48 protein-coding genes and 2 pseudogenes (1 of these 50 running past the window's edge) are annotated in these 57671 nt (G+C 55.9%); 9 read left to right on the top strand and 41 right to left on the bottom strand.

The features are described 5' to 3' along the window. The 5 genes from F8N85_RS27980 to kdpF all read right to left on the bottom strand — a co-directional run. A protein-coding gene (locus tag F8N85_RS27980) for a sensor histidine kinase (RefSeq protein WP_150806728.1) crosses the window boundary here: on the bottom strand, nt 1–1501 show its 5' portion. 1151 nt of this gene lie to the left of the window's left edge; 1501 of the gene's 2652 nt are visible here — the first part of the coding sequence; its start codon is at nt 1499–1501; its stop codon lies beyond the left edge, outside the window. Between the two features lie 150 nt (nt 1502–1651). Next, nucleotides 1652–2197 (bottom strand): potassium-transporting ATPase subunit KdpC, encoded by a 546-nt coding sequence (kdpC, locus tag F8N85_RS27975; protein ID WP_150806727.1) that lies wholly within the window; start codon nt 2195–2197, stop codon nt 1652–1654. Between the two features lie 121 nt (nt 2198–2318). Continuing rightward, the gene (kdpB, locus tag F8N85_RS27970; RefSeq protein ID WP_150806726.1) at nt 2319–4376 is read right to left on the bottom strand and encodes a potassium-transporting ATPase subunit KdpB; all 2058 of its coding nucleotides are present in this window, start codon (nt 4374–4376) and stop codon (nt 2319–2321) included. Between the two features lie 11 nt (nt 4377–4387). After that, nucleotides 4388–6082: a potassium-transporting ATPase subunit KdpA gene (gene kdpA / locus F8N85_RS27965; protein ID WP_150806725.1), complete on the bottom strand. Its 1695-nt coding sequence runs from the start codon at nt 6080–6082 to the stop codon at nt 4388–4390. A gap of 8 nt (nt 6083–6090) precedes the next feature. Further along, the gene (gene kdpF, locus F8N85_RS27960) at nt 6091–6180 is read right to left on the bottom strand and encodes a K(+)-transporting ATPase subunit F (protein ID WP_007899818.1); all 90 of its coding nucleotides are present in this window, start codon (nt 6178–6180) and stop codon (nt 6091–6093) included. A 367-nt stretch (nt 6181–6547) separates the two neighbouring features. On the opposite strand from kdpF, the gene F8N85_RS27955 reads away from it, so the two are divergent. Beyond that, nucleotides 6548–6715 carry a DUF2897 family protein gene (locus tag F8N85_RS27955; protein WP_008148765.1) on the top strand — a complete coding sequence of 56 codons (168 nt, stop codon included), beginning with the start codon at nt 6548–6550 and terminating at the stop codon, nt 6713–6715. Between the two features lie 230 nt (nt 6716–6945). On the opposite strand, the gene F8N85_RS27950 is transcribed toward F8N85_RS27955, so the two are convergent. Both F8N85_RS27950 and F8N85_RS27945 read right to left on the bottom strand, forming a co-directional pair. After that, complete coding sequence (locus F8N85_RS27950; protein ID WP_150806724.1) at nt 6946–7797, bottom strand: urea carboxylase-associated family protein; 852 nt, start codon at nt 7795–7797, stop codon at nt 6946–6948. Nucleotides 7798–7812: 15 nt separating this feature from the next. After that, the gene (locus F8N85_RS27945) at nt 7813–8466 is read right to left on the bottom strand and encodes a GntR family transcriptional regulator (protein WP_150806723.1); all 654 of its coding nucleotides are present in this window, start codon (nt 8464–8466) and stop codon (nt 7813–7815) included. Nucleotides 8467–8641: 175 nt separating this feature from the next. Here F8N85_RS27945 and F8N85_RS27940 point away from each other — a divergent pair, with 175 nt between their 5' ends. Beyond that, entirely contained in the window at nt 8642–9199 is a 558-nt protein-coding gene (locus F8N85_RS27940; RefSeq protein WP_150806722.1) for a TetR/AcrR family transcriptional regulator, read from the top strand. Nucleotides 9200–9202: 3 nt separating this feature from the next. Here F8N85_RS27940 and fabF read toward each other — a convergent pair whose 3' ends face one another. Beyond that, the gene (fabF, locus tag F8N85_RS27935) at nt 9203–10477 is read right to left on the bottom strand and encodes a beta-ketoacyl-ACP synthase II (RefSeq protein WP_150806721.1); all 1275 of its coding nucleotides are present in this window, start codon (nt 10475–10477) and stop codon (nt 9203–9205) included. A gap of 38 nt (nt 10478–10515) precedes the next feature. Next, the gene (locus F8N85_RS27930; protein ID WP_150806720.1) at nt 10516–11310 is read right to left on the bottom strand and encodes an SDR family NAD(P)-dependent oxidoreductase; all 795 of its coding nucleotides are present in this window, start codon (nt 11308–11310) and stop codon (nt 10516–10518) included. A gap of 751 nt (nt 11311–12061) precedes the next feature. Between F8N85_RS27930 and F8N85_RS27925 the strand changes: the two genes are divergently transcribed. Together F8N85_RS27925 and F8N85_RS35215 are read left to right on the top strand one after the other, a co-directional pair. After that, entirely contained in the window at nt 12062–13411 is a 1350-nt protein-coding gene (locus F8N85_RS27925; protein WP_412072515.1) for a Wzz/FepE/Etk N-terminal domain-containing protein, read from the top strand. Between the two features lie 171 nt (nt 13412–13582). Then, a pseudogene (locus F8N85_RS35215) lies at nt 13583–13716 on the top strand (transposase domain-containing protein); the annotation flags it as partial. A 112-nt stretch (nt 13717–13828) separates the two neighbouring features. On the opposite strand, the pseudogene tnpC reads toward F8N85_RS35215, so the two are convergent. The 27 genes and pseudogenes from tnpC to mtnA form a co-directional block, all read right to left on the bottom strand. Beyond that, a pseudogene (gene tnpC, locus F8N85_RS27915) lies at nt 13829–15382 on the bottom strand (IS66 family transposase). Nucleotides 15383–15399: 17 nt separating this feature from the next. Continuing rightward, nucleotides 15400–15759, bottom strand: a complete 360-nt coding sequence (gene tnpB, locus F8N85_RS27910) for an IS66 family insertion sequence element accessory protein TnpB (RefSeq protein ID WP_224795765.1) — start codon at nt 15757–15759, stop codon at nt 15400–15402. 163 nt (nt 15760–15922) lie between these two features. After that, nucleotides 15923–16252 (bottom strand): ComEA family DNA-binding protein, encoded by a 330-nt coding sequence (locus F8N85_RS27905; RefSeq protein WP_150806719.1) that lies wholly within the window; start codon nt 16250–16252, stop codon nt 15923–15925. A gap of 114 nt (nt 16253–16366) precedes the next feature. Continuing rightward, complete coding sequence (locus F8N85_RS27900) at nt 16367–18355, bottom strand: polysaccharide biosynthesis protein (RefSeq protein ID WP_150806718.1); 1989 nt, start codon at nt 18353–18355, stop codon at nt 16367–16369. A gap of 124 nt (nt 18356–18479) precedes the next feature. Continuing rightward, entirely contained in the window at nt 18480–19496 is a 1017-nt protein-coding gene (locus F8N85_RS27895; RefSeq protein ID WP_150806717.1) for an MraY family glycosyltransferase, read from the bottom strand. Continuing rightward, nucleotides 19496–20458 carry a UDP-glucose 4-epimerase family protein gene (locus F8N85_RS27890; RefSeq protein WP_150806743.1) on the bottom strand — a complete coding sequence of 321 codons (963 nt, stop codon included), beginning with the start codon at nt 20456–20458 and terminating at the stop codon, nt 19496–19498. The genes F8N85_RS27895 and F8N85_RS27890 overlap by 1 nt, the downstream gene beginning before the upstream one ends. Nucleotides 20459–20475: 17 nt before the next feature. Beyond that, nucleotides 20476–21636 (bottom strand): glycosyltransferase family 4 protein, encoded by a 1161-nt coding sequence (locus F8N85_RS27885; protein ID WP_150806716.1) that lies wholly within the window; start codon nt 21634–21636, stop codon nt 20476–20478. A gap of 142 nt (nt 21637–21778) precedes the next feature. Next, entirely contained in the window at nt 21779–22744 is a 966-nt protein-coding gene (locus tag F8N85_RS27880) for an NAD-dependent epimerase/dehydratase family protein (RefSeq protein WP_150806715.1), read from the bottom strand. 11 nt (nt 22745–22755) lie between these two features. Then, nucleotides 22756–23829, bottom strand: coding sequence for an EpsG family protein (locus F8N85_RS27875; protein ID WP_150806714.1), 1074 nt, complete (start codon nt 23827–23829; stop codon nt 22756–22758). 40 nt (nt 23830–23869) lie between these two features. Then, nucleotides 23870–24757 (bottom strand): glycosyltransferase, encoded by an 888-nt coding sequence (locus F8N85_RS27870; protein WP_263596388.1) that lies wholly within the window; start codon nt 24755–24757, stop codon nt 23870–23872. 20 nt (nt 24758–24777) lie between these two features. Then, a complete protein-coding gene (locus F8N85_RS27865; protein WP_191636280.1) occupies nt 24778–26073 on the bottom strand; it encodes an O-antigen translocase in 1296 nt (431 codons plus the stop codon). Further along, the gene (gene rffA / locus F8N85_RS27860; RefSeq protein ID WP_150806711.1) at nt 26057–27199 is read right to left on the bottom strand and encodes a dTDP-4-amino-4,6-dideoxygalactose transaminase; all 1143 of its coding nucleotides are present in this window, start codon (nt 27197–27199) and stop codon (nt 26057–26059) included. Before rffA ends, F8N85_RS27865 begins: the two co-directional genes overlap by 17 nt. Next, the gene (locus tag F8N85_RS27855) at nt 27186–27758 is read right to left on the bottom strand and encodes an acyltransferase (RefSeq protein WP_150806710.1); all 573 of its coding nucleotides are present in this window, start codon (nt 27756–27758) and stop codon (nt 27186–27188) included. The genes rffA and F8N85_RS27855 overlap by 14 nt, the downstream gene beginning before the upstream one ends. A 69-nt stretch (nt 27759–27827) precedes the next feature. Beyond that, the gene (rfbA, locus tag F8N85_RS27850) at nt 27828–28691 is read right to left on the bottom strand and encodes a glucose-1-phosphate thymidylyltransferase RfbA (RefSeq protein WP_150806709.1); all 864 of its coding nucleotides are present in this window, start codon (nt 28689–28691) and stop codon (nt 27828–27830) included. A 383-nt stretch (nt 28692–29074) separates the two neighbouring features. Continuing rightward, nucleotides 29075–30133, bottom strand: a complete 1059-nt coding sequence (locus F8N85_RS27845) for an LPS O-antigen chain length determinant protein WzzB (RefSeq protein WP_150806708.1) — start codon at nt 30131–30133, stop codon at nt 29075–29077. A 158-nt stretch (nt 30134–30291) separates the two neighbouring features. Further along, entirely contained in the window at nt 30292–31368 is a 1077-nt protein-coding gene (gene rfbB / locus F8N85_RS27835) for a dTDP-glucose 4,6-dehydratase (RefSeq protein ID WP_150806707.1), read from the bottom strand. A gap of 238 nt (nt 31369–31606) precedes the next feature. Next, a complete protein-coding gene (locus F8N85_RS27830; protein ID WP_150806706.1) occupies nt 31607–31846 on the bottom strand; it encodes a lipopolysaccharide assembly protein LapA domain-containing protein in 240 nt (79 codons plus the stop codon). A 24-nt stretch (nt 31847–31870) separates the two neighbouring features. Continuing rightward, nucleotides 31871–32167 (bottom strand): integration host factor subunit beta, encoded by a 297-nt coding sequence (gene ihfB, locus F8N85_RS27825; protein ID WP_065886416.1) that lies wholly within the window; start codon nt 32165–32167, stop codon nt 31871–31873. A 192-nt stretch (nt 32168–32359) separates the two neighbouring features. Next, a complete protein-coding gene (locus F8N85_RS27820; RefSeq protein WP_150806705.1) occupies nt 32360–32641 on the bottom strand; it encodes a hypothetical protein in 282 nt (93 codons plus the stop codon). Between the two features lie 237 nt (nt 32642–32878). Then, nucleotides 32879–34573: a 30S ribosomal protein S1 gene (gene rpsA, locus F8N85_RS27815; protein ID WP_150806704.1), complete on the bottom strand. Its 1695-nt coding sequence runs from the start codon at nt 34571–34573 to the stop codon at nt 32879–32881. A gap of 123 nt (nt 34574–34696) precedes the next feature. Beyond that, nucleotides 34697–35383 carry a (d)CMP kinase gene (cmk, locus tag F8N85_RS27810; protein ID WP_191636279.1) on the bottom strand — a complete coding sequence of 229 codons (687 nt, stop codon included), beginning with the start codon at nt 35381–35383 and terminating at the stop codon, nt 34697–34699. Then, nucleotides 35383–37590: a bifunctional prephenate dehydrogenase/3-phosphoshikimate 1-carboxyvinyltransferase gene (locus tag F8N85_RS27805; RefSeq protein ID WP_263596389.1), complete on the bottom strand. Its 2208-nt coding sequence runs from the start codon at nt 37588–37590 to the stop codon at nt 35383–35385. The genes cmk and F8N85_RS27805 overlap by 1 nt, the downstream gene beginning before the upstream one ends. A gap of 28 nt (nt 37591–37618) precedes the next feature. Beyond that, nucleotides 37619–38731, bottom strand: coding sequence for a histidinol-phosphate transaminase (gene hisC / locus F8N85_RS27800; protein ID WP_150806701.1), 1113 nt, complete (start codon nt 38729–38731; stop codon nt 37619–37621). Between the two features lie 10 nt (nt 38732–38741). After that, entirely contained in the window at nt 38742–39836 is a 1095-nt protein-coding gene (pheA, locus tag F8N85_RS27795) for a prephenate dehydratase (protein ID WP_150806700.1), read from the bottom strand. Next, nucleotides 39836–40921: a 3-phosphoserine/phosphohydroxythreonine transaminase gene (serC, locus tag F8N85_RS27790; protein WP_150806699.1), complete on the bottom strand. Its 1086-nt coding sequence runs from the start codon at nt 40919–40921 to the stop codon at nt 39836–39838. The genes pheA and serC overlap by 1 nt, the downstream gene beginning before the upstream one ends. Before the next feature lie 221 nt (nt 40922–41142). After that, nucleotides 41143–43809, bottom strand: a complete 2667-nt coding sequence (gene gyrA, locus F8N85_RS27785; RefSeq protein ID WP_150806698.1) for a DNA gyrase subunit A — start codon at nt 43807–43809, stop codon at nt 41143–41145. Nucleotides 43810–44375: 566 nt separating this feature from the next. Beyond that, a complete protein-coding gene (gene mtnA, locus F8N85_RS27780) occupies nt 44376–45452 on the bottom strand; it encodes an S-methyl-5-thioribose-1-phosphate isomerase (RefSeq protein ID WP_150806697.1) in 1077 nt (358 codons plus the stop codon). A gap of 108 nt (nt 45453–45560) precedes the next feature. Between mtnA and F8N85_RS27775 the strand changes: the two genes are divergently transcribed. The 5 genes from F8N85_RS27775 (at nt 45561) to F8N85_RS27755 (ending at nt 50508) form a co-directional block, all read left to right on the top strand. Continuing rightward, nucleotides 45561–46892: a TRZ/ATZ family hydrolase gene (locus tag F8N85_RS27775; RefSeq protein WP_150806696.1), complete on the top strand. Its 1332-nt coding sequence runs from the start codon at nt 45561–45563 to the stop codon at nt 46890–46892. Nucleotides 46893–46957: 65 nt separating this feature from the next. Continuing rightward, nucleotides 46958–47656: a bifunctional 2-polyprenyl-6-hydroxyphenol methylase/3-demethylubiquinol 3-O-methyltransferase UbiG gene (gene ubiG, locus F8N85_RS27770; protein ID WP_150806695.1), complete on the top strand. Its 699-nt coding sequence runs from the start codon at nt 46958–46960 to the stop codon at nt 47654–47656. 4 nt (nt 47657–47660) lie between these two features. Continuing rightward, complete coding sequence (mupP, locus tag F8N85_RS27765; RefSeq protein WP_150806694.1) at nt 47661–48332, top strand: N-acetylmuramic acid 6-phosphate phosphatase MupP; 672 nt, start codon at nt 47661–47663, stop codon at nt 48330–48332. Between the two features lie 143 nt (nt 48333–48475). Then, nucleotides 48476–49216 carry a YciK family oxidoreductase gene (locus F8N85_RS27760; protein ID WP_150806693.1) on the top strand — a complete coding sequence of 247 codons (741 nt, stop codon included), beginning with the start codon at nt 48476–48478 and terminating at the stop codon, nt 49214–49216. Between the two features lie 365 nt (nt 49217–49581). Then, entirely contained in the window at nt 49582–50508 is a 927-nt protein-coding gene (locus F8N85_RS27755) for a GGDEF domain-containing protein (RefSeq protein WP_150806692.1), read from the top strand. Between the two features lie 118 nt (nt 50509–50626). Here the strand turns inward: F8N85_RS27755 and F8N85_RS27750 are convergent, their stop codons facing one another. The 5 genes from F8N85_RS27750 to F8N85_RS27730 all read right to left on the bottom strand — a co-directional run bounded on the left by F8N85_RS27750 (nt 50627) and on the right by F8N85_RS27730 (nt 57521). Beyond that, nucleotides 50627–51388, bottom strand: coding sequence for a TenA family transcriptional regulator (locus F8N85_RS27750; protein WP_412072516.1), 762 nt, complete (start codon nt 51386–51388; stop codon nt 50627–50629). A gap of 77 nt (nt 51389–51465) precedes the next feature. Then, complete coding sequence (locus F8N85_RS27745; protein WP_150806690.1) at nt 51466–53925, bottom strand: EAL domain-containing protein; 2460 nt, start codon at nt 53923–53925, stop codon at nt 51466–51468. Nucleotides 53926–54121: 196 nt separating this feature from the next. Next, a complete protein-coding gene (locus tag F8N85_RS27740; RefSeq protein ID WP_150806689.1) occupies nt 54122–55948 on the bottom strand; it encodes an ABC transporter ATP-binding protein in 1827 nt (608 codons plus the stop codon). After that, nucleotides 55941–56543 carry a DsbA family protein gene (locus F8N85_RS27735; RefSeq protein WP_191636281.1) on the bottom strand — a complete coding sequence of 201 codons (603 nt, stop codon included), beginning with the start codon at nt 56541–56543 and terminating at the stop codon, nt 55941–55943. Before F8N85_RS27735 ends, F8N85_RS27740 begins: the two co-directional genes overlap by 8 nt. Nucleotides 56544–56579: 36 nt before the next feature. Beyond that, entirely contained in the window at nt 56580–57521 is a 942-nt protein-coding gene (locus tag F8N85_RS27730) for a rhodanese-related sulfurtransferase (RefSeq protein ID WP_150806687.1), read from the bottom strand. Nucleotides 57522–57671 lie beyond the last annotated feature (150 nt).

Genomic DNA, 57671 nt, shown 5'->3' with positions numbered 1-57671 from the left:
TGGTCTCTTCCTGGGTATCGCGCAGCGCCTGCAACTGCCGACGCTGGCGCGCCGCGAGGTTGCCGGTGAGGGCCGCCATCAGCAGAAAAAACAGCAAGGTCAGGACGTCTTCTTCGCGCTGGATGCTGAAGGAAAAATTGGGCGGAATGAACAGAAAGTCATAGGTCAGGAACGACATCGCCGCACAGGCCAGGGCCGGGCCGAGACTGCTGCGCACCGCCACCAGCAGCACGGCGGCGAGGAACACCAGCGAGATGTTCGGCAGCGGCAACACACTGGCCACCGCCCAGGCCAGGGCACTGGCCAGTACCGTCGCCAGCACGGCCAGCGCATAGTCGAACCAGACCACTGAATGCGCCGCCCGCATGCGCGGTGCCGGTTGGTCGGCGTCGCTGTCGAGGACGTTGATTTCCAGCCCTCGCGCATTACGCAGCAACCGTGAGGCCAAGCCGCCACCGAACAGCCGACGGCGCAAACGCTGCCTCGACTGCCCGACCAGCACCAGGCTGGCACGGCGTTCGGCAGCGTGCTGGATCAAGGTTTTCGCCACCTCGCCGGCCCGCAACAACACCACTTCACCACCCAGACGTTCGGCCAGTTGCTGGGCACTTTGCAGGCGTAAACGCGACTGCTCGTCGCGCACGCTGCCGTTATCCACATGCACCAGGCTCCAGGGCAAATGCCGGCGCTGGGCGACCCGACTGGCATGGCGCACCAGGCGTTCGGCCTGGGCATCGCCATCGATTCCCACCAACAGGCGTCCGCGCACCGCCGGCGCCGCCTGGCCCAGCTGTCGGTAGCCTTGGGTCAAATCATTATCGACCTGGGCGGCGGCGGTCTGCATCGCCAGTTCACGCAAGGCGGTGAGGTTAGTCTGGGTGAAGAACGCATCGATCGCCGCCCGCGCCTGTTCCGGCACGTAGACCTTGCCGTCGCGCAGCCGCTCCAGCAGTTCACGGGGTGGCAGGTCGATCAACAGCAGTTCGTAGGCTTCCTGGAGTACCCAGTCGGGCAAGGTTTCGCGGACCTGCACACCCGTGATGCCGCGCACCTGATCGTTGAGGCTTTCCAGGTGCTGAACGTTGACCGTGGTGAACACGTCGATACCGGCGGCCAACAGTTCCTGGATGTCCTGCCAGCGCTTGGTGTGGCGGCTGCCGGGCGCATTGGTATGCGCCAGTTCGTCGACCAGGACCAACTTTGGCCTGGCCTTGAGCAGTCCATCGAGGTCCATCTCTTCGAGCATTACCCCGCGGTATTCCGAGCGCAGCAATGGCTGCTGCGGCAAACCTCCGAGCAGCGCTTCGGTTTCCGCGCGGCCATGGGTTTCCACCACGCCGACCAGCACTTTCACCCCTTGGCGCAATTGGGTGTGGGCTGCTTGCAACATGGCGTAGGTTTTGCCGACGCCGGGGGCGGCGCCGAGGAAGACCTTGAGCCGACCACGACCGTCGCGGGGCAAGTCTGCTAACAGCGCGTCGGCGCGGCCGGAGTCACTCATGCTGGTTTCGCCTTGTACGTCTTGAGATTGGTTTATGCCCGAAAAGATCGCAGCCTGCGGCAGCTCCTACAGGATCCGCGTCGCCCTGGGTGTACGCGGTCATTGTAGGAGCTGCCGCAGGCTCGGGCCGCGTTCAGACGATCTTTTGATCTACAGCTGTTGCAGCGCGATATTCAAGGCCAGCACATTCACCACCGGCGGCCCCACCAGAGGTTGCTCGACATGCGCATCGACCAACTGCTGCACGGTGGCAACCGGCAGGTTGCGGGCGGCCGCGACCCGCGCCAGTTGATAGGCAATCGCCGTCGGTGGCAAGTGGGGATCAAGGCCGCTGCCGGAGGTAGTGAGCAACGCCAATGGAACTGCCCCCTGCCCCGGCACCAACAGCTTGTTGGCCTGGTCGATCACCCGCGTGGCCAGCGCCGGATTGCTCGGCGCCAGGTTGCTGGCGCTGCTCGATACCGTGGCAAAGGCACCCGCCGATGGCCGCGGGTGGAACCAGGCATCACCGCTGAAATCCTGGGCGATCAGCGCCGAGCCGCGAACCTTGCCGTCGGCATCGCGCACCAGGCTGCCATTGGCCTGATCCGGGAATACCACTTGGGCGACACCGGTGACGACCAATGGGTAGGCGACGCCGGTGATCAGGGTCATCAGAACAATCAGGCTCAGGGCCGGACGTAACATAGTGGACATTTCAGATCCCTCGATTCATAGAACATACGTAGTGTCTTAAGTAGATACATAACCCTGTGGCGAGGGGGCTTGCCCCCTCGCCACAGCAAGCTCCCTCGCCACAAAAAACGCGCTCCTCGCGTCAAACCAAATGCAACGCCGTCAACAACATGTCGATCACCTTGATCCCCACAAACGGCACCACAATCCCGCCGACGCCATAGATCAGCAGATTGCGCCGCAGCAATGCCGCCGCGCTTGCCGCCTGGACTCGCACGCCGCGCAGGGCCAGCGGGATCAGCACCACGATGATCAAAGCATTGAAAACAATCGCCGAGAGAATCGCGCTCTGCGGGCTGCTCAGGTGCATGATGTTGAGCACACCAAGCTGTGGATAAATCGAGGCGAACAGCGCCGGCAGGATCGCGAAGTACTTGGCCACGTCGTTGGCGATGGAAAAGGTGGTCAGCGCGCCACGGGTCACCAGCAACTCTTTGCCGATCTGCACCACGTCCAGCAGCTTGGTCGGATCGCTGTCGAGGTCGACCATGTTCGCCGCTTCGCGGGCCGCCTGAGTGCCATCGTTCATCGCCATGCCGACGTCGGCCTGGGCCAGCGCCGGCGCATCATTGGCACCGTCGCCACACATCGCCACCAGTCGCCCGTCATTCTGCTCATGACGAATACGCGCCAGCTTCTTCTCGGGAGTCGCTTCGGCCAGCACGTCATCCACACCGGCCTCAGCGGCAATCGCCGCGGCGGTCAGCGGGTTGTCGCCGGTCACCATGACGGTGCGAATACCCAGCTTGCGCAGTTCGGCGAAACGCTCGCGAATGCCGGGTTTGACCACGTCCTTGAGATGGATCGCGCCGAGCAGCTTGCCCTCGGCACAGACCAGCAAGGGGGTGCCGCCGCTCTGGGCGATCGTGTCGATTTCCCGAGCCAGCGCGGGCGGCAGATCGCGGCGTTGCAGGCCGACAAAACTCAGCAGCGAATCCACCGCTCCCTTGCGGTAAACCCGCCCCTGGTAGTCGACTCCGGACAAGCGGGTCTCGGCACTGAACGGCACCGCGGTCAGCACCTCGTTGGCCGGTTCAGGCTGTGGATAAAGTCCGCGCAGGTACTCAACGATGGATTTACCTTCCGCGGTGTCGTCAGCCAGCGAGGCGAGTAACGCGCCTTCGGCCAACGCTTTGGCATTGACCCCGGGTGCCGGGTGAATCGCCGTGCAGCGGCGGTTACCGAAGGTGATAGTGCCGGTCTTATCGAGCAGCAACACATGCACGTCACCTGCCGCCTCCACGGCGCGCCCGGATTTGGCGATGACGTTGAGCCGCACCAGACGGTCCATCCCGGCGATGCCGATGGCCGACAACAGGCCGCCGATGGTGGTCGGAATCAGGGTCACCAATAACGCCACCAGAAACACCAGCGGCAGGCTGCCGTTAGCGAAATGGGCAAACGGCTGGAGCGTCACGACCACCAGCAGGAAGATCAGGGTCAGACCAATCAGCAGGATATCCAGCGCCACTTCGTTGGGGGTTTTCTGCCGCTTGGCACCTTCCACCAGCGCAATCATCCGGTCGAGGGTCGACTCGCCAGGGTTGACGGTGATCCGTACCTGCAGCCAGTCGGAGACCAGCCGGGTATTACCGGTGACAGCCGAGCGGTCGCCGCCGGACTCGCGGATCACCGGTGCGGACTCGCCGGTAATCGCCGCCTCGTTGACCGCCGCGATGCCTTCGATCACTTCGCCGTCACCGGGGATCATCTCCCCGGCTTCAACCCGGACGATATCGCCTTTACGCAGGCTGGCAGCGGGCACCACCTGATAGCTTCCATCAGCGCCCTTGCGCCGGGCACTCATGCCTTCGCTGCCGGCCTTGAGACTGTCGGCGCGGGCTTTGCCGCGCCCTTCGGCCAGGGCTTCGGCAAAGTTGGCGAACAACACGGTGAACCACAGCCACAGGGCGATTTGCGCGGCGACGAAGGTCGGCACCGCCGGGTCCGGCACAAAGCACAGGACGGTGGTGAGGATCGCCGTCAGTTCGACCACCAACATCACCGGTGCGCGCTTGAGCTGGCGCGGGTCGAGCTTGACGAAGGCTTGCACCAGCGCCGGCCGCCAGAGGGCCGAGATCGCGGTTTTCGGGTGTTCCGGGGCCTTGACGACGGCGGTTTTGGTTGCGGGCATATTCATCATCAGATCCTTCAGAAGCCTAGGCTCAAGTGTTCAGCGACAGGACCCAGTGCCAGGGTCGGCAGGAAGGTCAGGCCGCCCACCAGCAAAATGGTCACGGCCAGCAAGGTCACGAACAGCGGACCATGGGTCGGGAAACTGTTCTGACCGATCGGCGCGGTTTTCTTCATGGCCAGGCTGCCGGCCAGGGCCAGTACCGGGAGGATGTAACCGAAGCGACCGATCAACATGCCCAGGCCCAGCATCAGGTTATGGAACGGCGTGTTAGCGCCCAGCCCGGCGAAGGCCGAACCGTTGTTGGCACTGGCCGAGGTGTAGGCATAGAGCAACTGGCTGAAACCGTGGGGGCCGGGGTTACTGATGGCCGACGCCGGGCCTGGCAAGCTGGCGGCGATCGCACTGAGCACCAACACGCCCACCGGCATCACCAACAGGGTCACCACCAGCAGCTGGACTTCCCTGGCCTGGAGTTTCTTGCCGAGGTATTCCGGAGTACGACCGATCATCAAGCCGGCGAGGAACACCGCGATCAGCACGTTCAGCAGCATGCCGTAGAGCCCGGCACCGACGCCGCCGAAGATCACCTCGCCGACCATCATGTTGACCAGCGCTACCATCCCGCTCAACGGGTTGAGGCTGTCGTGCATGCCGTTGACCGAACCGTTGGACGCGGCGGTGGTGGTCACCGACCACAGCACCGTGGCGGTGGTGCCAAAGCGCGCTTCCTTGCCTTCCAGCGGCGCGGTTTGCTCGACCGCAATGTGGTCCAGGGTCGGGTTCGGCTGGTACTCGGCCCACAGCGAAGTGGCGCCGCCGATCAGGAACAGCGCCAGCATGCAGGCGATGATCGCCCGGCTCTGACGCAGGTCCTTGACGTAATGACCGAAGGTGAACACCAGCGCCACCGGGATCAGGATAATCGACGAGACTTCGAACAGGTTGCTCCAGGCCGTCGGGTTCTCGAACGGATGGGCCGAGTTGACGCCAAAGAAGCCACCACCGTTAGTGCCCAGTTGCTTGATAGCGATCTGGCTGGCTGCAGGCCCCAAGGGGATTACCTGATCCACGCCCTGCATCGTCAGCGCATTCACGTAATGGGCGAAAGTTTGCGGTACGCCCTGCCAGACCAGGAACAGCGCCAGCAGCAGGCACAACGGCAACAGGCCGTAGAGGGTGGCGCGAGTCATGTCGACCCAGAAGTTACCCAGGGTTAGCGCCGAACGCCGACCGATGCCGCGACACAGTGCTACCAACACCGCAAGGCCAGTGGCGGCGCTGACGAAGTTCTGCACGGTCAGGCCGACCATCTGACTGAGGTAGCTCAGCGTGGCTTCACCGCTGTAGGACTGCCAGTTGGTGTTGGTCATGAAGCTGACAGCGGTATTGAACGCCTGCGTCCACTCCTGACCCGGCAGGTTTTGCGGGTTGAGTGGCAAGTAGCCCTGAAACAGCAGGATCGCGAACAACAGCAAAAAACCCGCGAGGTTGAAGGCGAGCAAAGCCAGGGTGTATTTCTGCCAGCTCTGTTCGGACTGCGGATCGACCCCGGCCAGCCGATAACAGCCGCGTTCCAGCGGTCCGAGGACCGGCGTCAGCCAGGTGCGCTGGCCTTCCATCACCTTGTAGTAGAAGCGCCCCAGAAACGGTGCCGGTATCAGCACCAGGGCGAAGAAGGCGAGGATCAGCCAATAGTCATAACTGTGCATAACCGCTCCTAGTTCCGATCCGCGCGCAACAGCGCAACCAGTAGATAAATGAACAGCCCCACTGCCAGCAGCAGTGACACTCCGTCCAGAACGCTCATGGAATTTCTCCGTCGTACGGCGATTGCCGCGTGTGCATTCATTGTCGGCAGGGAGGCTGTAAAGAAACGAGGTCGAGGGGTGAGGCGCGGGATAAAGAATGTGTAAAGAGTGGGGAAATACCAGAACGATCAAATGCGGACCGGGTGGCAAGGCAACACCTGTGTAGGAGCTGCCGAAGGCTGCGATCCTTTGATTTTAGACGTCAGTCGCATCGCCAAAGATCAAAAGATCGCAGCCTTCGGCAGCTCCTACGAGGAGTAACAGGCCTACAATGGAACCACTGAGAAACGCTGTGACTCAAAGTGGTATATGCACGACCATCGGGCGAAACCCTTCGCCCAGTGGCCTGCCTTGAAGGAGAGCCCTATGCCCTGGTATGCCTGGTTGATTCTGATAGTTGCAATCGGCTCGATCGTCGGCGGCTTGATGTTGCTGCGCGACACCGCCAACAAGGTAGAGCTGACCGAAGAACAACGTAAACGCGTGGCTGAACGCAATGCGCAAGCGGACGCCAAGGATGCGCAGGATCGTTGATCCCCAACCCTGTCATTGAGAACCAATGACAGGGTTTATCTATGTGGCCTGGCGCAGAACCCTGTGGCGAGCGAGCTTGCTCGCGCTGGACTGCGAAGCAGGCCCAAAAACCAGACACCGCAATCATTCAGATAGACCGCGGACACAGGTTTTGCGGCCGCTGCGCGCCCGAGCGGGAGCAAGCTCCCTCGCCACAAAGGCCCACTCGGCATATTGAAGGTTTCCCAGCTCTACTTCTCCCATTCTGCCTTGGCAATCTGCAACCCATGCAGCCCCTTGTAGGTCGCACGCTCTGGCTGGCTCCAGCCCTCGAGCAACGACGCCTCAAGTCGATAGACCTCCACTCCCAACGGCCGGCAAACACTCAACGGATCCTGCGCATCCGGCCCCCACATCGCCAGTGACAAATCACCTCCAGGGCAGGTCGACAAGGCGCAGAGCACATCGATTTCGGCAAAAAACTCCAGGTAGTCGCCCTTCTGCGCCGGGCAGGCTTTCATGAAGTACATATCGTCGTGGTTGAGACCGGTGCACTGAAAAATGTTCAGCACATCGTGCACGTCGAACTCGGTCAGGCCATGGGGCAACACCGCGCGGGTCAGGTTCGAGTGGCAGTGATGGTGGAAGTCTTCACCAGTGAGCATTTTGTTCACGTAGGGATCGCAGCGGGTACCCAGCAGATCGTGCAGCCGGCCACCATGTTCATCGATACCGTAACTCGCCAGGCTGTCATCGGTGATGGTCACCAAGGGCCGCAAAAACGGTAGGTTCGACCAGAGCCGATCATGGGTGCTGACATGGGCGCCCTGCAGTTGACGGGTGCGCGCAGCCCACAACCGTTCGCGCGGATCATTGGCGTTCCAGACATTGAAATCCCCCACCTGCGGGCCGACCGGAGTGGTCACCCGGAACACCTGCCCGGCCGCAACCTTCCACGCGCGGCCCGTACGGATCGGCACTTCAAATTGCTCGATCAGCGTGCGCTGATCCTTCGCCTCGCGGATCCGCTCATAAAAGGCTTTGTCTACCTGCAGGGCCGAACCTTTGCTGACCTGATAAGCCGCGGGATAGTCTTTGTACATGATGAACATCCTCGATCAGTGGGGGTGGGAATGGCTGAGCATGTCGAGTAACAGCTGTTCGGAGTCGTCGAGATATAGACTCATCGCCTCCTGCGCTACAGATTTTTTACCCGCGGACAGCAAGTCGTAAATCTCCCGGTCGCGCGCAAGCCAGGGCGCTTGAAAGCGCTGCTCATCCGGCGCGGTGGAAAACACCAGACGCAACTGGGCAACGATGTTGGTGAAGAACTCATCGAACAACGGGCTGCGCATCAACCCGACGATATGCTGGTGAAAACCCAGGCTATGGGTACCGACTGCCCGCCAGTCCTCGCGTTCACGGGCAAGTTCCGTGGCTTCGATGGCCTCGAGCATGCGATCGGACTGGTACTCGCGCAGCGGTTTGCTGCCGGCAATAGCCTGCAACTCCAGGGTGCGGCGAACCTGGAACAGATCGCGCACCTCATCGACCCCCAGGCGGCGCACCATCACCCCTTTGTTGCGCACATAGCGGGTCAGACCCTCTTGGCTCAAGCGGTGCAAGGCTTCGCGAATAGTGTTTCGAGAAGCGTTGTAGCCAGTCACCAGATCGCTTTCAATCAAGGCCATCCCGGGTAACCAAAGCCCGCCGATAATGTCGGTGCGCATTTCCAGTGTGATCTGATCGGCCAGGGAAAGTCCGCTGCTCATGGTGATCGCCTCAGGATTGTTCAACAATCGTCAGCTATCAATAAACCACTATTCGTGCCAATTAATCGATGGTGAACTGCCGAAATCCAGAAAACGGCGCCTTGCAGGCGTAGAAGTACAGTCACCATCTAATTAACCTTGGTTAATATGGGGACATTGTTGTGGAGACTCTTAGATGCGCTACTCGCAAGACCATAAAGCCCAAACCCATCAGCGCATCATCAAGGAAGCTTCGGTGCGCTTTCGCCGAGACGGTATTGGCGCTACCGGTCTACAACCCCTGATGAAGGCGTTGGGCCTGACCCACGGCGGCTTTTATTCCCACTTCAAATCCAAAGACGAACTGGTGGAAAAAGCCCTCCAGGCCGCCGGCGAAGAAGTCGATGTTCGTTGCGCCGAACTCTTCGCCCAGGAACACCCGCTGGAAGCGTTCATCGACGCCTACCTTTCCGAATGGCACCAGACATCACCCGATCAGGGCTGCCCGCTGCCTACCATGTCTTCGGAACTCGGCCAGCGCGGGCAACCCAGCCCGAGCAGCGATGTCATTCTCGACTCCAGACTCAAGCAAGTGGAAACAGCCCTCGGCGGCCCGAATGCCGCCGATCAGAGCATCATCGTGATGTCGACCCTGGTGGGGGCGTTGATGCTGTCGCGCAGTGTCGAAAGCGCGGAACTGGCCAGGCGGATTCTCGATATCACTCGCGACTTTCTGAAACAGCAGGCCGACTAAACCTCAACCCTGCCAACGCTTGAACAACACGCTGGCGTTGACCCCGCCAAAGCCGAAGCCATTGGACAATGCATACTCGATCGGCATTGGCCGCGCCTGGCCATGGACAATGTCCAGACCTTCGGCTGCCGCATCCGGGTTATCCAGATTCAGCGTGGCCGGAGCGACTTGATCACGAATCGCCAGTATCGTGAAAATCGCCTCAATCCCGCCGGCAGCGCCCAACAGGTGCCCGGTGGCGGATTTTGTCGCAGTGACCGCGACCTGCGGGTGCTCACCGAACAACGACTTGATAGCGGCGATTTCGCCCAGATCACCTATCGGCGTAGAGGTAGCGTGAGCGTTCAAGTGCTGCACCTGCGCCGCACTGATCCCGGCCTGGACCAAGGCTTGCGCCATGGAACGCCGCGCACCGCTGCCATCTTCCGGGCCGGCGGTCAGATGATAGGCATCGGCACTGGTGCCATAGCCGACCAGCTCCGCCAACGGTTGAGCGCCGCGGGCCAATGCGTGCTCCAGCTCCTCAATCACCAGAATCCCCGCCCCTTCGCCCATGACAAAACCATCGCGGCCACTGTCGAACGGCCGGGAAGCGCGCTCCGGGGTCTCGTTATAGCCACTGGACAAAGCCCGGGCTGCCGCGAACCCCGCAAGACTGACTCGATCGATGGCCGCTTCCGCGCCGCCACAGACTGCAATATCCGCTTCGCCACACCGAATCAACCGAGCGGCATCGCCAATCGCCTGAACGCCTGCGGCGCAAGCGGTTACCGGCGCACCCAACGGGCCTTTGAAACCGTGCTGGATCGACACATGACCGGCCGCCAGATTGACCAGAAACGACGGAATGGTGAACGGCGACAAACGTCGCGGGCCCTTGCTGTCGGTGGTTCTTACCGCATCGGCAATCGAGCCGAATCCACCAACCCCCGAACCAATGATCGTCGCCGTGCGCTCCTGCGCCCGAGCATCGCCCGCCACCCAGCCCGCCTGCTCCAACGCCTGCTGAGCAGCCGCCATGGCGAACATAATGAAGCGGTCCATCTTCTTCTGGTCTTTGGGGGACGTCGCCCGATCCGGATCAAAACCCGCCTCGCTATCCTCCGCCAGCGTAGGTACCACACCGCCTACCCGCGCCGCCAAATCAGCCACCACCGCCTCCGGCAACTGCCGCAGCCCGGAACGACCGGCGAGCAAACGCGCCCAGACCGGCTCGACACCACAACCCAACGGCGACACCAACCCCATGCCGGTCACTACCACTCGACGTCCACTCATAACCTCACCACCTCAAATCGATTCATGGATCCTGCCCATTACTTATAGCGGGCCGCCGCACTACTCTTCGACAAATTAGGTCCCAGGGCATGCCGCGCAGCCGATATCGCCTCCCAATCCGCAGCATCCGGCAGTGACGGAATAGTGATCAACTCACCCTGATCGAAACCGGCCAATGCCGCACCGACCATCTCATCAGCCTCCATCACCATCTCCGCCGGGATCGCACCGGCATCGATACCCGAACGCTCCCAGATCTCAGTGCGAGTCACACCCGGCAACACCGCCTGCACCTGCACACCCGAGCCATCCAGCTCGGCGTTCAACGACTGGGTCAGACTCAACACATAAGCCTTGGTCGCCGCATACGTCGCGTTGAAACGCTCCGGAATCAACGCCACCACCGACCCCACATTGATAATCGCACCTCGCCCGGCAGCCGAAAAACTCTGCGCGGCAGCCGAAGCTAAACGCGTGACCGCCACCACATTGAGCTGAATCATCCGCTCCATCTGATCCATGTCGGCATTGGCCAACGGACCATCGGCAGCGATACCGGCATTGTTCAACAACAGACTGATGTTTGAATCGCTGCGCAAGCGCTGTTCGACCCTGGACAGATCCGCTCGAAGCGTCAAATCCGCCTTCAACACCTCAACCTGCACACCGTGCTCAGCCCGCAACCGGGTCGCGGCCGCTTCCAGCCGCTGCTCGTCGCGAGCCACCAACAACAGGTCATAACCACGTGTTGCCAGGCGCTCAGCGTAGATTGCACCGATGCCGGATGAAGCACCGGTGATGAGGGCCGTACCTTGGGATTGGACAGGGTTCATAGCTGTACTCCTGGGAAAGGTTGGGGGCCTGAGTGTCCGGTAGGGGACAGCGCAGGCGAGGGAGATTTTATTATAGGCATAATTTTAGATTAATATGATATCCGTAATTTAATGGCTCGAAAAATCGTCATGGCTCGGCTCCTGGTGATTTTGCGTGCGTTTACGACGGTTCAAATATAGCGCTGAAGCGCGGATGCAGTGCCCAAAGCGACAACGCGTAGTCCGCATGGGGGAGCAGCCCGTCGTAAGGGTTTCGATGTGGGCGCTTCATACCTTTCACTTCGTGGTACCTGCGCAATGCGCGCGGAGCCTGCGGTGCCAACGGATCCCGCATTGCTATCTGCGAGTCATCGTCCCCATCCCGCCTTTCAATGCCGATCATTCGATCAAGGCATTTAACTGGTAATGAACGACTGAATAGTCTTGTCGATATCTTCAGGCGTGGGCACGCCAATTCCTCACGACATTGGCATTTGTGAATCGCGCATCCTGATTTCAAAACTTACGGGGCTACCCACCAGCAGGAATTTTCCTACACTAACTATCGCGATTTCAGTCATCAATTCCGGAATTGTACTGGGATAACGTGGTATCTATATTTGTTATAGTCAGGGATTAGTAATTCCGAACAAAAACAAACGTGCTCTCTGGTATCGATTTAGATACCTACCGATGGATAACTTATCTAGCCAAACAACTATCAGAAGATTTCTGCGTAGCCGTTTTGTGGCTTTACAATTAGGTATTGGTTGTGACCCTTATTTCCCGTACTCCGGCGATTGATACTTCGGATGAAATTGATCTATTCGCGATATTCCAAGCCATTTGGCAGCAAAAAAAACTGATTGCCTTATCCACCTTTATAGCTGGAATGGCGGCATTGACTTACGCGTTTATGGCCACTCCGGAGTATCAGGTCAGTAGCGTTCTGCGCCCTGCCGCACTGAATGAGCTTGATGCCTTGAATCGCTCAGAGGTCTACAAGCTTCCTCCAAGTGACGCGCTGGCAAAGGTGGGCGCATCCCTTGAGTCCTATGAAACGCGTCTTGGCTTTTTTCGAGCCAATGAAGCGCTCTTCCAAAGATTCAACCAGCCTGGGCGTACGCTGGAGCAGAGCTTTGAAGAATTCAACCGCAACTCGGTCAAGCTGATTTTGCCGGACCCGAAAAAAGCGGCTTCTCTCAGCGCTTACATTGGATTAAAACTGAACTACCCGAAGGGTGTTGATGGCGTGGCCATCCTCAACGGTCTTGTTGATTACGCAATTGCAGTGGAGCGCGAACAGATCGCTGCGGATCTCAAAGTGATTGCCACTAACCGTTTAAACGAGTTGGAAGGCAAAATTGACGCCGCCCGCTCAAGCTATCAGACGGAAAAAGAGGCGGCCATTGCATCCCTGCTCGAAGCGGACAACCTCAAACGCGCTCAATTGCAAGACGAACTCAAAGGACTGCGCTTGCAACTGAAAACCCAACGTGGTGACCGGATGTCTCAGTTGAGCGAGGCCATCAGTATCGCCACGTCCTTGGGTATCCTGAAGCCAACAACCCCCTCTGCGTTGTCGGACTCAGAACGCGGGGCTTCAACCAGCGTGATGCACACAGAAGTCAATAATCAGCAGATTCCGCTCTACTTCATGGGGGCGGAAGCGCTTGAAGCAGAGCGAAAAGCATTACAACAACGTAAAACGGATGACTTTACTGAAAAACGTATTGCTGAGATCGCAAAAGAGCTGTTGCTCCTTCAAACCAATCGCCAGATCGAAATACTGCAGCAACGAGAACAAGAAGACCTTTTCCTGAGCGATGTTCAGCCGTTGCGGGCAGAGGTAGCACGCTTACGTAACTTGAACATTGATATGAGCCGGCTGAAACTGGTCACTATCGACCAGCAAGCCTTGGCGCCGCTGGGCGCAATCAAGCCGAAAAAAGCCCTGATCCTTGTGCTCGCCTTGGTGCTTGGTGGAATGCTTGGTGTGATCCTGGCGCTGATTCGTCACTTTGTTCTTGTGCGGCGTACACAGGTATTGGGCTCGACGTCGCCTGCGGTTGTAGCGGTGGAAGAAGATGCATCTGCATCGTTAGTATCTTTTCGGACGTAAGTCAGAATCAACAGCTGACCCGTCGACGCAGCAACTAGTGCCACTCAACGAAGCGGCAAAAATTGCCGAACTACACTGAACTTGATCAACAAGCTGTAGGATCGAACACGACCTCACGGGCGGGGCCGCCAGCAAAGTTTGCCGGTACTCGCGCAGTTGAAAGCGGGCATATCCAGTGCTCAACTTTACAGTCTGGTTGACACAGTCAAGGCCAACGGCCAAGAGCTCTATGCGTGGCTGCCCTACGCATTTGAACATATTCCCTGGCTACGTCGGTAGAGCGCGTTGAAGTATTATTGCCGTGAAACTGCCCGCCGACTATCCCGCGCTAAATACACGCATCTTTTTTTGCCATGTGTTGTGTATGGATCGTAAGCGCCCCATAAACCACACCTGGCAAAAAAACGGTGTGTGTATTTAGCGCGAGATAGTCGGGCAGCAGTTCCACGGCAGCAAGGCTTCGATGTCTTCTACCGAGTTGGCCTGCGGTAACCGCTCCAGTACGTGGCGCAGCCACGTATAGGGCTCCTGGCCGTTGGCCTTGGCGGTTTCGACCAGGCTGTAGATCTGCGCGCTGGCCGTCGCGCCGTTGGGCGTGTCACTGAACATCCAGTTTTTACGACCAATCACAAAGGGTTTTACTGCTCGCTCGGCCCTGTTGTTATCGATGGGCAGGAAGCCGGTCTCATTGTAACGCTCAAGTTTGCTCCAGTTGCTGGCCAGATAACCGACGGCCTTGCCCAAGGCACTTTGCGAAGTAACCTGTGGCTGCGTTTTCTCCAGCCAGCTTTTCAGTTCTGCGAGTACCGGCAGGCCTTTTTCCTGTCGAGCGCTAAAGCGCTGGTCATCGCTGGCTTCTTTGAACTCGCGCTCGATGCCATACAGCTTATTGATCATGGTCAGCGCGATATCGGCACGCCCCGTTTTTCCTTTGGGCTGCACTTTTTGCGCATCGACGAACTTACGTCGCGCATGCGCCCAGCAACCCAAACGCTCGACACCTGGCTGCGCGCCCAAGGCGTTATAGCCAGCGTAATCGTCGGTCATCAGGTAGCCGCGATAATCGGCGAGCAGGCGCAACGGCACCTCCTGCGCGCGGCTGGTGGTGTAGTCAAACAGGATAACCGGGCGCTCCGGCGGACCACTGGCTTGTGCCCACATCCAGGACTGACTGGTCGGGTCTCGATCCGGTTCCTTCAGCACTTGTACCCGGGTTTCATCGCAGTGGATCACCGGGCTTTCCAGCAATCGGTCGCGCATCAAATTCAACAACGGTTGCAAGTGTTCGCCGCACTGGATCACCCAGCGCGCCAAGGTTTGCCGGGGGATATCAACGCCGTGTCGGCCAAGTACTTTTTCGAACCGATACAGCGGGAGACCATCGACGTATTTGGTGGTCAGCAGCATCGCCAGCACGCTGGGACTGGCCATGCTCTTTTCGATCAGATGAGCCGGTTTGTCAGCGGTTACCGGTGCCGTTTCACAGCCACGACAGGCGTAGACCTTGCGGATGTGTTTGATGACGCGGATCTGCATCGGCACGATTTACAGCTGCTCGCTGACCTCTTCGCCGATGGTGTGTTTGCGGCAACCGCAAAGGCAAGTCAGTTCGTGTTCGGGCAGTTCGTGGATGACTTCAATGCGCGGCAGGTCGGCGAACAACGGTTTGCGTTTACCACGGCGCTGGGTCGGGGCAACGACTTCTTCGTCAGACGCATCAGTGACCGGAACCGCGAGACTTTCGGGCTCATTAAAGAGCGCGAGTTGCGGCGTCTGCGGATCGACGGTTTGTTCTGATTTACGCCCGAACAAGCGCTGACGTAGCAACTTGATCTGTTCTTTCAGATCAACAATCTGACCTTGTTGAGCCAGAAGCGCTTCAGCTGTTTTGGCCTGCTGAGCGAGCGACTCAAGCAGCAGTTGCTTGAGTCGTACAGGGTCATCAGGAAGGTTGTCGGGCATCAAATTCATGCCCCGGATTATACCAATCAGGCGACGAATCGAGGGGTTAAAACTTGATGCGGACGGTTCCTCCACAGGTCAAAACCATCCAGCAGCCAATTCAATTCTTGAACCGTCAGCACAATGGCTTCGTCGGTGAGATCGGGCGATGTTTTGAAGCGCTCGGATTCGAGGCGTTTGAGCCAAAGGCAAAAGCCGTTGCGCTCCCAATAAAGAATTTTCACTCGATTACGGGGGCGATTCAGAAAAACGAAAAGCACGGGGTCGAACACGGCAACCTTGATATCCAACTCCACCAGGGCGGCGAGGCCGTCGATGGATTTTCGGAAGTCGACAGGCTTGGGATAGAGGTACACTTTTTCGACTTTGGCGTCGGGACGCATCATGACTGCGGGCTCCTGATGGGAATCGGGAGCACAGCATCAGGCTTCAACTGGCAGCTTTGAATGTGTACACGGTGGATCGCTTACTTACGGACAACTACTCGATGCAATAAGAAAAGAAAAAGCCGATCAACGACCGGCCCTCGCAGCTATGAACAAATCGTGTTTATTTTATTTCAAGCATGTCGCGGTTCTTGTCCAGAATTGCCTTGCCGATCCCTTTGACCTCCAGCAACTCATCCACCGAAGTATATGACCCGTTGCTTTCACGGTAAGCGACAATCGCCTTCGCCTTGGCCTCGCCGATCCCGGAGAGTTCACGCTGTAAGGTGGCAGCATCGGCGGTATTGAGATTGATCCTGGTGGCCTGCTCGGCAGACGCTCCTTGCAGCGAGACAGGCGCAGCCGTCTCAGATTTGGCAGGTGCAGCGTTTACGGCAAGAGAGATACTGGCCAGGAGAGCAAAGACCAGGGACGAGAAGTAAGCTGTACGCATAAGAGACACTCCATGACATCGATAAGGGAGAAGCAGCTTTCCTAAGCTGCCTTCCAAACTTAGGCAGATGACTGGAGCCTGTCAAAAATGCGTCCGTTACAGGATGTGAAACAATCAGGGTTCGAGGCGACGCTGCTGGTAGATCCAGTCAACAATATCGCCGTCGGGTGTGTAGCCACTGACGGTCTCGCGCAAGAGCTGACGAACCCTTGAGTAATCATCCTGCTCAACCGCCGACAATAATTCAACCAACCTTGCTTTGAGGACATCCCAGGAAAGGTAGTCCTCGTTAGCGGTCATAATCATCGGATGCTGAGTCGCCGCAACGTTATCGCCAATCAGTAACTCTTCGTAAAGCTTTTCACCAGGACGAAGACCCGTGAATTCGATGGCGATGTCACCATGCGGATTCCTATCCGAGCGCACACTCAGACCAGACAGGTGAATCATCTTTTCTGCCAGCTCTACAATCTTCACCGGTTCGCCCATGTCCAGAACGAAAACATCCCCTCCCTGCCCCATCGAACCTGCCTGAATCACAAGTTGGGCCGCCTCGGGGATGGTCATGAAATACCGAGTAATCTTCGGATGAGTAACCGTGAGAGGTCCACCTAACTGAATCTGCTTATGAAACAGCGGTATGACCGATCCCGAAGACCCCAACACGTTCCCGAAACGCACCATCGTGAAACGGGTTTTATTGACTCGCGAAACATTCAAAGCATCACCAAACATAACAGGTGCCAGCTCCCGGCTCAGAGCCTGGAGCGTCATTTCTGCCAAACGCTTTGTGCTGCCCATCACGTTGGTTGGCCTGACAGCCTTGTCCGTGGAGATGAGTACAAAGTTGGCAACGCCCGCCTGCAATGCTGCTTGTGCAGTGTTCAGAGTACCGATGACGTTGTTGAGTACTCCTTCGGCGATGTTGTGCTCAACCATCGGGACATGCTTATAAGCCGCGGCGTGATAAACCGTATCGACGCGCCAGGTCTTCATCACATCCAACAGTTTTTCTTGATTACGCACGGACCCCAGGATCGGCAGCAATTTTACAGGCAACGCTTCGCGTGCAATCCGTTGCTCTAACTCGGACATAATGCTGTAAAGGTTGAACTCACTATGCTCAAACAGCAAAAGCGTGGTGGGACGCAGCGCGAGGATCTGCCGGCAAAGTTCAGAACCTATCGAACCACCGGCCCCCGTCACCAGAACAACTTGGGCCTTGATACAGTGTTCAAGCAGTTCACCCTGTGCAGGCACCGCATCACGGCCAAGCAGGTCAGCGATGTCCACTTCTTGAATATCGTCTACTTTTACGCGACCGCTCGCCAGGTCCATAAACCCGGGCACACTACGGACATGCAGAGGGAAACCTTCCAGGTATCCCAGAATTTCACGGCGTCTTCCACGATTGGCCGAGGGAATGGCCAGGAGGATTTCCTGAGCACCCGTGGCATCGATCATCTGCTGAATATGCTTGGGCTTGTAGACCTGCAATCCTGAAATAACCCTGTTGGCAATACTGCTGTCGTCATCGATAAACGCAACCGGCCGCATTACGCGCCCCATGCGCAGCGCAGCAACAAGCTGGTTGCCCGCCGCCCCGGCACCATAAATGGCAACCTTTGGCAATCCATTGTTTCTGTTTGTGAACGGGACGTGCTGAGCAGCGGTAAACCAGTCTCCAAGGAAATATTGACGCATCGCCAGACGCAGCCCGCCGATCATCAGCAGGCTGAGCCACCAGTAATTGAAAATGATTGAGCGGGGAACGACATTCTGATGATTGCTATACCAATAGACCACAAGGCCGAGGATGAGCGCCGAGAGGCTCACGGCCTTCACGATTTCGATCAGCGCGTCGTTGCCAAAGTAGCGTAAAACCGCGCGGTACAATCCGAAACGAATGAACAGCGGAATCGCGACAACAGGTGCACACAGGAATAACCAAGTGTGATCTATGAGCGGATTTACGATCGAATCAATCCCTAGGCGAACGACAAATGCCAACCAAAGCGCAGCCCAGACCAGCAATACATCGGTTGCAACTTGCATCAGCCTTTTCTGCCGCCGAGGAAGCTGGAGTAACCATTGGCGAAGCATTTCACTATCCTTTTCAAATGAAGCAAGCGACAAGCTTAAAGCTCAAGCGGGTTTATCTCAAACAACTTCAAGAGGTCTTCCTCCCCAACGCGACATGAAAAATGCGCAGGAATGAAGTGCTTGCTCACCCTTCGCACTGACCGGCCTTGAACTGCAAGGCCAAGAGAACCAACGGTGCGTAAGCTATCAACAAACCGACAAAACCATCGATTTTGCATAATGCCACCAGAGTGGCAATCGGCAACAGCCAAATCACATTTATACCGGTTACTGACAGAGTGATAGGCAGATGGCCACCAAACTGTCGCGAAGCAAACTGATAAGCGTGACTGCGATGAGCCTCGTAAACCTTGTCACCTCTCACCAGTCGGACAAACAGGGTGCAGGTCGCGTCGACGATGAATACGCCCAGAAGAATCAACCACCCCCACAACAACGCAGGATTGACCCACGCAGCTTGCAGCGACAGAAAACCCAGCGTTATGCCCAGGAAGCCGCTGCCCGCGTCCCCCATGAAAATACGCGCGGGGGGGAAATTCCAATACAAGAAACCTGCTACAGCTAGCGCCAGTGCTATTGGCCCCCACACAAAACTGATATTGCCGGAAACGGTGTAAAGAAGCGCCCCGCCCAAGCACACAAATATAGCCTCCATACTTGCCAGTCCATCGATCCCGTCCATGAAGTTATACAGATTCAACAACCAGACAAGATAGAAGCTTCCAAACAGGTAGCCCGCCCAACCTAAATCAAGGGCCATGCCGAAAAGGTCAATCGCAGGCAACCCGTTGAGAAAAGCCACCCCGATGATCGCGGCGGAAAAGTGGCCCAACAACCGCCAACGTGCCGGAATATGGCCATGATCGTCGAGAAAGCCGATGATCGCGACGCCCCCCCCGGGCACCACGACAGCCCAGGTCAGGGACCATTGGACTTGCTCCGTCAAAGCAAGAAAAATCGCACTTAAAACAAATGAGACCACGATCGCCACACCTCCTCCCCTGGGGGTGGGCAGCACGTGAGAACTTCGAGCATTAGGAACATCTATAAGACTATTGGACAGTGCATATCGACGCAATACAGCAGTGCCTATGAGCGCCCCAATTAACGCCAACGGTAAAATCCAATATAAACTTGTCATCAACGATGTTCCAAAAATTCTTTAGCGGTTCTATTCAAAGAATCTTCTATCGATACAGGAGGGTACCAACCAAGAAGAGACTCGGTCTTTTGAATATCAACTTGCAGTGATCCACACAATCGTTGTGATAATGATCGGCGACCTAACGCAACTGCGCAGAATGTCAGCAATCGCTCAGGCACCGGAACCAACCGACTCTTGACACCTAGCGCTGTAGCGGTACGCTCCAGCAATTCGGTCGTCGACAGATCAACACCGTCACTGACCAAAAATATTTGACCGGCGGCGTTGGGATGCTCCAGGCAAACCATAATCAAACTGACAAGATTCTCGAGTGACACCAGGCTGCGCTTGTTATGAATAGCACCAAAAGGCAGAGGAATGCCCTTTTGAAGCCAGCCCATCATGTTTCGAAAATTAGCCTTTACGCCTGGACCATAAATCAAGGTAGGACGAATGATGACAACTTCCATCTCCGTCTCTGCCGAAATAGCGTGCAACGCTTCTTCCGCTTCTTTCTTGGAGAGACCGTAGGGATCGGATGGAGCCGGTATATCATCAGCAGTAAAAGGCTGACCGATGTTCGTCCCCTCGCCATTCACCTTGATGGAACTGATGAAGACGAACCGTTTAACCCCAGCTGCCGCGGCTTGCCGCGCAAGATTGACAGTGCCCTCGACATTCACCTTCCTGAATTCGGCTAACGCATCCGCGGCAACCTCTTTCATCACATGCACCCGTGCAGCAGCATGAATGACAATAGCGGCACCCTTTAAACCTTCACTCCAATCGGTAGTGGAGGACATGTCCGGGATAGAGAACAACTGTGCAGTGGGTACATTGCTATGTTTTTTTGAGCGCACTACGGAAATTGGCAAATAACCCTGATGATTATCCAGAGCGCTGACCAATGCGGATCCTACGAACCCCGTTGCCCCGGTAATCAAGACACGCCGAGGCACCTGATCTGTCTCAATAGTCAATTGAAAAACCTCTTATACTCTTTGATCAACAGATCAGAACAGGTTTTCGAGCCAAAATCGGCAATAGCACGATTCCGGGCAGCAACGCCCATTGCCGACAATAGTGAAGGATTGCTCAACATAGAAACAATAGCGGTCTTAAGCGCCCCAGAATCTCTGACAGGAACCAAAACTCCGGTTTCACCCTCTACTATTGCATCAGACAACCCATAAATATTGGTGCCGACGGTGGGAGTTCCCATTGCTGCCGCCTCGATAACGACGGTACCAAATCCTTCACGATAGCTGGGCAGGCATAACAAATCCGCGAGCGCCATATACTTTTCCGGCTCATTGGAATAGCCAACAACTTTTATGTTATTTCGAACCTTAACATCGGTGACCTGACCGACTACATTCTCTCCCGCCGACTCGAATGGTCCAACAAGCACAAGAAATACATCATTGTCCTTCTGCACAATCTCGCTGAATGCTGACATAAGCTCTTCAATACCTTTGTCAGGAGTAATTCTTCCGACAAACAGCAGAACCTTCCCGGCCTCAGTAATATTCAGGCTTTCTCGCAGAGCACTCAACTTTTCCGGCGTATAACGAAAAGTATCAAAACGATCAAGATCGATACCTGCCAGAGAGCCAGCACCCAGGACCGATATTTTCTCAGCTTTGATAATTCCATTGGAAACAAGAAAGTCTTTCTGACTGACACTATCGGCATAACAATGAGTATTAAGAACACCGATAACCTTGTCACACAGCTTTAGTATTGACCGCTTGAGACCACTCATGGTTACCCAAGGTTGGCCGGTGAACGTATGCAGCCGAATTGTCGCACCTGAAAAGAAGCCTGCAATCGCACAAAGCAATCCGGCTTTTGGCGTGGTTGAGTGAACAACATCAAATTTGTTTTTTTTAAAAATACCGACCAAGGCAATCAGACTTAAGAAATCCTTGACCGGGTTTATCTCACGCTCGATGTTTACCGGCACATAAGTAAAGTTTCTATTAGCCGCAAGCTCATCACTCATCTCGTCATTACTGGTAATCACAGTAACCGCCATACCAGAAGCATTCAATGCATCGATCTGAGCTCTTAACTGGGTCAGTACAAAAAACGGAACAGTCGAAACCCGAGCAATTTTTAATTTATTAGCCTGCACTGTAAATCTCCCTCTCATGCCTCGGCGGCGACCATCACCCTATGCCGAACCAGCAAATCCAACGGCTCAAACCGACCAGACACGCCAAAAATACGGCTGATATTTTGGAGCACCTAGCACCAGAACACAATTGGTGTGGCACTTATCGGACTACTGATTTATCTACAAAAAGCTCACCAATAGCAACGGGCACTTCTCTTTCGGGGACAAAACCAAAGGTCTCACGCATTTTGGTGGATGGATAAGTGGTTCTAGATACCAGCGCATCAACACGGGCTTGAGTTACAGGCAAACGCAAAAACCGATTGGCTATGCGGACCATCATACGCAAGGGGGCTTCAGGAAGGCTCGCCTTAGGTCGTGCCACGTGCTGCGCATCGGCCATCCCATTTATCAGATCAGACAATGCACAGTCATTCGAAAGATTGAATACCTCTCCTTTAGCTCGGGGGTTGAACCCGCAAAGCATTAACGCAGTGACAACATCATCAACGTGTATATAGGTAGCCACGGCGTCTTTCTTGGCGGTTCCTATGTAGAAAAATAATCCTTTATCAACAATTCTACCCAGTTGTCGAAGTGAGTTATTTGTCATGCATTGGCCAAACACGTTGGACGGTCTCAAAATAGCGTAACTAAAAAATGCATTATCCCTGTTTTTGACTACCAGCGAATCCCCAATCGTTTTGGTTTCTTCATAGGTCCCTTGAGGATTCTCTTCGGTTTGCTCATTGACGACGCGAACCGCACCTCTGGCTGGCCCATAAGCCCCCACACTGCTTAATTGAACAAAATGTACGGGGCGTTCTTTACATGCCAACCGATTGGCAGCCGCAACCAAACGTTCCGTGGCATCCACATGAAGAGACTGCATCAACTCCTCGTCGCGGATTTCACCTGCACAATTAAAAACAACATCACACCCCGACACCAGGGAATCGTAATTGATTCCAGCACTCGTCAGATCGGCATGTACAACCTCTACACCATTCAAATTACTTTCGAAGGAGGTGCGAGTCACCACTCTAACTTTATGACCTGAGGCACAAAGGCGTAAAAGCAACTGGCTTCCAATAAATCCTTTAGCCCCTGTCAGCAATACCAACATCTCAAACCCCTTTATACCGCGATGGCTTTGTTTTGCGCGTCTCTACGTTGCTTTCCATTAGCGATGTTGGCGCTAACAGCACGTATGAGATACGCCAACTCCAATGGATAGAAAATCCAGGAATAGATACCAAACCTGTCATTATAGGCCACATCGAACATCGCAATATGAAGACAGGAAAGAAAAGCACAGATATAGAAGACATAAGTCTCTCGTTTATCGAGCCCCCCCACCCATTTCAGAGCGATCAATAAAAACACAGAAAGCGAAGAAAATGCCCAAAAATCCCATCTAAATCCAGTCACATAGTCGACGTTATCAACATCACTATAGTTTATGACCAAGCCATAACCGGACAAAACGTCAAACAGCGATGCAACTAACAAACCAAACAATTTAAAATAGGAGGCTAACGATACGGCACCCCACAAGCCAACCACACTATAGACGCTAACTCTCAAGACCACCCGCCTAAAGAGAAAAAATGGAAAATAGACAATCGAAGATTTATGAAACAGTATTGCCACCAGGCTAAAAAAACCGCCTCGTCGCCAATGCCCCTTAACACTACACATCAGAGCAACGTTAATAAAACACAAAGCAAAACCTTGACGAATAATATTAGCCGTCAAAGAAAAGAAAAACGGATAAAACAGAACCAGCCCAAATACAAACAACGGCCAAGTGGATTGGCGACCAAACACCGCCTTGATCAAAAGGTAATACGACCACAAAAACATAAACGTAATAACATAAAAGAAGCTTTGATAATCAAGCCCAAAATAACCAAACAATTGCACCACACCGACAAATCCCGGTTCAAACGTTTGAAAGGGGTTTTCCAGACCGAAGCTTAAATCATTGAAAAAATTAATATAAACTGCAGTATCACCCTCCATGTCAAATGGTCGATTAGCTATGTCGTACGAAACGATGGTAATCGCTAGAAAAACAACAAACACCTCTATGGCGCCATAGACGTGTGCTGCCCTACGATCTGGCACCAGCGTTCTTACTGCAGCAAATAAAAACAAAAAAGCAGTGATTGCATACAGCGCCGCACTATACAGAGCTAAACTTACCATCCTATCGCCTCGATCAATCTCGAACTACACTGCCTAGCCATCAACGTACCTTGCTCTCAGGACCTATACACTTTCGAACATTTACCGTCTCGATAAATTTTTGCAAACGAAAGCAATGCAGATTTCGCATCAAAAACATCAGACTCTTAGCAGTGCATTTATGGGTAGACTTTGCCATCGCCAGGAATGTAACAAGAAAATTAGAATACAGATCCGTCCGTAAGGTTGGCAGAGAGTCAAAATACTCGTACACGTCATTCAAATAGATCGTATATGACTTTAGCTTGCCTTTTGTCGTCGACAAATAAGACCCTGCCGAAGCATTACATCTGTACTTGACCAAAGGGGCATTTATGTATGCTGCCCTGCCCTTCGGCAACAGGGAGTCCATTGCGAAAAACCATTCCATGGATTCGCGATCAGTCACAATCTTTCTGGAACCCCTTCGATAGGCATAAGAGCTATGAACGGCAATCGGCCCCCACCGCGCCAGTTCCTCCAGAGAGAGAAGGGATACTACGCTCTGATCAGCGTCTGGATATTGCGTTTCTGACAGATATGATCCGTCATCCGAAAAATAAATTGCTTTATGAAAAACAACGTTAACACTTTCATCGTTCTTAAAGACATCATGCTGACGCTGGAGCTTGCCTGGTAGCATGACGTCGTCACCGTCAAAATGGTAAACAACGTCCCCAGCCGCCATTTTATGCACACCATGGTAATTTAAAGCGGGGCCGACATTTTTCTCTCGAAGAAGGAGCTTAATTCTACCGGGATGCCTCCCGGAATATGCACGAAGCACTTCTTGAGTTCGATCAGTGGAGCAATCGTCAGAAACGATAATTTCACACTCGAAGTCGATCTCCTGAGACAGTATGCTATCCAGACACTCTTCGACATACTGTTCCTGATTATAACAGGACACCACTACACTCCCGGACAACATTACGCGCTCCTTTTTCTATAAATCATAAAACCAACAATCGAAACAAAAAAATACAATATATTCATCAGTAGATTAGCTATGAAAACCCCCTCTATACCTAATCCACTATTTAAGAAAGCAAGACCCAAGCCGCAAAAAACCACCCCCTGAGTCAACTCGCCCACCAAATAGATTTTTAGCGCCGCCTTGGCGATCACAACAAAACCCACAACATACGTCGTCACTCGAAACAAGTCCGCCAACAACTGATATTTTATAAGCCCTTCAAGATCGATAAATTCAGCAGAGAGCAATAACGGGATCAGATAATGTCTAAGAAGGAAAAAGACGCCCGCTCCGAGTACAAAAATGGCCATTACCATTTTCATAAACTTAAAAACCAATGGCGTTATCTCTGCAACTTTTGTTTTTTCTGACACCATGGGCATAAAATATACAGCGAGAAAAATGGTGAAAAAGCCCATGTAAGCACTGGATAATTTTATGGAGGCTTGCCAAATACCCGCTGCTACAAAGCCCACATGCTCAATGAGTTGCTCACGGATAATTATCTCTACCAGAGGGGCACTTATTGCCCCTACCGCAGCCATCAAGGTAAATGCAAGCAGGCGCTTGAACCCTGCCACTTCATATCGAAAACCTATGGGCCACTTCGAAAATATAGATTTTCGATAGAAGTACATCGCCGGTATCGAGTAGAGCGAAAAGAAAAACACCATCGACAATGCAGCACCGACAAATTGAAAGCTTTGAATCAAGATCCAACTAACTGGCAATACAAGTATATTCCCAACGACCTGAATTATTGCATAGGTCTTGGTATCCCTTAGCCCGTTGCTGACTCCAGTCACGAGATTGGTAAACGCAAATCCAAACTGAGCAACAGACAGAAACACCACAATCCAATAATATTCCGGCGTCTTGAAGATATATTCAGAAAGATAGCTTGAAAAGATACAGCCTAACACACAGACCATAATGCAAAATATCAAAGAATAAGCCTTTGATACCGCAATCATGCTGACCAATTGCTTCGGCTTTCCTTTGTACTGGGCTACATATTTTATAAGTCCGTTTACAATACCACCACCTGCCAACAACGACAGTATGGTGACAACACTCATAAAATGACCTAATTGCCCCATCCCTCCAGCGCCTAGATAAACCGCAACGAGTTTGATAAACACGAAGCCAACACCAATCTTGGAAATCTGAGCGATCGTAGTCAAAGCGGCGCCGATCAGCGCACGCTTTCTATCCCCGGAGTTGACCGTCACCTTACTGGCAGGATGCATTAACCGCACCGACCACAGCATTTACCACCTGTTCCATTTCTGCCTTACTCATCCCATACCAGATTGGGAGGCGAATGAGGCGTTCACTTTCAACAGTAGTATGTACATCCTTCCCATGAAAGCGACCCAACCGCAGTCCGGCAGGTGCGGAATGCAACGGTATATAATGAAACACTGCACTTACGCCAAGTTCTTTCAGAATGCCCAATACCTTGCTGCGAACCTCGATATCTTTCACTTTAATATAAAACATGTGGGCATTGCCGATACAACCAGCAGGAATCACCGGCAACTCTATACGGCCCGCCCTAAACAGTTCCTGCAGAGCGAGATAATAATAATCCCATACACCGCGGCGCGCACTATTGATCTGATCAGCTTTTTCCAGCTGCCCAAAAAGATAGGCAGCCTGCAACTCGCCTGGAAGGTAGCTGCTACCCACATCGACCCACGTATATTTATCTATCATCCCTCTGAAAAAAAGACTGCGATTGGTCCCTTTTTCGCGAATGATCTCTGCTCGAACTATAAACTGCTCGTCATTGATGAGTAGCAACCCACCTTCACCACCACTCGTATAGTTTTTTGTTTCATGAAAACTATACGCACCAAAATGCCCTATTGTGCCTAACGGACGTCCTTTATAGGTCGACATCATCCCCTGCGCTGCATCCTCAACAACATAGAGTTTATGCCGGGCAGCTATATCCATAATCACATCCATTTCGCATGCAACGCCTGCGTAATGGACCGGAACGATCACCTTGGTTTTTTTTGTAATTGCAGCTTCAATAAGCGTTTCATCAACATTCATCGTATCGGGCCGAACATCAACAAATACTATCTTTGCTCCCCGCAAGACGAAAGCATTTGCAGTGCTGACGAATGTATAACTCGGCATGATCACTTCGTCGCCGGGTTTGATATCTACAAGCAAAGCGGCCATTTCCAGAGCCTGGGTACAGGACGGCGTCAACAAAGCCTTTCTACAAGCCAACTTATCCTCAAACCAAGTTTGACAGCGAGTTGTGAAATCACCGTCACCTGACATTTTCGAGCTGCGCATTGCGGCCATGACAAACTGGTCTTCGTTGCCAGTATAAGGAGGCTTGTTAAATGGAATCATATTTAAACTCTTCATTAAGTTTTTTCTCAAGTTCGATAAGATCCTTTTTTCGTTCCTTAAACCGTTTTGCCGGATTACCCACGTAAATCCCCCATGGCTGGGTACTTTTATTCACCAGCGCCATAGCCCCGACCGAACATCCCTCAGCTAACTGCACGCCTGGAAATATGACGGAATTTGTCCCGACAATGACATGCCGCCCAAAACTTACGCTTGAAAATTTCTCTTTTTTGAATTTGGCTGGCACAGTAGGATTAGTTAAACTTGCGCCACTATAGTCATCCGATTGAGTAAAAACTTTAACGCCATAAGCTAACCCACTAAAATCCTCAAACGTGATTCCGGGCGCTCCCCCCGCGACTAGACACATAGGTGCCAGATGAACAAATCGCCCTATTTTTACTTTCCCAGAAATAACGCAGAAATCATCAATTCTGGAGTTATCACCGATTTCGATCTGATCGGCATTATATATACTAGCCTTGTCACTGATCTTTACATTCAGTCCCAACTGTTTAAAACCTAGCTCTTCAAGCTGTTGCAGTGTGAGATAAGCCATTACCTTCTCGCCTCTTCAACCGAACTAAAACCTATAAAAATACCAAACCAATCAACTATTCCAAGCTCACTAGCTTATGAGACTCAATAGATACTGCCCATAACTATTCTTTTTCAACTCATTGCCTGTTTTGGAAAGTTCCGCAGCGCTCAGCCAGCCACTATTAAAAGCGATTTCTTCCAGGCAGGCGATTTTATAACCCTGGCGCTTTTCTATTGTCTCAACGAAATGGGAAGCTTCGAGCAAGCTTTCGTGAGTACCGGTATCCAACCACGCAAACCCTCGTCCCAGAAGCTCCACATGCAAATCACCGCGATCCAGATAAGCTTGGTTGATGCATGTTATTTCTAACTCACCGCGCGAGGACGGTTTGACTTTTTTTGCTATTTCAACCACATCATTGTCATAAAAATATAACCCGGTTACAGCAAAATTCGATTTAGGCTTGAGCGGTTTCTCTTCAATAGATATCGCTTTGCGGTCCTCATTGAACTGAACCACGCCAAATCGCTCCGGATCCTTAACTTGATAACCGAATACTGTCGCACCGCTTTTGCGCTTCACAACGTCTTGAAGCATCGGCGTAAACCCTTGGCCATAGAAAATATTATCGCCAAGCACCAAACATACGGGGTCCTTTCCAATAAACTCTTCACCAATAAGAAATGCCTGCGCCAGACCATCAGGATTCTCTTGAACTGCGTAGCTCAGCCTCACACCGAACTGATTACCATCGGCAAGCAAACGCTGGAATCCCGCAAGATCTTCAGAAGTCGTGATAATGAGAATATCTCGAATGCCGGCGAGCATGAGTACGGAAAGTGGATAAAAAATCATCGGTTTGTCGTAGATCGGAAGCAGTTGCTTGGATACCCCTTTTGTCAGCGGATACAAACGAGTTCCCGAACCGCCCGCCAGAATGATGCCTTTCATATTCTACCCTCACGCCTGATCCTAGGCTTCTCAGCAACATTAATACATACAATCGACTGACCAGACACAATTGTACATCTGTTTACAATTGTTTTTTTGCCCGGCAACCCGATGTGGAGCAGTTTCCTTAGCTGGACATTCAGCTGCACAAGATCGTCTATACAAACCCACCCTCATAGAGCCAAAGCACAACCAATAGAGCCTGCGCATCAAATGAAAAAAATCGATAAATACGATCTATCGATTTTTTATCTCTTACCGCCTGCACAGCAACTATTCACATTGACATGCTCTACGGGCGGATTCAACTGTTGAACTTGAGCATTTCAGTTATCGACGCACAAGTACAGTCGCCGAAGCGTCTCAAGAACACGCGCTAACACTTAGCTCTCTTTGATTTTCTTTGCACTGATTAAAAGAGAGTTTTGAATAAGCGCAATGACTACACCCAACATCAACCCCAAAACCAAACCGGCCAATATGATGAGTACGATTTTTGGTTTGACGGGTGAACCCGATGCCTCTACAGCACCATCCATCCTGAAAACCTTCGCCTCTTGGAAGCTTTCCGACAACTGTTTGTAAAAATTGTACTTGGTTTCAACATCACGCAATCTATTGATGAAAGGATCGTCGGATTTCCTGGTTTTCAAATTCTCTATTTCAGCTTCCAGCGCTTTCGTTCCACGCATATAAGTAAGATCACCGTCCATGTCACCGGCAATACTGAGCGAGGATTTCGAGTTACCACCCAAGTTAGGCGGCATTTCCAGACCAATTGCTTTGGCCACAACTAGCGCTTCACGGAGTTTGACGAGGGAATCTTCTCGCGCCTTATCTCCCACTTCACGCAACGAGAGCATTTCCTGATAGAGGTTTCGAGCTTCAACTCCGAACTCGCTGGAAATATTTTTGTTTATTTCTTGTAGCGCCAACTCTTGTGCTCGCCCTACATACTGGTCCACCCACTTCGCGGCCAACTCAGAATCACCATGCTGGATGACAACGGAGTATCGATCTGCTTCATCTTTACCCACTACAGAAACCAATAAAATCTTTGATAACTTCTTATATAACAACCCTTGAGAATCTTCACTCCTACCTAATGCCGGAAGGTATGTATTTTTGAAAAACTCCCGACGAAGCGACTCAGCCTTTAAATTCTTGAGAAAGACCGTATAAACATCCTCAATCATCAAGATAGGCAATCTTTTCTCTACGGTCCGACCGTAGTTCAGGTTTTCTATATCATTCTGCGAAGGTGGAATAACAAAAGCTTTCGCTTCATAAACAGGCTCAGCAAGAAAAGCATAAGTGGCCGCAACAACGGTCCCCAACAGAGCCATACATAAAATTATAATTTTCTGCCGCCAAAGCGTAGAAATGAGCGCATGCACATCGAGCCCATCAACAATTACAGAATTATTGGAATCAACCTGCATATCCTAAAGCCCTTGAAATAGAAAACATTATGAACCTGCAAGATCAACACAAAAGCCATCGCCTACGTGGCGATCCACGGCAATCAATTCGCCAAACTGAGCCAGGGAGCGCTGCGGTTCCCAACCCAACTGACTGCTCTTTCCCAGCAGAAGGATTTTCATGCCTTGCCCGAACGACCCACGTAGTTCTGGTCGATCCACTGCTGGTAGCTGCCGCTCTTCACACGGGCAACCCACTCGGTATTTTCGAGGTACCACTCGACGGTTTTGCGGATACCCGTCTCAAAGGTTTCTTCCGGCACCCAACCCAGCTCGCTTTGAATTTTGCTGGCGTCGATAGCGTAACGCTGGTCGTGACCAGGACGGTCCGGAACGTAGGTGATCAGGCTGGCATGTGGACGATGAGCGGAGTCTGGACACAGTTCGTCGAGCAGCGCACAAAGGGCCTGCACCACTTCGATGTTTTGCTTTTCGTTATGGCCACCGATGTTGTACGTCTCGCCGATAACACCTTCGGTCATAACTTTGTACAAAGCGCGGGCGTGGTCTTCAACGTAGAGCCAATCACGAACCTGATTGCCTTTACCGTAGACCGGCAGTGGCTTGCCTTCCAGCGCATTGAGAATGATCAACGGGATCAACTTCTCAGGGAAATGGCATGGGCCGTAGTTGTTCGAGCAATTGGTGACCAGGGTCGGCAAGCCGTATGTGCGGCTCCAGGCACGAACCAGGTGATCGGAACTGGCCTTGCTGGCAGAGTACGGCGAGCTTGGCTGGTAGGGTGTGGTTTCAGTGAAGAGGTCTTCCGGCCCCTCAAGGTCACCGTACACTTCGTCGGTAGAAATATGGTGGAAGCGGAAGCCGGCTTTATGCTCGTCTTCCAGAGCACTCCAGTAGTGGCGAGCGGCTTCCAGCAAGGTATAAGTGCCGATGATGTTGGTCTGGATGAACTCGGAAGGGCCGGAGATCGAGCGATCTACGTGGGACTCAGCCGCCAGGTGCATGATCGTATCGGGCTGGTGTTCACGCAGGACGCGATCCACTTGTTCGCGATCGCAGATATCCACGCGCTCGAACACATAACGCTCACTCTGAGCCGCTTCTGCTACAGACTCAAGATTACCGGCGTAGGTAAGCTTATCCAGATTTACTACAGAATCTGCGGTATTGGAGATGATGTGGCGAATGACTGCAGAACCAATAAATCCGGCACCGCCGGTAACTAGAATTTTCACGCGAGGACCATACCCTTGAGTTGCTGAAAGTGCTCTGTATCGAGCGCCGTCTAATCCATGAATGCAAAGGCTACTGCATCAACCGTAGCCTATCTCCAGTCCGTGCCAAGTCAAAACACTCCATGGCATCTCCGAGCTCTCGGACGGGCGCAACATTTTACAGTTTAAAGACGGATTTACTAACGGATATAGACAAGCAACGCGTGAAAATCTGATCTGAACCCGGCCCTTACTGGAATCAGACCGAGTGTCTGCGCCGCGCTCTTACGGTACGACTGACTAACCAGCCAATCAAGGGCCCGATCAGCATGCCTGTCAGCAACGCAACGACGACCACAACCGATACCGGCAATTGAGGCCCGGCCAAGCCCAGGAACAGCAAGGATACCGATTGCTGGTTCTCGAGCACAAAAGCCAGAATCGCCAGCACTAGCAACAGAACTGCTACCACGAGGAGAACGCGCTTCAGACTACGCATCAATTGCTCCTTGAACTGGCGCTATCAAATCCCCTCCTCCTCGTCTTCATTCACCCGATCCCTAAGCTCTTTACCCGGCTTGAAATGAGGAACGAATTTCCCATCCAGACTGACAGACTGACCAGTCTTTGGGTTACGACCTACGCGAGGTGCGCGGTAATGCAGGGAGAAGCTGCCAAAGCCACGGATCTCGATGCGATCACCGGTAGCCAGGCACTGGGACATTTGCTCGAGCATGGTCTTGATGGCCAGCTCCACATCCTTGGATGAGAGCAGCCCTTGATGGGTGACAATTCGTTCGATCAACTCCGACTTCGTCATATTTTTCCCTTCTTTTTCAAGCAGCTAGATCAGCGCTTCAAAGGTTTTAGCATGCCCGAAGGATTTTGAACAGCCCGTGTATTGACTTATCTACACAGCGCTTGAGATACCACGCGCAGGCAAGGAGTAGTGACATTTTTCGAAGCAAAAAGTTTTTGGCACTGGATTCAGGCAGCACGGAATGTTCGCCGCTCATCTGCAGACAACCAGCATGTTGCGTGTGAGATAGCCGGCTGGATTCCAGCCAAAGGGGTAGTCCTCGGCGCTCTCTTTGACATCGCTGGACCTGGTGATAACTTTGTAACCCTGCAATTTACACTCACGATCCGCTCGCTTGTAGCATTTCTCCCAGCCCGAGCCGAGCCCTGAGCAGTCGATCTCTATACCGCTAACCCCACGTACCACGTGGGCTTTGGTGTTCGTTGTACAGCCCGTCAGAACCAGCACTGCCATTATGAAAATGAGCTTGTTCATTCCGCTCCTTAGGCAGGGTGCGAACCCTACTTCAATGCATACCAAGCCAAAGCCTAGCCTAAACCCCGAATAGGCGATTGATCAGTTTGCAGGCGCATTGGGCGAGACCTCGAAAGATCAAAAGATCGGCGGTCGAACCTGCGGCAGCTACGGGTCTTGTGTAGACCTGTGATTGCTCAAATCCCAGGCACAAAAAAGGGCGACCGAAGTCGCCCTTTTTCTATGGTCTGACAGAACTTAGTTCTGTTTTTCCATTTGTGCACGCAACAGGTCGCCCAGAGTGGTAGGACCAGCAGCAATTTCCGAAGTCGCTGGCTTGTCGCGCAGGCTCTGGATTGCTTCTTTCTCTTCAGCATCGTCTTTCGACTTGATCGAGAGCTGGATTACGCGGCTCTTGCGGTCAACGCTGATGATCTTGGCTTCTACTTCCTGGCCTTCTTTCAGAACGTTGCGCGCGTCTTCAACGCGGTCACGGCTGATTTCGGAGGCTTTCAGAGTCGCTTCGATATCGTCGGCCAGAGTGATGATGGCGCCTTTAGCGTCAACTTCCTTCACGATGCCTTTAACGATTGCGCCTTTGTCGTTCTCTTGAACGTACTCGGAGAACGGATCGCTTTCCAGTTGCTTGATACCCAGGGAGATGCGCTCGCGCTCTGGGTCAACCGACAGGATAACGGTGTCCAGCTCGTCGCCCTTCTTGAAGCGGCGAACGGCTTCTTCGCCCACTTCGTTCCAGGAGATGTCGGACAGGTGAACCAGGCCGTCGATGCCGCCGTCCAGACCAATGAAGATACCGAAATCGGTGATCGACTTGATGGTGCCGGAGATTTTATCGCCCTTGTTGAACTGGCCAGAGAAATCTTCCCATGGGTTAGATTTGCACTGCTTGATGCCGAGGGAGATACGACGACGCTCTTCGTCGATGTCCAGAACCATAACTTCCACTTCGTCGCCGACTTGTACGACTTTCGAAGGGTGGATGTTCTTGTTGGTCCAGTCCATTTCGGAAACGTGTACCAGGCCTTCCACGCCTTCTTCCAGCTCAGCGAAGCAGCCGTAGTCGGTCAGGTTGGTTACACGCGCGGTAACGCGAGTGCTTTCCGGGTAACGAGCTTTGATAGCGACCCATGGATCTTCGCCCAGCTGCTTCAAGCCCAGGGAAACACGATTGCGCTCGCGATCGTACTTCAGAACCTTGACATCGATCTCGTCGCCAACGTTGACGATTTCGGAAGGATGCTTGATACGCTTCCAAGCCATGTCGGTAATGTGCAGCAGGCCATCGACGCCACCCAGATCGACGAATGCGCCGTAATCGGTGAGGTTTTTGACGATACCTTTGACTTGCTGACCTTCCTGCAAGGATTCCAGCAGAGCTTCACGCTCGGCGGAGTTCTCGGCTTCGAGGACGCTGCGACGGGAAACGACAACGTTGTTGCGTTTCTGGTCGAGCTTGATGACCTTGAACTCGAGCTCTTTGCCTTCCAGGTGCGTGGTGTCGCGCACTGGACGGACGTCAACCAGAGAACCTGGCAGGAACGCACGGATGCCGTTAACGTCGACAGTGAAGCCGCCTTTAACCTTACCGTTGATAACGCCCTTGACCACTTCTTCGGCTGCGAAGGCTGCTTCCAGAACAATCCAGCATTCAGCGCGCTTGGCTTTTTCACGGGACAGTTTGGTTTCGCCAAAGCCGTCTTCGACCGCGTCCAGCGCAACGTGAACTTCATCACCAATGTTGATGTTCAGTTCGCCAGCGTCGTTGTGGAACTGTTCCAGCGGGATGAGGCCTTCAGACTTCAAACCAGCGTGAACGGTTACCCAACCAGCTTGGTAATCGATATCAACGATGACTGCGGTGATGATGGAGCCAGCCTGAAGGTTCAGGGTTTTTAGGCTTTCTTCAAAGAGTTCTGCAAAGCTTTCGCTCATTTTAATTCCTGTTGATAAGGGCGAAGAATACGCCCATCTGCCACATCCCAGACGATGTGGGTTACGTTCATATAAAAGAAAAGCCGCAGGACTATGCCTGGAGTCCCCTGCGGAATTTCTGGGTCATCCGGCGATATCGCGAATGGCGATCTCGCTCATGATGCGTTGCAACACCTGCTCGATGGACAATTCCGTGGAATCCAGCTGTATGGCGTCAGCCGCCGGCTTGAGCGGGGCTACCGCTCGCTGGGTGTCACGCTCATCGCGTGCACGTATCTCATCTAGCAGACTCGACAGACTAACATCATCGCCCATAGCCTTCAACTGCAAGTAACGACGACGAGCACGCTCCTCGGCACTGGCGGTCAGAAAGATCTTCAGCGGTGCGTCGGGGAACACCACCGTACCCATGTCCCGACCATCCGCCACCAGCCCCGGAAGTTCCTGAAACGCCCGCTGGCGCTGCAGCAAGGCGTCCCGTACCGCCGGCAGCGCGGCGACCTGGGAAGCCCAGGCGCCGACTTGCTCGTTGCGCAGGTCGTCGGTGACATCGTCGCCTTCGAGGATGATTCGCTGCGGATGACCGTCGGTCGCCGCGACGAACTGCACGTCGAGATGAGCGGCGAGCAACTTCAGTGATTCTTCATTGGTCAGGTCGACCCCGTGATTACGCGCAGCAAAGGCCAGCAAGCGGTACAACGCGCCGGAATCCAGCAAGCACCAGCCCAGGCGCTTGGCCAGGATACCGGCGATGGTGCCTTTGCCTGAACCGCTCGGCCCATCGATGGTAATGACGGGTGCCTTGATCATCACGACTGGGCCTCTTGCACAACGCGGATGCCAACCTGCGCGCACAGCGCGAGGAAGTTCGGGAAGGAAGTCGCGACGTTGGCGCAGTCATGGATGCGGATCGGCGCATTGGCGCGCAGCGAAGCAACGCTGAAGGCCATGGCAATCCGGTGATCGCCGTGACCATGCACTTCACCGCCGCCGATCTGGCCACCGTCGATGATGATGCCGTCCGGGGTCGGTTCGCATTTGACGCCCAGCGCCAGCAAGCCATCGGCCATGACCTGGATACGATCCGACTCTTTGACTCGCAGCTCTTCGGCGCCACGCAGCACCGTGCGCCCTTCAGCACAGGCGGCAGCCACGAACAGTACCGGGAATTCGTCGATGGCCAGCGGGACCAGCTCTTCCGGGATCTCGATCCCTTTCAGTTTAGCCGCCCGCACACGCAGGTCGGCCACTGGCTCGCCGCCGACTTCACGCTGGTTTTCCAGGGTGATATCAGCGCCCATCAGACGCAGGATGTCGATGACGCCGGTACGGGTCGGGTTGATGCCGACGTGCTCGAGCACCAGCTCGGAGCCTTCGGCGATCGACGCCGCGACCAGGAAGAACGCCGAGGAAGAAATATCCCCCGGGACTTCAATGTGGGTCGCCGTCAGTGTGTGTCCGGACTCGACCGAAGCCGTAGCGCCTTCAACGGTTACCGGGTAGCCGAAACCACGCAACATACGCTCGGTATGGTCGCGGGTCGGTGCCGGCTCGGTCACGGTGGTCTTGCCTTCGGCATACAGGCCAGCCAACAGCAGGCAGGATTTAACCTGGGCGCTGGCCATCGGCATGGTGTAGGTCAGGCCTTTGAGCGTGTTGCCACCGCGAATGGTCATCGGAGGACGACCCTCTGCCGCCGTTTCGATGACCGCACCCATTTCGCGCAGCGGATTGGCCACGCGGTTCATCGGGCGCTTGGACAGCGAAGCGTCACCGGTCAGGGTGCTATCGAAGCTCTGCGCAGCCAAAAGGCCAGACAGCAGACGCATCGAGGTACCGGAATTGCCCAGATAGATCGGACCTGGCGCGGGTTTCAGGCCGTGCAGGCCGACGCCGTGAATGGTCACGCGACCGTGGTGCGGACCTTCGATCACTACGCCCATGTCACGGAAAGCCTGCAAGGTCGCCAGGGCGTCTTCGCCCTCGAGGAAACCTTCCACTTCAGTGACGCCCTCAGCGAGAGAGCCGAGCATGATCGAACGGTGGGAAATCGATTTATCGCCCGGTACACGAATCCGCCCAGTCAGGCGGCCACCAGGTTGTGCCAGGAAAATCAGGTCGTTGGAGTTCATAGCGTCCACATAGGCCCGGCGGGCCAGGATTTTACTGAAATGCTCGCGGGCAACCCGGGCGCGAGTGAACACGCCCAACAATTGGTGCCCATCCCCTGCATCGACCGCGTCGCGCAAGGCGTCGAGGTCGCTGCGAAATGTATCGAGTGTGCGCAGGACAGCTTCGCGATTGGCGAGGAAGATGTCGTGCCACATGACCGGGTCGCTACCGGCGATTCTTGTGAAATCGCGGAAACCGCCCGCAGCGTAACGGAAGATCTCAAGATTTTCATTGCGTTTGGCCAATGAGTCGACCAAACCGAAGGCCAGCAAGTGAGGCAAATGGCTGGTCGCCGCTAATACTTCGTCGTGACGCTCGACCTGCATGTGCTCGACATCGGCGCCCAATTCGCGCCACAACCGGTCGACCACTGCCAGGGCGGCCGGATCGGTCTGATCCAGCGGAGTCAGAATCACTTTATGGCGACGGAACAACTCGGCATTGGAGGCTTCCACCCCGCTCTGCTCGGAACCGGCAATCGGATGCCCCGGCACGAAACGCGCCGGCATACCGCCGAACGCCTCGGTTGCCGCGCGCACCACATTGCCTTTGGCGCTGCCGACATCGGTCAGAATCGCTTGCCCCAGATCCATGCCGGCCAAGCGTGCGAGCATTTTCTCCATGGCCAGGATCGGCACGGCCAGCTGAATCACCTCAGCCCCCTGGCAAGCAACCGCCAGGTCCTCTTCGCAACGATCGACCACGCCCAGCTCGACCGCCAGCTTGCGCGATTGCGGATCAAGATCGACACCCACCACTTCGCGGCACAGGCCACTTTCGCGCAAGCCTTTGGCAAAGGAGCCGCCGATCAGACCCAGACCGACCACCACCAGGCGACCGATCATGGGCACAGCAGGTTGCGTTGCAATGACATCAACCACGAGCCAGAACCTTGGCCAACGCCTCGAGGAAGCGACTGTTTTCCGCTGGCAGACCGATGGTCACGCGCAGGTGATTCGGCATGCCGTAGTTAGCCACCGGACGCACGATCACGCCCTCACGCAGCAATCCCTGGTACACCGGCGCGGCAATGCGCCCCAGATCGACTGCAATGAAGTTGCCTTTGGAGGGGATCCAGCCCAGACCCAACTCGCGAAAGCCCGCTTCCAGCTGCTGCATGCCGGATTCGTTCAAGCGCCGGCTTTCAGCCAGGTACTCGGCGTCCTGCAGCGCGGCACAGGCCGCGGCCAGGGCCAGGCTGTTGACGTTGAATGGCTGACGAACCCGGTTCAGCACATCGGCGACCACTGCTGTGGATAAGCCATAGCCGACACGCAGCGCAGCCAGGCCATAAGCCTTGGAGAAGGTCCGCGAGACCAGCAGGTTCGGGTACGCCGCGAGGAAGTCCAGGCCATCCGGCAGATCGCCGCCCTCGGCATACTCGATATAGGCTTCGTCGAGCACCACCAGCACACGCTCAGGTACATCCTGGAGGAATTCGTCCAGCGCCTCGGCATCGAACCAGGTTCCGGTCGGATTGTTCGGATTGGCGATGAAGACCACGCGGGTATTGCTGTCGATGGCGTCGAGCATCGCCGGCAGATCGTGCCCCCAGTCTTTGGCTGGAATGACACGCGCCTCGGCACCCACGGCCTGGGTGACGATCGGATAGACCGCAAACGCATGCTCGCTGAACACCGCATTCAGCCCCGGCGCCAGATAGGCACGGGCCACCAGTTCGAGAATGTCGTTGGAACCGTTGCCCAGGGTCACTTGGTCGAGCTGCACGCGGCACTGCTCGGCCAACAGACTCTTGAGGGCAAAGCCGTTGCCATCCGGATAACGGGTCAGTTCGACCAGCGCCTCATGAATCGCCGCCAGGGCTTTTGGACTGGCTCCCAGCGGGTTTTCGTTGCTCGCCAGCTTGACGATTTTGGCTGGATCCAGGTCCAGCTCGCGTGCCAGTTCGTCCACGGGTTTTCCCGGGACGTAAGGCGAGAGTTGTTGTACGCCTGGCTGTGCCAGAGCGAGGAAGTCGCCACTCATTGTCTAAGCCTCAGAGAACCGCTTTCGGGTAGGAACCCAGCACCTTGAGTGCCACTGCTTCCTGACTGATCTTCTCCAGCACACTCTTGACCAGCGGGTCGCGGTGATGGCCGACGAAGTCGATGAAGAACACATAGGTCCATTTGCCGCTACGCGAAGGCCGGGTTTCGATCCGCGTCAGGTCGATGCCATTGTCGTGGAACGGCACCAACAGCTCGTGAAGGGCGCCGGGCTTGTTGCTCATGGAGACGATGATCGAAGTCTTGTCGTCGCCGGTCGGCGGCACTTCCTGGCTGCCGATCATCAAGAATCGCGTGGAGTTGTCCGGGCGGTCCTCGATTTTCTCGGCCAGACGGGTCAAGCCGTAGAGCTCGGCCGCCATGTCGCCGGCAATCGCCGCCGAGTTCCACTCGCCCTTGACCCGCTTGGCCGCTTCGGCGTTGCTGGAAACCGCCACGCGCTCGACATTCGGGTAATGGGCGTCCAGCCACTTGCGACACTGGGCCAGTGACTGAGCGTGGGAATAGATGCGGCTGATGCTGTCGGTCTTGGTGTTTTCACCGACCAGCAGGTGATGGTGGATCCGCAACTCGACTTCGCCACAGATCACCATATCGTGCTCGAGGAAGCTGTCGAGGGTGTGGTTGACCGCGCCCTCGGTGGAGTTTTCCACCGGGACCACGCCAAAGTTCACCGCACCGGCAGCCACTTCACGGAACACTTCATCAATCGCCGCCATGGGCTTGGAGATCACGGCATGGCCGAAATGCTTCAAGGCCGCTGCCTGGGTGAAGGTGCCTTCCGGGCCGAGATAAGCCACTTTCAGCGGCTGCTCCAGGGCCAGGCACGAAGACATGATTTCACGGAACAGCCGCGCCATCTCTTCGTTGCCCAACGGCCCCTGGTTGCGCTCCATGACACGCTTGAGCACCTGGGCTTCACGCTCGGGACGATAGAACACCGGCACTTCGCCTTCAGCCAGCGAAGCCATCTTGACTCGTGCGACTTCCTGGGCGCAGCGCGCGCGCTCACTGATCAGCTCGAGGACCTTTTCGTCCAGGCTGTCGATACGCAGGCGCAGTGCCTTGAGTTCTTGCTCGGACATTAACCGTGTTCCTTCTCGAACTCTGCCATGTAGGCCACCAGCGCGTTGACCGCGACGATGTCTACGGCGTTGTAGATAGAGGCACGCATGCCGCCTACCGAACGGTGACCCTTGAGGTTCAACAGGCCGCGCGCCTCGGCGCCCACCAGGAACGGCTTGTCCAGGCGATCGTCAGCCAGGCGGAACGGCACGTTCATCCACGAGCGGTCGGACTTGTTGATCGGGTTGCTGTACAGCCCACTGGCGTCGATGAAGTCATACAGCGTGCGCTGTTTGACGTCATTGAGCTTGCCGATGGCTTCTACACCACCTTGCTCTTTCAGCCACTCGAACACCAGCCCGGACAGGTACCAGGCCAGCGTTGGCGGGGTGTTGTACATGGAGCCGTTGTCGGCCGCGACCTTGTAGTCGAGCATGGTCGGGCAGATCGAACGGGCGCGACCCAGCAGGTCTTCACGAATGATGGTGACGACGATACCGCTCGGACCGATGTTCTTCTGGGCGCCGGCGTAGATCATGCCGAAGCGCGAGACATCCACCGGGCGCGACAGGATGTCCGAAGACATGTCGGCAACCAGTGGCACATCGCCAGTTTCCGGGACCCAGCTGAATTCCAGGCCGCCGATCGTTTCGTTCGGCGCGTAGTGCACGTAGGCCGCGTCTTGCGACAGCTTCCATTCGTTCTGGCCGGGAATCGCGAAATAGTCGTAAGGCTTGGCCGTCGCGGCCACATTGACGGTGCCGAAGCGCGAAGCTTCTTCAATGGCTTTCTGCGACCAGATACCGGTGTCGATATAGTCGGCTTTGCCGGTTTCCGGCAACAGGTTCAGAGGAATCTGGGCAAATTGCTGGCTAGCGCCGCCTTGCAGAAACAGCACTTTATAGTTCGAGGGGATATCCAGCAGATCACGCAGGTCCTGCTCGGCCTTGGTCGCGATGGACACGAACTCATCACTGCGATGGCTCATTTCCATGACCGACAGGCCCTTGCCATGCCAATCGAGGAGTTCACCCTGCGCGCGCTGCAGGACAGATTCAGGAAGCGCCGCGGGACCGGCACAGAAGTTATAGGCTCTCTTGCTCACATCCAATCTCGCTCTGATTTGGTGGGATCACGCAATAAATCCGTAGGAGCTGCCGAGCGAAGCGAGGCTGCGATCTTTTCGTTCAGCCCCTGACAAAGCAAAGAGCAAGATCAAGAGATCGCAGCCTCGCTTCGCTCCGCAGCTCCTACATTCATACCGGGCAAACATACCGGACAAATAACAAGGGGGAGAATTTTCATCCGCCCCCCTTGCGTATCCGTTTACTCCTGCGGTTCGGCGTCGTCGGCCGCAGCATCGAGTTGCTGGTCTTCAACAACATCATCGATGACTACACCGCCTTCAAACTCAGCGCCTTCTTCACCTTCCTCGCCTTCCAGCTCTTCGCCTTCGACTTCGGACGGCTCCTGAACCCGCTCCAGGCCGACCAATGTTTCGTCGCTGGCCAGCTTGATCAGGGTCACGCCCTGAGTGTTGCGGCCCAGGCTCGATACTTCGTCGACACGGGTACGAACCAGTGTGCCCTGGTCGGAAATCAGCATGATTTCCTCGCCGTCGAGCACCTGGACCGCACCGACCAGACGGCCGTTGCGATCGTTGCTGACCATGGCGATAACGCCCTGACCGCCACGTTTGTACTCAGGGAACTCAGTGATCGCCGTGCGCTTGCCGTAACCACGCGCCGAAGCGGTGAGGATCTGGCTGCCTTCTTCCGGGATCAGCATGGAAATCAGCTTCTGGCCTTCCGGCAGACGCATGCCACGCACACCGCGAGCGGTACGCCCCATGGCGCGAACGTCGGACTCTTTGAAGCGGGTGACCTTACCGCCGTCGGAGAACAGCATGACTTCACGCTCGCCATCGGTGATGGCCGCGGAAATCAGCACGTCGCCTTCGTCCAGCTCCAGCGCGATCAGACCGACGCTGCGTTGACGACTGAATTGCTCCAGTGGCGTTTTCTTCACGGTACCGTCAGCGGTGGCCATGAAGATGTAGTGACCTTCGGTGTACTCGTCGACCGGCAACATGGTGGTGATGTATTCACCCTCACCCAGCGGCAGCAGGTTGACCAACGGACGACCACGGGCAGCGCGGGACGCTTCCGGAATTTCGTAGGTTTTCAGCCAGTAGACCTTGCCCTTGCTGGAGAACAGCAACAGCGTGGTGTGACTGTTGGCGACCAGCAGGTGAGCGATGTAGTCCTCATCCTTGACGCCGGTAGCCGATTTGCCTTTACCGCCACGACGTTGAGCCTGGTACGCAGCCAATGGCTGGGTCTTGGCGTAGCCACTGTGGGAGATGGTCACGACGCGCTCTTCTTCCGGGATCATGTCACCCAGGGTCAGGTCGAGACGGGCATCGAGGATCTCGGTGCGACGCACATCGCCGTATTCGGCACGAATGACTTCCAGTTCCTCGCGAATCACTTCCATCAGGCGCGTAGCGCTGTTGAGGATGCGGATCAGCTCACCGATCTGGTTGAGGATTTCCTGGTATTCGGCCAGCAGCTTTTCGTGTTCCAGGCCGGTCAGACGATGCAGACGCAGCTCCAGAATGGCTTGCGCCTGTTCTGGCGAGAGGAAGTACTTGCCCTCACGCAGTCCGTACTGCGGGTCGAGGTTGTCCGGACGGCAGGAATCGGCACCGGCGCGTTCGACCATCGCTACTACCGCGCTGGACTCCCAAGGTGTGCTGATCAGCGCTTCCTTGGCTTCCGACGGCGTTGGCGAGGCCTTGATCAGGGCGATGACCGGGTCGATGTTCGACAGTGCAACGGCCTGACCTTCGAGGATGTGACCACGCTCGCGGGCTTTGCGCAGTTCGAACACGGTACGCCGGGTCACGACTTCGCGACGGTGACGCACGAAGGCTTCCAGCAGGTCCTTGAGGTTGAGGATCCGCGGACGACCGTCGATCAGCGCGACGATGTTGATGCCGAATACCGCTTGCAGCTGGGTCTGGGCGTAGAGGTTGTTGAGGATCACCTCCGGCACCTCGCCACGACGCAGCTCGATCACTACCCGCATACCGTCTTTGTCAGACTCGTCGCGCAGTTCGGTGATGCCTTCGAGCTTCTTCTCTTTGACCAGCTCGGCGATCTTCTCGATCAGCCGCGCCTTGTTCAGCTGGTAAGGCAGTTCGGTGATGACGATCTGCTGACGACCACCGACCTTGTCGATGTCTTCGATGATCGAGCGGGCACGCATGTAAATGCGCCCGCGACCGGTGCGGTAGGCTTCGATGATACCGGCGCGACCGTTGATGATCGCCGCCGTCGGGAAGTCCGGACCGGGGATGAATTGCATCAGCTCATCGATGGTCAGCTCGGGATTTTCGATGAGTGCCAGGCAACCGTCGATGACTTCACCGAGGTTGTGTGGCGGAATGTTGGTCGCCATGCCCACGGCAATACCGCTGGAACCGTTGACCAGCAGGTTGGGGATCCGGGTCGGCATGACCGCCGGGATCATTTCGGTGCCGTCGTAGTTCGGCACCCAGTCCACGGTTTCTTTGTGCAGGTCGGCCAGCAGCTCGTGCGCCAGCTTGCTCATGCGCACTTCGGTGTATCGCATGGCCGCGGCGTTGTCGCCGTCGACCGAACCGAAGTTGCCCTGGCCGTCTACCAGCAGGTAGCGCAGGGAAAAAGGCTGGGCCATACGAACGATGGTGTCGTAGACCGCTGTATCACCGTGGGGGTGATACTTACCGATCACGTCACCGACAACACGGGCGGATTTCTTATACGGCTTGTTCCAGTCGTTACTCAGCTCGCTCATCGCGAACAGTACGCGCCGGTGCACGGGCTTCAAGCCATCGCGCGCATCAGGCAGTGCCCGCCCGACAATTACGCTCATTGCGTAATCGAGGTAGGACTGCCTCATCTCGTCTTCGATATTGACCGGGATGATTTCTTTGGCCAGTTCGCCCATGAGAAGCCTGATTCCTTTTTCTGGTGAAACCTCGTCACATCCATATGGGACGAACGAAGCTCGTCGCTGCAGGCTGGGTGCCGTGCATCGACTTACGACAAATCAACGAGTTATGCCATGGATCTGCGCAGTAAAGGCAGCCACATCGGGCAACCCTGGAAACCGCCGGATGTTATCACAATCGCCGCCACGCACCTATCCCCCAGACGCGCATGGAGCATAGTTAGTTGACCGGTGACAGCCTGATAGGGGACGAGAGAAGCTTAGAGCCGTAGTGAATGAAGATTTGGGGCAAGGATGAGGGTTGTTTGTTGCCTGTGAGGGCCAATCGCGAGCAGGCTCGCTCCCACATTTATTTGATCTGTGGGGTGCCGTAAATTATGGCACACCCTCGATCCAGTGAAGATTTTGGTAAGGGAGAAGGATATTTGCTGACTGTCAGGGCCAATCGCGAGCAAGCCCGCTCCCACATTTGATCGGGGCGTGCCTGCAATAGGCGGCATCACACAAATCCCATGTGGGAGCGAGCCTGCTCGCGAAAGCTATCTAACAGCCGCCACCGCCCATCAATGCAGGCGCTTACGACACATCAACTGCGCCATTTTCGCGGTATCCGGCCGCTCGACTATGCCTTTTTCAGTAATGATTGCGTCGATCAGGTCTGCCGGGGTGACGTCGAACACCGGGTTGAATGCATCGACATCAGCCCCTACCCGCTTGCCGCCGACTTCCAGCAGTTCACTGCCAGCCCGCTCTTCGATGGGAATGTCGTCACCGCTGGCCAGGCTCATGTCGATGGTCGAACTCGGCGCCACCACCATGAAACGCACGCCATGGTGCATCGCGCAGACCGCCAGCTGATAGGTGCCGATCTTGTTCGCCACATCGCCATTGGCGGTGATCCGGTCGGCGCCAACGATTACCCAGGTGACACCCTTGGTTTTCATGATGTGCGCGGCCGCGGAGTCGGCGTTCAGGGTGACGGGAATGCCTTCGTTGGCCAGCTCCCAGGCGGTCAGCCGAGAACCCTGCAACCAGGGTCGGGTTTCGTCGGCGTAGACGCGCTCCACCATACCTTCCAGCCAGGCGCCACGAATCACCCCCAGCGCGGTTCCGAAGCCGCCGGTAGCCAGGGCGCCGGTATTGCAATGGGTGAGGATCGCCTGGGCATTGCCCTGATGCTTGCGGATCAGGTCGACACCCAGCTGCGCCATGGTCAGATTGGCTTCGCGATCACTTTCATGAATCGCCACGGCCTCGGCCTCAAGCACCGCCAACGGATGAGCGTGATTTTTCAGGCGCTCAAGACGCTCGCGCATGCGGTTCAGCGCCCAGAACAGATTGACTGCCGTCGGCCGCGAGTCCGCGAGCAAGGCAAAGTCCTCTTCCAGCGCGGCCTGCCAGTCACCGCCCGCGGCAAAGCGCGCGCGCGCCGCCAGCACCACCGCATAGGCCGCACTGATGCCAATGGCCGGGGCACCGCGCACCACCATCGAACGAATGGCCTCGGCCACGCCGGCGGCGGTGGTATAGGCAATCCAGCTTTCTTCGAACGGCAAAATGCGCTGATCAAGCAGGTACAGGGCGCCGTCCCGCCAATCGATGGCCTTCACCTTCTCCGCAGCCAACAGTCGATCGCGCATGCCTCACCCCATACTCACTAACAAAAGCCGCCGATTATAGCGGTCCCCCCGCGAAGACGCTCGGGTATACTTCGCCATCCTTTATAACAGCACCGGAAACCGCCCGAGATGCCGAACACCGCCGCCCCGCTCGACTTATTATTGCTGCCGACCTGGTTGGTGCCTGTCGAACCCGCCGGTGTGGTCCTTAAAGAACATGGCCTGGGCATCCGCGATGGGCGCATTGCCTTTATCGGCCCCCGCGCCGAGGCCTTGAAACTCAAGGCCAGCGAAGTCCGCGAACTGCCGGGCATGCTGCTCAGCCCTGGCCTGATCAATGCTCACGGGCACGCGGCGATGACGCTGTTTCGCGGCCTCGCCGATGACTTGCCGCTGATGACCTGGCTGGAACAGCATATCTGGCCGGCCGAGGCCAAGTGGGTTAATGAGGACTTTGTCCGCGACGGCACCGATCTGGCCATCGCCGAACAGCTTAAAGGCGGCATCACCTGCTTCTCGGACATGTATTTCTTCCCGAAAGTTGCCAGTGAACGGGTACATAACAGCGGTATTCGCGCGCAAATTGCCATTCCGATTCTCGACTTTCCGATTCCCGGCGCCAGCGATGCCGATGAAGCCATCCGCCAGGCAGTCGCGTTGTTCAGCGATCTCAAGCACCATCCGCGCATCAAGATCGCACTGGGGCCCCATGCCCCCTACACCGTCGGCGACGAGAACCTCGAGAAAATCCGGGTGCTTGCCGAGGAACTGGACGTCTCGATTCATATGCACGTTCACGAAACCGCCTTTGAAGTGCAGCAATCCGTCGAGCAGCGCGGCGAGCGGCCAATGGCCCGCCTGGGACGCCTGGGCTTGCTCGGGCCGCGCTTCCAGGCCGTGCACATGACGCAAATCTGCGATGAGGACCTGGCTTTACTGGTAGAAAGTAACAGCAGCGTGATTCATTGCCCGGAATCGAACCTGAAACTGGCCAGCGGCTTCTGCCCGGTCGAGCGTTTGTGGCAGGCCGGGGTCAACGTGGCGGTCGGCACCGACGGGGCGGCCAGTAACAATGACCTCGACCTGCTCGGCGAAACCCGCACCGCGGCACTGCTGGCCAAGGCCGTCGCTGGCTCGGCAACGGCCCTGGATGCCCACCGCGCCTTGCGCATGGCAACGCTCAATGGCGCCCGGGCGCTGGGTCTGGACAGCGAAACTGGCTCACTGGAAGTCGGCAAGGCCGCCGACCTGGTGGCCTTTGATCTCTCCGGCCTGGCGCAACAGCCGGTGTACGACCCGGTCTCGCAGCTTATCTATGCCAGCGGTCGCGACTGCGTGAAGCACCTGTGGGTCGCCGGCAAGCAATTGCTCGACGACCGACGCCTGACCCGCCTGGACGAACAACAGCTCTGCGCCACCGCGACAGCCTGGGGCGAACGCATCAGCGGCCACTGCCAATAGACAGAAAACCTTGAGCCACGGCTCAAGGCTGACCACAGAATTTATCAGCTTTAGAGGATGACCCCATGAGCAACGTCGACCACGCTGAAATCGCCAAATTCGAAGCCCTCGCCCATCGCTGGTGGGACCGTGAAAGCGAATTCAAACCGCTGCACGACATCAACCCGCTACGGGTCAACTGGATTGACGAGCGGGTAAAACTGGCCGGCAAGAAGGTTCTCGACGTCGGTTGCGGCGGCGGCATCCTCAGCGAAGCCATGGCTCAGCGCGGCGCAACCGTCATGGGCATCGACATGGGTGAAGCGCCGCTGGCCGTGGCGCAGTTGCATCAACTGGAATCCGGCGTCAGCGTCGAGTACCGGCAGATCACCGCCGAAGGCCTGGCCGAGGAAATGCCTGAGCAATTCGACGTGATCACCTGCCTGGAAATGCTCGAGCACGTGCCAGACCCGTCTTCGGTAATCCGCGCCTGCTTCCGTATGGTCAAGCCCGGCGGCCAGGTGTTCTTCTCCACCATCAACCGCAATCCGAAGGCGTTCCTGTTCGCCATCGTCGGCGCCGAATACATCATGAAACTGCTGCCCCGCGGCACTCACGATTTCAAGAAATTCATCCGCCCTTCCGAGCTCGGTGCCTGGAGCCGCTCTGCCGGGCTGACGGTCAAGGACATCATTGGCCTGACCTACAACCCGCTGACCAAGCACTACAAACTGGCGTCCGACGTCGACGTCAACTACATGATCCAGACCCTGCGAGAGGAATAAGCCCATGCGCATCAGAGCGGTTCTTTTTGACATGGATGGCACTCTGCTCGACACCGCACCGGACTTTATCGCCATCTGCCAGAGCATGCGTGCCGATCGCGGCCTGGCGCCGATTGCCGACAAGCATATCCGCGACGAGATCTCCGGCGGCGCCCGGGCCATGGTGGCAGTGACCTTCTCGATGGACCCGGAATCACCGGGCTTCGAAGAACTGCGCCTGGAGTTTCTGGAGCGCTACCTGAAAGACTGCGCCGTCCACAGCAAACTGTTCGACGGCATGGCCGAGCTGCTGGCTGACATCGAAAAGGCCAACCTGATCTGGGGCGTCGTGACCAACAAGCCACTGCGTTTCGCTGAACCGATCATGCAACAACTGGGGCTGGCCGAGCGCTCAGCCTTGCTGATTTGCCCGGATCATGTGAAGAACAGCAAGCCTGATCCCGAGCCGCTGATCCTCGCTTGCAAGATGCTCGACCTCGATCCGGCCAGCGTGCTGTTCGTCGGCGATGACCTGCGGGATATCGAATCGGGCCGCGATGCCGGCACCAAAACCGCCGCCGTGACCTATGGCTATATTCATCCGGACGACAACCCGAGGCATTGGGGGGCGGATGTGGTGGTCGATCATCCGCTGGAGTTGCGCAAGGTTCTGGATAGCGCGTTGTGTGGTTGCTGATCGCCTTTCCTGTGGGAGCGAGCCTGCTCGCGATGGTCGTTAACGATAACGCGTGAATCCTGACGAAACGCGTCAGCTTCAAGTCCATCGCGAGCAAGCTCGCTCCCACAAAGGGGCTTCTGTGAATTCTGTTGAGGTTTTTTATGTTTGATTACTCCGCTCGCCCTGAATTGCTCAAAGACCGGGTCATCCTGGTCACCGGTGCCGGTCGCGGCATTGGTGCTGTTGCCGCGAAGACCTTTGCCGCCCATGGCGCCACCGTGCTGCTGCTGGGCAAGACCGAAGCCAATCTGACCCAGGTCTACGACGAAATAGAAGCGGCCGGCCACCCACAGCCAGTGGTCATTCCATTCAACCTGGAAACCGCGCTGCCCCATCAGTACGACGAGCTGGCGGCGATGGTCGAAAGCGAATTCGGGCACCTCGATGGTTTGCTGCACAACGCTTCAATCATTGGCCCGCGCACACCCATTGAGCAGCTGTCCGGCGAGAACTTCATGCGCGTGATGCACGTCAACGTCAACGCCATGTTCATGCTGACCAGCACCCTGCTACCGCTACTCAAGCTGTCGCAAGATGCCTCCGTGGTGTTCACTTCGAGCAGTGTCGGACGCAAAGGCCGCGCCTATTGGGGCGCCTACGGGGTGTCGAAATTTGCCACCGAAGGCCTGATGCAAACCCTGGCCGATGAACTGGACACTGTCGCCCCGGTACGTGCCAACAGCATCAACCCTGGTGCCACCCGCACCAGCATGCGCGCACAGGCATACCCGGGAGAAAACCCGAACATCAATCCAGCGCCTGAAGAAATCATGCCGGTCTATCTGTACCTGATGGGCCCGGACAGCACCGGCATCAACGGCCAGGCTTTCGACGCACAGTAACCCCCTCCCCAGCGCCGCGACGGAATACCGCCGCGGCGAATGCAATAAAGTCATATGGCCAGCTTTGCTGTCATAAAAATGCCGAAACGCCCATAGACCTGTGCGCCAGTGTTAATCAACGACTTGAATTCAAACGATTTTTATTTAACTGAACCGAATGGCACGAATTTCGCTCTAACACTGCTCAGACACGCAGAGTGTTAGCGAAACGGGACTCGCCTGAGCCGGGGCTTATACCGGTCGGTAAGGCAGACTAAACTCTGGCCACTTGTCCTACGGGACTGATGGATCAGCATGACGCGCAGCCCGAAGCCGCTCTCACCCAGCCTGTAAGACAGCATTACGTGCTTAGGGGCTCACATCATATGAAATCACCTACCCAGACCAACGCAATTGACTTCGATAGCGCCAAATTGCAACGCCTGGGCTTTGGTCAGCAGTCCCCCCTCCTGCAGCGTCCCGTCAGCCTTGCGCAACTTCGCCAGCAACTGGGCCTGCAATTGCAAACCAGTCTCGAACCACTGCACATCCTGAGATTGTTCTTTCGTGAAACTCAGCGCCTTATGCCGCTGGATGCTTTGACCTACCAGCATCAGGCCAGCGACTTACGCATTGCTTTCGGCCAGGGTGGGCACCACAGCGTGAGCTACAGCCTCAGCCACGAAGGCGAACACTTGGGCGAACTGGTATTTCGGCGCAATCAACGCTTTAGCGAACAGGAGCTGGGCCACCTGGAATCTCTGCTCTGCGCCTTGCTCTACCCGGTGCGTAATGCCTTGCTGTACCGGGCAGCGACTCAAAGTGCGCTGCGCGATCCATTGACAGACACTGGCAACCGCATCGCCATGGATCAGACGCTGCAACGGGAAATTGATATGTCCCGCCGACACCTGCAGCCGCTATCGCTGTTGATGCTGGATATCGACCACTTCAAGAAAATTAACGACAACCACGGCCACACTGCCGGCGACCAGGTGCTCAAGGCTGTAGCGGCCTCGATCAAGGGCCAGTTGCGCAATGTCGATATGGTGTTTCGATTCGGTGGCGAGGAGTTTCTGATCCTGCTCTCCAACACTGGCCGAGAACCCGCGGCGCTGGTTGGCGAACGCCTGCGCCATGCGGCACAGGCTCAGGATTATTGGGCGGATGATGCGCTTGTCGAACTGACGGTAAGCCTCGGTTGCTCCACGTTGTTGCCCGCAGAATCTGCCGAAAGCCTGCTGCGCCGTGCTGACAGTGCGTTGTACGTGGCAAAACGCCAAGGTCGCAATCAACTGGCGATGGCGGGCTGAAAGTCAAGGTATCTACAGGGTTTGCGCGGCCTGTGGGATCTGGACTGCCCAGCTCCCACAGGGAATCGCGGACACCCGCTACATTGCGGGTGTCCGTCAGCCTGCGATCTTGTTGCTGTCAGCTCTGCGCCATTGCCATGTGCCCACGGGTTACCGAGAGCTTTTCCGAGTGCTCCATTTGTATGCACCGCTCCAGGAACAGGAACATGTAGTCGTAACTCTTGCAAACCGCCTGACGCAATTCGGTCTGCAGCGATTGGCTTGGATTCATACCCGCCAGCGTGCAGATGATTTCCAGCGCTTCCCAGGGATGGGCATCATCGTACTGGGCATGCATTTTCAACCATTTCATCGCCCGTTTACGGTCTTCCTCCGGAAAAGCCGCCGCATAGATGCCGTTGGAGCAGACCAGTGCCGACCATTCGCCGGTCGCGCCCTCAATGGCATAGTTGGTCGCGGCAATCGCCACGATCAGCGAATCCGCTGAACTTGTATGCCAGCACCAATGGCTCAGGGCATGAAGTTCCGGGGGGACTTGTTGCGTCTGCAAATCTTCCAGGCTGATGCCGTGCGCACGACTCCAGTGCACCCAGTAATCGGCATGATTGAGTTCTACGCGAATGTTACGCATCAGCCAGCGCCGCGCCATGTCTTCGCCGGGGTGGCGAGCAAAGCGGGTCTTGGTCAGGTTTTGCGCCATGTACAAGGCAAACTGTTCAACAACAGGCCAGCCACCAATCAGGTACTGGCGCATGGTTTTTGCGCCGAGCCGGTTATCACGCATGCGCTGATACACTTCATGCTCAACCACCCGGCGTTTGCTCTCGCTGCAATCCTGGATCAGCTTCTGCGCCCAGACTGGGTAACTTGCGGCTTCCATAAGCGGGCCGGTTCTGTTGAATGTGTCGATCACTGTCGAGCTCCTTTTGATGGTGATTGTACTGATCGGCAGAGATTTCAACGGAACGTGCCGGGCACCTTGAATAACAAGGGCTGTGGCCGCGCGGGTCGACGCTGCAGGCTATCACCGGTAAACAATTGCGGACGCTCGATAATGTACCCTTGAGCATAATCCACGCCGATTTCCAGCAAGGCCTGCTCAATCTGAGGGGTTTCAACAAACTCGGCAATTGTGCGCTTACCCATGACATGACCGATGTGATTGATCACTTCGACCATGGCGCGGTTAATCGGGTCGTCCAGCATATCCTTTACGAAACTTCCATCGATCTTCAAGAAGTCTACAGGCAAATGTTTCAGATACGCGAACGAGGACATACCGGCACAGAAGTCATCCAGCGAAAAATGGCAACCCAACCCTTTGAGCTCATTGATAAATCTTATTGCACTCGCCAAATTTGAAATGGCACTGGTTTCTGTGATTTCAAAACAAATCATGTCAGGAGGGATAGCGTAGGAAATGAACTGCTGACGCAGGAAGTCCAGAAAGTCATCATCTCCGATAGTTATACCTGACAGATTTATCGCACACATCGCCATTGGCCCTTCGCGCCCTTCGGCAATGCATTGGGCAATGATCTTGAATACGTTCTGTACCACCCAGCGATCCAGCGACGTCATCAACCCGTAACGCTCGGCGGCGGGAATAAAACTGTTGGGCAGAATCATCCGCCCTGATTCATCATGCAGGCGCAGCAGTATTTCGATATGCCCGCCCCCACGCTCGGCCTGACCCAGGGCAGCGATTTCCTGGGAATACAAACAGAAGCGGTTTTCCTCGAGCGCCATATGCAGGCGCTGTACCCAGGCCATCTCACCAAAACGCAGGGACAGCTCTGAATCGTCGGCATGATAGACCTGGACCCGATTACGCCCCTTCTCCTTGGCCATGTAACAGGCCATGTCGGCGGCTCGCAACGATGCTTCCAGGCTGGTGGGGATTTGCGCGACGTGAACCAGACCGATACTGACGGTGGTCACGAAAGGCCGGCCTTTCCATACGAAGTGGAGGTTCTGCACGATTTGACGCAAGACTTCAGCGATTTTCTCCGCGGCTTCCGGCGGGCAGTTTTCAAGCAGAATGCCAAACTCGTCGCCCCCCAAACGAGCCAGGGTGTCGCCTTCGCGCAAGCCCGATTGCAACAAGACGCAGATATGCCGAAGCAACTCATCACCGGCAGCATGCCCGCAGGTGTCGTTGACCAGCTTGAACTGATCCAGATCGAGAAACATCAAGGAGTGACGGCCCGATTGACGGGTCAAATTGTGCAACGCCTGTTCGAGGCGATACTCGAACTCGCGACGATTGGCCAGCCCGGTCAGCGCATCATGAGTCGCCTGCCATGAAAGATTGGCAATGTACTGCCGCTCCTGAGTCATGTCGTGCAACACCAGTACTGCGCCACTGACCTTGCCGGCGTTGCGGATCGGCGCCCCCACCAGGGTGACCGAGACCGTACTGCCATCCAGCCGTTGAATCAGTTTCGAATGCTCACTGGCGCTACTGAGTTGACCACTGAGAATCCGCTCGATGAGGGTAAAACCGTCAGCCTGTGCGTTTTCATCCAACAGATTGAACAACGCCGCCAACGGCAGGCCATTGGCCTGCTCGGCTTTCCAGTGCGTCAGCTCTTCCGCCGCCGGGTTCATATAGGCGATCGCGCCCTCGACATTGGTGGTGATGACGCCATCGCCAATGGATTGCAGAGTGATTTGCGCCCGCTCTTTTTCCAGCTGCAAGGCGTCGGCAAATGCATGGCGTTGGGTCAGCAGCTTGTGGGTGCGCAGCAATGCCAGGGCGATCAGTACCAGCGCAGTGGCCAGGTTGGTAATCAGCAGCAACCTTAAAATGACCCGCGAGCCTTCGCCCAATGCATCACTAAAGGCCTTGGCGGCAGGCGTCACGCTTTCATTGATGGCAAAAATCCCGTCTTTCCAGCCTTGCACATCGCTGCCTGTGGCCAGATTACCGGCAATGCCCTGATGCATCTCCTTGGCGACCCTCTCCAGTTGCACCAGGTGACTATCACCCACGGTCCACAGATCGATGGCTTTTTCCAGGTAACTGAAGTGACGAAAATTCAGGTACAACCAGATCAGGCTGGAGACGTCCTCCGGATGGTTACCCCCCTTGAGGATCGCCAGACGGGCAGCTTCAAGATCCGGTGGCTCACGATCGAGGGCGACACGCAGCTCATGGCCGCCCTGCGGCACGGCCATGGCATTCTGGTATTTGAGGAAAGTCGTTTCGTCGCGACTGTCGGCGTAGAGGTTGAGGTAGTAGATAGCGTCTTTCTGGCCCTTGGACCACAGACTTTCCCCTGCCACATAGCCGCGCACCGCCGACAGCACGTACAGGCTGACCCCGCCGAGCAATGCCTGAAACAGCACAACGGCAATAAATGGCCAGACAATGCCCAATAACCGTGGCGTTCCGAGAGTCCTTTTCTGCTTCATGTCGTCCCTTGCATAAGCACTGGTCAGATGAACACCCGAATTTTTTTGCTCCTGACAGCTCAGACTAGGCTAATTTTCGACAGTTCGAACTGTTGGATAAGCGGTTGTTAGATTTAGTCAGACATGAACTTGAGTGTCAGCAGTGCACCGTTTCCCCTGTGAGTTCAAGCACTAAGCACAGAAAAGCAAACAAAATTCAAGGGCGCTGCACTTGCTGCAAATGCCCGTAAAGCTTGGCGTAGAGGCCGCCGTCGGCAATCAGTTGCTGATGGTCACCGTCTTCGGCTATCTGCCCACCATCGAACACCAACACTCGATCGGCCTGTTTCACCGCGGACAAGCGGTGGGCAATGATCAGCGTAGTCCGACCGTTCAGAAAACGCGCCAGTGCCTGGTGCAGGTTGTATTCGGTCGCAGCGTCCAGCGCCGAGGTTGCCTCGTCGAGTATCACTACCTTGGGTTCGGCGAGGACCATTCGCGCAATGGCCAGACGTTGACGCTGCCCACCCGATAAACGCACCCCGGAGCGCCCGACAATGCTGTCCAGCCCCTGGGGCAAGGCTTTGACCGTGGCGTCCAGTTGCGCGATTTCCAGTGCCTGCCAGCAGGCCTCGTCACTGCGTGTGCGGCCCATGGTCAAGTTGGCCCGCACCGTATCGTTGAACAGCGCCGGATGCTGCAGAACCACCGCTACGTTTTCACGCACGGTGTCCAGGCCGATCTCCTGCTGGGTCGAACCGCCAAAGCGGATGCTCCCTGCCTGTGGCGTGTAGAGCCCCAGAAGCAGTTGTACCAGCGTGCTTTTGCCACCGCCGCTGGCCCCGACTATCGCGACTTTTTCGCCGGGCGCGATGGACAGGTCCATCTGGTCCAGCACCAGCTCGTCGCCGTAACCGAAGCTCAACCCGCGAACTTCGATACCGACCGTCTCGCGCCCCTGGAACGGGTCGACGCCTCCGGGGTATTGCGGCTCGTCGGCACGCGACAGCAACTCGTTGATCCGGGTCAGCGCTCCGCCGGCTGCGTAATAGGCGTATTGCAGATTGAGCAGCTGCTCGACCGGGCCGATCATGAACCACAGGTAGCTGAACACCGCCAGCATCTGGCCAATCGACAAGTCCGAGAACAGCACGGTGAGCATGGCCGCCGCGCGGAAGATGTCGATCCCGAACTGGAACAGCAAACCGCTGGCCCGGCTGGAGGCATCGCTCTTCCATTGTGAGTTCACTGCAAAATTGCGCACTTCCTGCGCCCGCAACCCTAACCGTCCGAGGAAAAAGCCCTGGCGGTTACCGGCACGGACTTCCTGGATCGCGTCGAGGGTTTCGGTGAGTGCCTGGGTAAATCGGGACGTGCTGTCGTTCTCGAGTTTTTTCAGGTGTTTGACGCGTTTGCCCAGTTGTACCGTGGCATAGATCACCAGGGGGTTGAACAGCAGAATCAACAGCGCCAGTTGCCAGTGCATCCAGACCAGGATGCCGGCGGTGCCGATCAGCGTCAGCGTGGCCACCAGGAAACGGCTGAGGGTTTCGCCGACAAACTTATCGACGGTGTCCAGGTCGGTGACCAAGTGGGTGGTCACCGTGCCGCTGCCCAGGCTTTCGTACTCACTCAGAGAGATGCGTTTGAGACGTTCGATCAGCCGGACGCGAATCCGATAGACGATGTCTTTGGCCAACCTGGCGAACAAGCGCGCCTGCAGCACGTTGAACAGCAACGCGCCACAGCGCAGCGTCAGGGTAATCAGCAGCATCAAGCCAATGTAGCCGGCGGCGCTTTGCCAGGCGTCGGGCAATGCGTGGTTCATGATCTTCAGTGCAGCATCGCCATGTCCCAGCAGCACTTCGTCCACCAGCAATGGCAAGAGCAAGGGAATCGGCACACTGCACAAGGTCGCCAGGACCGCGACACCATTGGCAATCCACAGGGCTTTTTTATGGTGTAACGCCAAACGACGGATTTCCGCCCAGGTCAGCCGATCGGCCCGCTTGGGTGGCTCCACGCCGTCGGGCTGATCATGCACAGGCGGCACGCTCCAGCCAGCGGCCGAGCAACGGCGACAGTTCCTTGAGCGGTTGATAACCATTGGTCAGCAGGGCCAATTGGCCGTTGCGCTCGGCGAGCAGGGTCGGGAAACCGGCGATACCCAGATCCTGTACCCAGGTGAAATCCGCGGCTGTGGCCGCATGCTGGTCGGCGCGGTCGAAGGCCGCCGCGAACTCGATTCGCGGCAAGCCTGCCGCCTCGGCCAACTCCACCAGCACACTGGCATGGGTGACGTCGCGACCTTCGACATAAAAGGCCTGTTGAATCAGCTTGAGCAGTTTCCAGGCACAGTCCGGCGCCAGGCTGCGCGCCGTCACCAGTGCCCGGCAAGCCGGCTCGGTGTCATAGACAAAACCGTCGGGCAAGGCCCCCTCGGTTTTGAACGGTTGGCCAGTGGACTCGGTGACCGCTTGCCAATGCTCAAGGATGTAGCGCCGCGTAGTTGGCTCCAGCGCGGCACCGCTGCCGGTCCTCAAGCCGCCCACCACAAGATGCAACTCGATACCTGCCGCTCGCGCCTGCTCTGCCAGGGCCTCGGCCACCGGAGCAAAGCCCCAGCACCAGGAACACATCGGGTCCATTACATAGAGCAAGCGTGCGGACATGACTCAGGCCTCGGTGTTGGACTGGCGGTAGTTGAAACCAATCGGATGTGGCTGGTTGCGGGCTTTCGCCAACTCGATCTGCTTCTGCCGGTCGATGGCACTGCGTCGGGTTTTCTCGCTCAGTTTATCCCAGCAATGCGGGCAACTGATGCCGGCCACATAGTGCTCGGAGGTGCGATCTTCGACGCTGATTGGTGTACGACAGGCATGACATTGATCGTAGTCTCCTTCGCTGAGGTCGTGGCGCACGGTGACCCGGTTATCGAAGACGAAGCAGTCGCCGCGCCATTGGCTATCTTCCTGCGGCACCTCTTCGAGGTACTTCAGAATGCCGCCCTTGAGGTGATACACCTCGTCGAAGCCCTGGCTGAGCATGTAGCTCGAAGCCTTCTCGCAGCGGATGCCGCCGGTGCAGAACATCGCGACTTTCTTGTGTCTGGCCGGATCGAAGTTGGCTTTGATGTAGTCCGGAAATTCGCGAAAGCTGGTGGTTTTCGGGTCGATGGCGCCTTCGAAGGTGCCGATCGAGACTTCATAATCGTTACGGGTGTCGATCAACAATACTTCCGGATCGCTGATCAGCGCGTTCCAGTTCTGCGGATCGACATAGGTGCCGACCTGCTTGTTCGGGTCGACACCGTCAACGCCGAGGGTGACGATTTCTTTCTTGAGCTTGACCTTGGTCCGATAGAACGGCTGATCTTCGCAGTACGACTCTTTGTGGTCGATGTCGTCCATGCGCGGATCGTTCTTCAACCAGGCCATCAGCCCGTCGATGCCTTCGCGGCTGCCGGAAACGGTGCCGTTGATGCCTTCTTCAGCGATCAACAACGTGCCTTTGACGCCGTTATCGACCATCGCCTGCAGCAGTGGCTCGCGCAGGGCTACGTAATCTTCAAGGGTGACGAACTTATACAGTGCCGCCACGACAATGTTTTGTGTCATGGGTGATCTCCAGGTGGCTACCCTCGTAAAGGGTGAACCGGATGCAAAAAAAACGCGCCGGCTAACTTGAGTTAGTGGCGCGTTGCGGATTCTAGCAAAAACAGCTGCGGTTGGCTGTAGATCGTCAAGATCGCAGCCTGCGGCAGCTCC

The sequence above is a fragment of the Pseudomonas fluorescens genome, assembly GCF_902497875.1.
Lineage (GTDB): Bacteria > Pseudomonadota > Gammaproteobacteria > Pseudomonadales > Pseudomonadaceae > Aquipseudomonas > Aquipseudomonas fluorescens_BR.
Note: the sequence above shows the minus strand (reverse complement) of the source record. Positions and strands in the feature narration are given on the sequence as shown.

Bases quoted from the DNA above. Each gene is read 5' to 3' on its own strand.
- kdpC (WP_150806727.1), bottom strand. From the start codon at position 2,197: ATGTCCACTATGTTACGTCCGGCCCTGAGCCTGATTGTTCTGATGACC.
- kdpB (WP_150806726.1), bottom strand. From the start codon at position 4,376: ATGAATATGCCCGCAACCAAAACCGCCGTCGTCAAGGCCCCGGAACAC.
- kdpA (WP_150806725.1), bottom strand. From the start codon at position 6,082: ATGCACAGTTATGACTATTGGCTGATCCTCGCCTTCTTCGCCCTGGTG.
- kdpF (WP_007899818.1), bottom strand. From the start codon at position 6,180: ATGAGCGTTCTGGACGGAGTGTCACTGCTGCTGGCAGTGGGGCTGTTC.
- F8N85_RS27955 (WP_008148765.1), top strand. From the start codon at position 6,548: ATGCCCTGGTATGCCTGGTTGATTCTGATAGTTGCAATCGGCTCGATC.
- F8N85_RS27950 (WP_150806724.1), bottom strand. From the start codon at position 7,797: ATGTACAAAGACTATCCCGCGGCTTATCAGGTCAGCAAAGGTTCGGCC.
- F8N85_RS27945 (WP_150806723.1), bottom strand. From the start codon at position 8,466: ATGAGCAGCGGACTTTCCCTGGCCGATCAGATCACACTGGAAATGCGC.
- F8N85_RS27940 (WP_150806722.1), top strand. From the start codon at position 8,642: ATGCGCTACTCGCAAGACCATAAAGCCCAAACCCATCAGCGCATCATC.
- fabF (WP_150806721.1), bottom strand. From the start codon at position 10,477: ATGAGTGGACGTCGAGTGGTAGTGACCGGCATGGGGTTGGTGTCGCCG.
- F8N85_RS27930 (WP_150806720.1), bottom strand. From the start codon at position 11,310: ATGAACCCTGTCCAATCCCAAGGTACGGCCCTCATCACCGGTGCTTCA.
- tnpB (WP_224795765.1), bottom strand. From the start codon at position 15,759: ATGATGCGTCCCGACGCCAAAGTCGAAAAAGTGTACCTCTATCCCAAG.
- F8N85_RS27905 (WP_150806719.1), bottom strand. From the start codon at position 16,252: ATGCGTACAGCTTACTTCTCGTCCCTGGTCTTTGCTCTCCTGGCCAGT.
- F8N85_RS27900 (WP_150806718.1), bottom strand. From the start codon at position 18,355: ATGCTTCGCCAATGGTTACTCCAGCTTCCTCGGCGGCAGAAAAGGCTG.
- F8N85_RS27895 (WP_150806717.1), bottom strand. From the start codon at position 19,496: ATGACAAGTTTATATTGGATTTTACCGTTGGCGTTAATTGGGGCGCTC.
- F8N85_RS27880 (WP_150806715.1), bottom strand. From the start codon at position 22,744: ATGTTGGTATTGCTGACAGGGGCTAAAGGATTTATTGGAAGCCAGTTG.
- F8N85_RS27875 (WP_150806714.1), bottom strand. From the start codon at position 23,829: ATGGTAAGTTTAGCTCTGTATAGTGCGGCGCTGTATGCAATCACTGCT.
- F8N85_RS27865 (WP_191636280.1), bottom strand. From the start codon at position 26,073: ATGCATCCTGCCAGTAAGGTGACGGTCAACTCCGGGGATAGAAAGCGT.
- rffA (WP_150806711.1), bottom strand. From the start codon at position 27,199: ATGATTCCATTTAACAAGCCTCCTTATACTGGCAACGAAGACCAGTTT.
- F8N85_RS27855 (WP_150806710.1), bottom strand. From the start codon at position 27,758: ATGGCTTATCTCACACTGCAACAGCTTGAAGAGCTAGGTTTTAAACAG.
- rfbA (WP_150806709.1), bottom strand. From the start codon at position 28,691: ATGAAAGGCATCATTCTGGCGGGCGGTTCGGGAACTCGTTTGTATCCG.
- F8N85_RS27845 (WP_150806708.1), bottom strand. From the start codon at position 30,133: ATGCAGGTTGATTCCAATAATTCTGTAATTGTTGATGGGCTCGATGTG.
- F8N85_RS27830 (WP_150806706.1), bottom strand. From the start codon at position 31,846: ATGCGTAGTCTGAAGCGCGTTCTCCTCGTGGTAGCAGTTCTGTTGCTA.
- ihfB (WP_065886416.1), bottom strand. From the start codon at position 32,167: ATGACGAAGTCGGAGTTGATCGAACGAATTGTCACCCATCAAGGGCTG.
- F8N85_RS27820 (WP_150806705.1), bottom strand. From the start codon at position 32,641: ATGAACAAGCTCATTTTCATAATGGCAGTGCTGGTTCTGACGGGCTGT.
- rpsA (WP_150806704.1), bottom strand. From the start codon at position 34,573: ATGAGCGAAAGCTTTGCAGAACTCTTTGAAGAAAGCCTAAAAACCCTG.
- cmk (WP_191636279.1), bottom strand. From the start codon at position 35,383: ATGATCAAGGCACCCGTCATTACCATCGATGGGCCGAGCGGTTCAGGC.
- F8N85_RS27805 (WP_263596389.1), bottom strand. From the start codon at position 37,590: ATGATCGGTCGCCTGGTGGTGGTCGGTCTGGGTCTGATCGGCGGCTCC.
- hisC (WP_150806701.1), bottom strand. From the start codon at position 38,731: ATGAGTGGCGACTTCCTCGCTCTGGCACAGCCAGGCGTACAACAACTC.
- pheA (WP_150806700.1), bottom strand. From the start codon at position 39,836: ATGTCCGAGCAAGAACTCAAGGCACTGCGCCTGCGTATCGACAGCCTG.
- gyrA (WP_150806698.1), bottom strand. From the start codon at position 43,809: ATGGGCGAACTGGCCAAAGAAATCATCCCGGTCAATATCGAAGACGAG.
- mtnA (WP_150806697.1), bottom strand. From the start codon at position 45,452: ATGCGCGATCGACTGTTGGCTGCGGAGAAGGTGAAGGCCATCGATTGG.
- F8N85_RS27775 (WP_150806696.1), top strand. From the start codon at position 45,561: ATGCCGAACACCGCCGCCCCGCTCGACTTATTATTGCTGCCGACCTGG.
- ubiG (WP_150806695.1), top strand. From the start codon at position 46,958: ATGAGCAACGTCGACCACGCTGAAATCGCCAAATTCGAAGCCCTCGCC.
- mupP (WP_150806694.1), top strand. From the start codon at position 47,661: ATGCGCATCAGAGCGGTTCTTTTTGACATGGATGGCACTCTGCTCGAC.
- F8N85_RS27760 (WP_150806693.1), top strand. From the start codon at position 48,476: ATGTTTGATTACTCCGCTCGCCCTGAATTGCTCAAAGACCGGGTCATC.
- F8N85_RS27755 (WP_150806692.1), top strand. From the start codon at position 49,582: ATGAAATCACCTACCCAGACCAACGCAATTGACTTCGATAGCGCCAAA.
- F8N85_RS27750 (WP_412072516.1), bottom strand. From the start codon at position 51,388: ATGGAAGCCGCAAGTTACCCAGTCTGGGCGCAGAAGCTGATCCAGGAT.
- F8N85_RS27745 (WP_150806690.1), bottom strand. From the start codon at position 53,925: ATGAAGCAGAAAAGGACTCTCGGAACGCCACGGTTATTGGGCATTGTC.
- F8N85_RS27735 (WP_191636281.1), bottom strand. From the start codon at position 56,543: ATGTGTTCCTGGTGCTGGGGCTTTGCTCCGGTGGCCGAGGCCCTGGCA.
- F8N85_RS27730 (WP_150806687.1), bottom strand. From the start codon at position 57,521: ATGACACAAAACATTGTCGTGGCGGCACTGTATAAGTTCGTCACCCTT.